Annotated in this window: 45 protein-coding genes (1 of these 45 running past the window's edge); 22 read left to right on the top strand and 23 right to left on the bottom strand. The window is 57.6% G+C overall.

What is annotated here, in order from left to right:
- Both NT179_02805 and NT179_02800 read right to left on the bottom strand, forming a co-directional pair.
- On the bottom strand, window positions 1-297 hold a 297-nt coding region (locus tag NT179_02805; GenBank protein MCX5720943.1), incomplete at its 3' end, for a carboxypeptidase regulatory-like domain-containing protein.
- 172 nt (window positions 298-469) lie between these two features.
- Window positions 470-2026 carry a hypothetical protein gene (locus NT179_02800; protein MCX5720942.1) on the bottom strand — a complete coding sequence of 519 codons (1557 nt, stop codon included), beginning with the start codon at window positions 2024-2026 and terminating at the stop codon, window positions 470-472.
- Between the two features lie 1019 nt (window positions 2027-3045).
- Here NT179_02800 and NT179_02795 point away from each other — a divergent pair.
- The gene (locus tag NT179_02795; GenBank protein MCX5720941.1) at window positions 3046-3444 is read left to right on the top strand and encodes a response regulator; all 399 of its coding nucleotides are present in this window, start codon (window positions 3046-3048) and stop codon (window positions 3442-3444) included.
- Window positions 3445-3457: 13 nt separating this feature from the next.
- Here the strand turns inward: NT179_02795 and NT179_02790 are convergent, their stop codons facing one another.
- The 12 genes from NT179_02790 to NT179_02735 all read right to left on the bottom strand — a co-directional run bounded on the left by NT179_02790 (window position 3458) and on the right by NT179_02735 (window position 14750).
- Entirely contained in the window at window positions 3458-4225 is a 768-nt protein-coding gene (locus tag NT179_02790; GenBank protein ID MCX5720940.1) for a DUF3365 domain-containing protein, read from the bottom strand.
- Window positions 4226-4241: 16 nt separating this feature from the next.
- Entirely contained in the window at window positions 4242-5282 is a 1041-nt protein-coding gene (locus NT179_02785) for a transporter substrate-binding domain-containing protein (protein ID MCX5720939.1), read from the bottom strand.
- Window positions 5283-5284: 2 nt separating this feature from the next.
- Window positions 5285-5926, bottom strand: a complete 642-nt coding sequence (locus tag NT179_02780; protein ID MCX5720938.1) for a hypothetical protein — start codon at window positions 5924-5926, stop codon at window positions 5285-5287.
- A 32-nt stretch (window positions 5927-5958) separates the two neighbouring features.
- Window positions 5959-6312: a hypothetical protein gene (locus NT179_02775; protein ID MCX5720937.1), complete on the bottom strand. Its 354-nt coding sequence runs from the start codon at window positions 6310-6312 to the stop codon at window positions 5959-5961.
- Window positions 6313-6382: 70 nt separating this feature from the next.
- Window positions 6383-7333, bottom strand: coding sequence for a multicopper oxidase domain-containing protein (locus NT179_02770; protein MCX5720936.1), 951 nt, complete (start codon window positions 7331-7333; stop codon window positions 6383-6385).
- A 176-nt stretch (window positions 7334-7509) separates the two neighbouring features.
- Window positions 7510-8241 carry a Crp/Fnr family transcriptional regulator gene (locus NT179_02765; GenBank protein ID MCX5720935.1) on the bottom strand — a complete coding sequence of 244 codons (732 nt, stop codon included), beginning with the start codon at window positions 8239-8241 and terminating at the stop codon, window positions 7510-7512.
- A complete protein-coding gene (locus NT179_02760; GenBank protein MCX5720934.1) occupies window positions 8210-10075 on the bottom strand; it encodes a transketolase in 1866 nt (621 codons plus the stop codon). The genes NT179_02765 and NT179_02760 overlap by 32 nt, the downstream gene beginning before the upstream one ends.
- A 144-nt stretch (window positions 10076-10219) precedes the next feature.
- On the bottom strand, window positions 10220-11317 hold the full coding sequence (locus NT179_02755) for an ABC transporter ATP-binding protein (protein ID MCX5720933.1): 1098 nt from the start codon (window positions 11315-11317) through the stop codon (window positions 10220-10222).
- A 224-nt stretch (window positions 11318-11541) separates the two neighbouring features.
- Complete coding sequence (locus NT179_02750) at window positions 11542-12336, bottom strand: sulfate ABC transporter permease subunit (protein ID MCX5720932.1); 795 nt, start codon at window positions 12334-12336, stop codon at window positions 11542-11544.
- 9 nt (window positions 12337-12345) lie between these two features.
- Window positions 12346-13215, bottom strand: coding sequence for a sulfate ABC transporter permease subunit CysT (cysT, locus tag NT179_02745; protein ID MCX5720931.1), 870 nt, complete (start codon window positions 13213-13215; stop codon window positions 12346-12348).
- A gap of 10 nt (window positions 13216-13225) precedes the next feature.
- Window positions 13226-14272, bottom strand: a complete 1047-nt coding sequence (locus NT179_02740; GenBank protein ID MCX5720930.1) for a sulfate ABC transporter substrate-binding protein — start codon at window positions 14270-14272, stop codon at window positions 13226-13228.
- A 34-nt stretch (window positions 14273-14306) separates the two neighbouring features.
- Window positions 14307-14750, bottom strand: coding sequence for an Rrf2 family transcriptional regulator (locus NT179_02735; protein MCX5720929.1), 444 nt, complete (start codon window positions 14748-14750; stop codon window positions 14307-14309).
- A 269-nt stretch (window positions 14751-15019) separates the two neighbouring features.
- Here NT179_02735 and NT179_02730 point away from each other — a divergent pair, with 269 nt between their 5' ends.
- The 5 genes from NT179_02730 (at window position 15020) to ribD (ending at window position 22787) form a co-directional block, all read left to right on the top strand.
- Window positions 15020-15961 (top strand): glycine--tRNA ligase subunit alpha, encoded by a 942-nt coding sequence (locus NT179_02730; GenBank protein ID MCX5720928.1) that lies wholly within the window; start codon window positions 15020-15022, stop codon window positions 15959-15961.
- A gap of 17 nt (window positions 15962-15978) precedes the next feature.
- Window positions 15979-18168 carry a glycine--tRNA ligase subunit beta gene (gene glyS, locus NT179_02725; GenBank protein ID MCX5720927.1) on the top strand — a complete coding sequence of 730 codons (2190 nt, stop codon included), beginning with the start codon at window positions 15979-15981 and terminating at the stop codon, window positions 18166-18168.
- 124 nt (window positions 18169-18292) lie between these two features.
- Window positions 18293-18784: a hypothetical protein gene (locus NT179_02720; protein MCX5720926.1), complete on the top strand. Its 492-nt coding sequence runs from the start codon at window positions 18293-18295 to the stop codon at window positions 18782-18784.
- 29 nt (window positions 18785-18813) lie between these two features.
- The gene (gene ppdK / locus NT179_02715; GenBank protein ID MCX5720925.1) at window positions 18814-21672 is read left to right on the top strand and encodes a pyruvate, phosphate dikinase; all 2859 of its coding nucleotides are present in this window, start codon (window positions 18814-18816) and stop codon (window positions 21670-21672) included.
- Window positions 21669-22787 (top strand): bifunctional diaminohydroxyphosphoribosylaminopyrimidine deaminase/5-amino-6-(5-phosphoribosylamino)uracil reductase RibD, encoded by a 1119-nt coding sequence (gene ribD / locus NT179_02710; protein MCX5720924.1) that lies wholly within the window; start codon window positions 21669-21671, stop codon window positions 22785-22787. Before ppdK ends, ribD begins: the two co-directional genes overlap by 4 nt.
- 75 nt (window positions 22788-22862) lie before the next feature.
- On the opposite strand, the gene NT179_02705 is transcribed toward ribD, so the two are convergent.
- Entirely contained in the window at window positions 22863-23303 is a 441-nt protein-coding gene (locus tag NT179_02705) for a group 1 truncated hemoglobin (GenBank protein ID MCX5720923.1), read from the bottom strand.
- Window positions 23304-23597: 294 nt separating this feature from the next.
- Between NT179_02705 and NT179_02700 the strand changes: the two genes are divergently transcribed.
- The 5 genes from NT179_02700 to NT179_02680 all read left to right on the top strand — a co-directional run bounded on the left by NT179_02700 (window position 23598) and on the right by NT179_02680 (window position 28600).
- A complete protein-coding gene (locus NT179_02700) occupies window positions 23598-24413 on the top strand; it encodes a hypothetical protein (GenBank protein ID MCX5720922.1) in 816 nt (271 codons plus the stop codon).
- Window positions 24410-25579: an MFS transporter gene (locus tag NT179_02695; protein MCX5720921.1), complete on the top strand. Its 1170-nt coding sequence runs from the start codon at window positions 24410-24412 to the stop codon at window positions 25577-25579. Before NT179_02700 ends, NT179_02695 begins: the two co-directional genes overlap by 4 nt.
- A gap of 139 nt (window positions 25580-25718) precedes the next feature.
- The gene (locus NT179_02690) at window positions 25719-26375 is read left to right on the top strand and encodes a riboflavin synthase (GenBank protein ID MCX5720920.1); all 657 of its coding nucleotides are present in this window, start codon (window positions 25719-25721) and stop codon (window positions 26373-26375) included.
- 231 nt (window positions 26376-26606) lie between these two features.
- The gene (locus tag NT179_02685) at window positions 26607-27305 is read left to right on the top strand and encodes a pseudouridine synthase (protein MCX5720919.1); all 699 of its coding nucleotides are present in this window, start codon (window positions 26607-26609) and stop codon (window positions 27303-27305) included.
- A 248-nt stretch (window positions 27306-27553) separates the two neighbouring features.
- On the top strand, window positions 27554-28600 hold the full coding sequence (locus NT179_02680) for a hypothetical protein (protein ID MCX5720918.1): 1047 nt from the start codon (window positions 27554-27556) through the stop codon (window positions 28598-28600).
- A gap of 367 nt (window positions 28601-28967) precedes the next feature.
- On the opposite strand, the gene NT179_02675 is transcribed toward NT179_02680, so the two are convergent.
- A complete protein-coding gene (locus NT179_02675; protein ID MCX5720917.1) occupies window positions 28968-29465 on the bottom strand; it encodes a BCAM0308 family protein in 498 nt (165 codons plus the stop codon).
- 242 nt (window positions 29466-29707) lie between these two features.
- Here NT179_02675 and NT179_02670 point away from each other — a divergent pair, with 242 nt between their 5' ends.
- Window positions 29708-29863, top strand: a complete 156-nt coding sequence (locus NT179_02670) for a hypothetical protein (GenBank protein ID MCX5720916.1) — start codon at window positions 29708-29710, stop codon at window positions 29861-29863.
- An 803-nt stretch (window positions 29864-30666) separates the two neighbouring features.
- Here NT179_02670 and aepX read toward each other — a convergent pair.
- The gene (gene aepX / locus NT179_02665; protein MCX5720915.1) at window positions 30667-32301 is read right to left on the bottom strand and encodes a phosphoenolpyruvate mutase; all 1635 of its coding nucleotides are present in this window, start codon (window positions 32299-32301) and stop codon (window positions 30667-30669) included.
- A gap of 807 nt (window positions 32302-33108) precedes the next feature.
- Between aepX and NT179_02660 the strand changes: the two genes are divergently transcribed.
- Complete coding sequence (locus tag NT179_02660; protein MCX5720914.1) at window positions 33109-33633, top strand: pyridoxamine 5'-phosphate oxidase family protein; 525 nt, start codon at window positions 33109-33111, stop codon at window positions 33631-33633.
- A gap of 23 nt (window positions 33634-33656) precedes the next feature.
- Here the strand turns inward: NT179_02660 and NT179_02655 are convergent, their stop codons facing one another.
- Both NT179_02655 and acs read right to left on the bottom strand, forming a co-directional pair.
- A complete protein-coding gene (locus tag NT179_02655) occupies window positions 33657-33872 on the bottom strand; it encodes a hypothetical protein (GenBank protein ID MCX5720913.1) in 216 nt (71 codons plus the stop codon).
- Between the two features lie 10 nt (window positions 33873-33882).
- A complete protein-coding gene (gene acs / locus NT179_02650; protein ID MCX5720912.1) occupies window positions 33883-35772 on the bottom strand; it encodes an acetate--CoA ligase in 1890 nt (629 codons plus the stop codon).
- Between the two features lie 383 nt (window positions 35773-36155).
- Here acs and NT179_02645 point away from each other — a divergent pair, with 383 nt between their 5' ends.
- A complete protein-coding gene (locus NT179_02645; GenBank protein MCX5720911.1) occupies window positions 36156-37538 on the top strand; it encodes a tetratricopeptide repeat protein in 1383 nt (460 codons plus the stop codon).
- On the opposite strand, the gene NT179_02640 is transcribed toward NT179_02645, so the two are convergent.
- Window positions 37535-37705, bottom strand: coding sequence for a hypothetical protein (locus NT179_02640; GenBank protein MCX5720910.1), 171 nt, complete (start codon window positions 37703-37705; stop codon window positions 37535-37537). The genes NT179_02645 and NT179_02640 overlap by 4 nt on opposite strands.
- A gap of 171 nt (window positions 37706-37876) precedes the next feature.
- Here NT179_02640 and NT179_02635 point away from each other — a divergent pair, with 171 nt between their 5' ends.
- From NT179_02635 to NT179_02610, 6 genes are read left to right on the top strand one after another with little or no spacing between them, the layout of a single operon-like run.
- Complete coding sequence (locus NT179_02635) at window positions 37877-38443, top strand: hypothetical protein (GenBank protein MCX5720909.1); 567 nt, start codon at window positions 37877-37879, stop codon at window positions 38441-38443.
- A gap of 60 nt (window positions 38444-38503) precedes the next feature.
- Complete coding sequence (locus NT179_02630) at window positions 38504-39106, top strand: penicillin-binding protein activator LpoB (protein ID MCX5720908.1); 603 nt, start codon at window positions 38504-38506, stop codon at window positions 39104-39106.
- Between the two features lie 15 nt (window positions 39107-39121).
- The gene (locus NT179_02625) at window positions 39122-40612 is read left to right on the top strand and encodes a hypothetical protein (GenBank protein ID MCX5720907.1); all 1491 of its coding nucleotides are present in this window, start codon (window positions 39122-39124) and stop codon (window positions 40610-40612) included.
- Window positions 40609-41772: an LPP20 family lipoprotein gene (locus NT179_02620; GenBank protein ID MCX5720906.1), complete on the top strand. Its 1164-nt coding sequence runs from the start codon at window positions 40609-40611 to the stop codon at window positions 41770-41772. The genes NT179_02625 and NT179_02620 overlap by 4 nt, the downstream gene beginning before the upstream one ends.
- 20 nt (window positions 41773-41792) lie before the next feature.
- Complete coding sequence (locus NT179_02615) at window positions 41793-42071, top strand: hypothetical protein (GenBank protein MCX5720905.1); 279 nt, start codon at window positions 41793-41795, stop codon at window positions 42069-42071.
- 4 nt (window positions 42072-42075) lie between these two features.
- Window positions 42076-42519 carry a type II toxin-antitoxin system VapC family toxin gene (locus NT179_02610; protein MCX5720904.1) on the top strand — a complete coding sequence of 148 codons (444 nt, stop codon included), beginning with the start codon at window positions 42076-42078 and terminating at the stop codon, window positions 42517-42519.
- Between the two features lie 248 nt (window positions 42520-42767).
- Here the strand turns inward: NT179_02610 and NT179_02605 are convergent, their stop codons facing one another.
- Complete coding sequence (locus tag NT179_02605) at window positions 42768-43241, bottom strand: hypothetical protein (GenBank protein ID MCX5720903.1); 474 nt, start codon at window positions 43239-43241, stop codon at window positions 42768-42770.
- A gap of 216 nt (window positions 43242-43457) precedes the next feature.
- Between NT179_02605 and NT179_02600 the strand changes: the two genes are divergently transcribed.
- Complete coding sequence (locus tag NT179_02600) at window positions 43458-43652, top strand: hypothetical protein (protein MCX5720902.1); 195 nt, start codon at window positions 43458-43460, stop codon at window positions 43650-43652.
- Here the strand turns inward: NT179_02600 and NT179_02595 are convergent.
- On the bottom strand, window positions 43649-45304 hold the full coding sequence (locus NT179_02595) for a thiamine pyrophosphate-binding protein (GenBank protein MCX5720901.1): 1656 nt from the start codon (window positions 45302-45304) through the stop codon (window positions 43649-43651). The genes NT179_02600 and NT179_02595 overlap by 4 nt on opposite strands.
- A gap of 143 nt (window positions 45305-45447) precedes the next feature.
- Here NT179_02595 and NT179_02590 point away from each other — a divergent pair, with 143 nt between their 5' ends.
- The gene (locus tag NT179_02590; protein ID MCX5720900.1) at window positions 45448-46641 is read left to right on the top strand and encodes a class I SAM-dependent rRNA methyltransferase; all 1194 of its coding nucleotides are present in this window, start codon (window positions 45448-45450) and stop codon (window positions 46639-46641) included.
- Between the two features lie 165 nt (window positions 46642-46806).
- Here the strand turns inward: NT179_02590 and NT179_02585 are convergent, their stop codons facing one another.
- Window positions 46807-46884, bottom strand: the 3' end of a protein-coding gene (locus NT179_02585; protein MCX5720899.1) for a helix-turn-helix domain-containing protein. It continues 384 nt past the right edge of the window; the window shows 78 of its 462 coding nt (coding positions 385-462); its start codon lies beyond the right edge, outside the window — the gene reads right to left on this strand; its stop codon occupies window positions 46807-46809.

Genomic DNA, 46884 nt, shown 5'->3' with positions numbered 1-46884 from the left:
GAAGGGCTTGCCTTTGTCGATTCCCTCTAAATAGACCACCACCTCGCGGAACTCGCCAGCCGGCCCGACCTGGAACGGCTGCAGGATGCGCCAGCCCTGCCCATCAGAAATGCGTCCGCAATAGAATTGGTCCGGCAGGGTCGTGAGATTGTAGCCCTTCGGCTTGGGGACCTGGCCTTCGAGGGTCACGGTGCCCGTGATACTGCCTCCGTCCGTCACGGTGATTTCTTCATAGGCCCACACCGGATTTCCGAATCCGATCGTGGCTATCATCATTGCGGCAATTACAGAACGCATTGGATCCTCCTGGTTCTCAATCAAGGCCTCGACATGAGTCCTCTGTGTTTGCGTGCTTGTGGTGGCGGCCCGATCGGGAGTCGATAGCGGGCGACCTTTTTGTCATTTGGTCTGTTCTGTGAGCAGGATAACATAATTTTTTCGGCTGAAGAAGACTCTTCGTCATGCCCAGCTAAAATCGATAGAAAAAGCTCACTTGGATGCGGTGGTTCTCAGCATTGGCCCCATCGGCATAGGTGGTCCGGACCCAATTGGTGGTGAGTGCGGCTCGAATCTGTTCCGTGAAGTCGTGAAAGATATATGTGTAATAGGTGGAATCGCGGATATAGATGCTCTGCACTGTTCGCAGTGAGCCACCACAGAATGACGCACTGACCGTACAGGTCATCTCGCTTGCATTGGATGAGTAGATCGTCCCATAGCCTCCGCCTATCCAGGTCTTGCCGTTGTCGGGAAGATAGTAGGTGCTGTGCACCATCATTGATGTCGTGCGGATAGCTTCAAATTTTCCGGTTCGGCTGCTGACCGCTCCCAGCCCTGCATCAAGGTCTGTTTGCCCGAATGCCGCGCCGCCAAAGCCACTGTTAGTGGAAGAATATCCGCATACAGGGTTGCAGATCCCCCAGCTGAGACCGTTGAAGAAGTCGGCAATGCCTGCCCCGGTCACGCCTTCCATGACGACATGCGCAGTGTTTCCCAATTCACCATTTTTTGACGGAAGGATCGGGAGAAACAGACTGGAGGACAGTCCCCATCCAGTTACATAGGTCTGGCTGCTGAGAGTGGGTTGTCCCCCCAGCGAATTGGTTGGCCCTCCAGAATTCGCTTCGAGTCGCCGGCCGACTCCGCTGATTTGAACGCTCAGTGGCTTGAGCGAGATCCTGCCAGTTGAGGAACTGGTGTAGGGGGCTTGCAAGCCATGATACGCGACCTGCGCCCCAGCAACAAACGAGGGGAGTCCGGCATCGCGCTGAGGGGGCCGCTCCACCGAGAGCACGGGTGTGAGCGACAGGGTATCGGTGAGATTGAGCCGCTTGGACACACTGGCTTGAATCCATCGGTTAAACATATTTGCCGGTGTGGCCGCGACGGAAACCTGCCCGCGTGAATATTCAGACATAAAGCCGAATCGCGACCAATCTTGCCCAATTTTCACGTCGATGACCGGAGTTTCGACCTTGAAAAACAATTGGAACACGCGTGCGGTCGGGCTTGTGCGGACCGTGAGCTCAGAAGTGCTCGCCGTCCCGATGTCCGGCTCATTCCCCAAGAAATCCAGCGATCCATGAAATTGCGTCTTGATCCCATTGCGCTCCGGCGCTCGGACGTCGAGTATGAGCCGGCTGTTCCGTGGACTTGTTGTATAGCGCCCATTTGCGCCAGCCAGCGTATCGCTCCGTAGAACCGGTCGGTTTCCGATGACCTCCTCGAAGCTCCTGGTATTGTCTCCGATGAAGTCGAGTTCGGCAAACCCTCCGACAGTGAATTGCAGCCCATCCTTCGTGACTCCGTTCGCGCGAGGCTCTTTCGGCTTCTCTGGTTGTTCCTCGGCAACTGCCTGGTCATATTCCTGTTGGGTGATGATGCCTTTGTCTCGGAGGAATCGTAGCGCACGATGGTCGTCTCCTCCCGCGAGACTGGGTTGCGTGAACAAGAGTGCTATGAGCAGAGCCACCGTTCCTGCTAGAGCCTGTCCCGCCGTGATTAGCCCCTGGTACGCAATTGTCATCAATCTTTCCCTCGGTGACTCGCGCTTGCTGTGAGCGCAGAGGCTTCAAGCAAGGACAATGCCGTCTGAGAATGTCAGCGGAGATAGCGGAATCGCTTGTCGGGTGGAGAAATGAATCGGGAGTCGAGCGGATTCGCACGGCCCGCACCGTGCGAAGAGGCGAGAGATAGGGGCGCGCAGGGGCTGTGCCGCGCGCGACGTGCCGCGGGATATTCTTCTTTAGCTACTGCAGTCGCGCAGTTACGCGTTGCGCGGTACGAAGCACTGAATCCTGGCCAGGACGGACTAATTTTTGCAGAGTTGTCGAGAGAAATCCTGATTATCTAGGTCGGAACGAAGGATGGTGTGGCTCAATGACTTCAGTCGTGACACAAGACATTGAGTCCGCTGTCCATCGCTTTGTGTCTCAGCATCGCCGAGTGACTTTCACCGTGCTCGCGCACGCCTTCCCCCAATGTACATGGCAGATACTGTTTCAGGTGTTGCACCTTCTTCAGGAGAAACATTTCGTGGTGCTGACTCCTATTTTGTGGGATTACGAGATCCGTGCACAGAAAGAAATCGCGCGAACCGAGGAGAGAGCCACCTGAACGATCAGCGGATTCGCTTATATGACTGGAGAGAATCGGCGGCGTAGATCGTTGAAACAGGCGAGGCCAGACGAGCGACACTGACGGAGAGGCGGTTATGCACTGTGCACGATGTAATGGGTGGGTGGTGTCGGAGCAGCTTTCAGATCCCCATGGCACGACCAAACAATTCGACGCTGTGCGCTGTTTGAATTGCGGCAATATTGAGGATGCCACGATCCAATCCAATCGGGATCAGTCTGTGCGTCGTTTGTCGTCAAGAGCGCCGCACGTTCCGTGGCAGGCTGTTCCCTTGGTCGCTAGGTCGATTCTGCATGGGAGGCCCTGCGAGAATCCTGACATGATGTGTGACTAGACGTGTATTCCCCAGTACGTAGCTTCTTCGAAAGGACCGGCAGAAATAATCTCCAGGCCGTAAAGGAGGTCATCATGTGTCCAGACGGTTATGGACAGCGAGTACTGGTTGTCGACGACGATGCAAGTATCCGGTTACTGTTGTCGGAACTCCTCGCCTATGAAGGATACAACGTGTTTGAAGCCAGTGATGGGCTTGAGGCCTGTCACGAATTAGAGCAGCGGCACTTTGATCTGGTGATTTCCGACTACCACATGCCCAGGTTTGACGGGCTGCAATTGCTGGCAAGGTGCCGGAGCCTCTGGCCAGAGACCGCAGTTATGATCCTGTCGGGTGAGGACTCAGGCTGGCCGGAGCTTGCAATCGGTGGAGGAGCTCAGGCCTGGGTGAGGAAGCCATGGGAACGGGCGAACTTGATCAACGAAGTTCGCCGGGCAATCGAAATGGTGTCAGTGAGGACGGCGCCTCATTAGATGCGCGCCTTGCTCAGCGAAGGCTTAAGGGGGCTGTTACCGTGATGGCTCCTGCCAGGTCTCCTTCGCGATGGCCCTCCTTGGGATAGCCGGAAATATCCAGGTCGCCTTTCGGTTCACCGTGGCAGGTCAAGCAAGCCTGGACGTAATAGATCGGCATCACGACACGTAATGTCTGGCCCTGATCGGTGAGTTCACTGACATAGGCTTCGGCTCGCGGGCGGCCTGATAGCCATTTCAGCACCGAGGTTTCATAGTCGTCTGGCTCGTTCTTCGGATTGCGAGGTCCCAGCGTCGTTTGTTTCAGCCGGACTCGCGATTGTTTGGAGAACCGCGCGGCGGCTTGGCTGCCGTAGGTCGCCGGGATAAAGTTCTTGTACCCGATTCCCCGTTGATTGATTACGACTTGGGCATCGCGCACTACGTCCTTGCTGGCCAGCACGAAGGCTGGCAGTAATTCTTTGGCCAGGGATGGCAGCGAAATGGAGGCAGGCGTGCTCTGGAGCTTGGAGAGATCGATGCCGGTCTGTTGGCGAAATTCTTGAATGAGTTGTTGCTCGAACACTTCGGGCGTGAATCCCTTGTCTCCCTTATGCGGATCGTCGATTAGAAGCTGGTTCTGCTCGATGACCAATCGGCCTGCCTTGAGCAATTTGGCTAAGAGCCTGGCCGTTTCCTCCCCCTCTGCACGATCGACGGCCCAGCTTGGGCTCGGGGCCATGGCTCCAATGGCGATGGTCGCGAGGATGCCAGTCAGTGCGGCAACCCATACCCATTTCATCGCGGTCTCCTCTTGTTCATCGTGAGCGGTTATCAATCAGCCGGCATTGGCCTTGGTCGTAATGCTGGGGCATTTTCTCCGCGGCAAAGGGAAGCCCTTCCGTGGCGGCCCGGCGAGGGTAGGCATAGGTTTCTTCCAGCCAGCGCCGCCGCATGTCCGTGAGTTTGCCTGACTCATCGAGCCGGAACAGGAGATCGTTCAGGAACCGCCGCAACCGATAGTTCTCCTCGTCCGTCACGATGGCGTACTGTTCGTGGGTGAGGAGCAGCGGTTTTCCGTTCCCCAATGTGATGAGTTGCCAGTCCTTGCGGACCCGCCGGACGGTATAGTCGAGGACTGGTTGTTTCCCCAGGATGACGTCGATCGGCGGGTTCTGGGATTCGAAGGCGGCCGGGAGGGAATCGCAGAGCACCAGCCTGATGCCTGTCAGATTGGCTTCCGCATAGAATTGCGCGCTGGTCCCTTCTTGAACGGCGATGGTCAAGCCGGAGAAGGCGCTGGCCATGGCCTGCGCGTCGGCCGTTTTCGTTGAGGATCGGCGGACGTATTCGCCGATTCGCTTGGCGGTGTCCGGTTGTCTGGTGATGCTGCCGATTCCTCCCTCATCAAAGTAGGGGTTTGAGTAGGCGAGGCCGATTCGTCCTTGGGCCGGCACATTGGCGCTGATGGAGGACACGAACAAATCGAGGTTCCCCTCGGTCAGTTCGACAAAGAGGTTTCGGAAACGAATCAGCTGGAGCGTTGGAACGATCGGTTTTGTTCCGCCGCAGCGCTGCGACAGGGCCATGCTGATTTCCCGCACGAGTTCGACGTCAAGGCCTGTCACGCGCAGGCCTTCATCCGTATAGATCGCCGGGAAGACGAAGGGCTGAAACGGTTCAACCGCCATGCCGACGCGGACTTGACCTCGCGCGCAGATCGCATCGAGTTCGTTGGTCGCGATGGGATGCACCAGCTGGACTGCATCGATGATCAGGCCGCAGCCCTGCACCGTCAACGCGATGAGCAGCAGTGACGCCCATTCAAGTAAGAGCCTGGTGCGCGGTTTTCGTGGCATGGTTAGAATCGAATCCCTGTCGTAATCAACCATTGTTGCGTCTGTCCCGCATTGCCCTGGAAATCGATTCCGTACTCCGTATATTGCACGCCCATGTCGAATGAGACGCCTCGCGCAATGGGAAATCGGACACCGACTTGGCCTCCGATGAGATGGCCAGGCCAGGTATTGCCGGGACCGGGGAAGGTTGCGCCTCCGAGCAGGCCCAGGTAGGGCACGGCCCGGTCTTCGAGGGGGCCGAAGAGGATATGCCGAATCGTGCGGCTGATCGGGGCACCCTTGGGGAAATCCAGAATATCGATGAAGTTGTTCCAGCGAGGATTGAGATAGAGGGAGTTTTGATCCGTTGTAAAGGTTGGCGTGTGGTTGCTGTAGTACTGGTACATCGTGCGGACTTCGAGATCGCCATAGCGAAGCGCCGTGATTCCGGCTTGGACGCCAATCACTCGATTCTCAGGCGCGAAGGTCCGTTGGCTGAATGTCACGTCAAAGTTGAAGGGTCTGATAGGGAGCCATTCGAGCAGCGCGTCCTGCGCCATGACCGGGGACGCGAGCAGCCAGACCGTGAGGGAGAGGCTCATGACCGAGAGCGCGCGCAAGAAGCGATGGGGCCGACAGGGCTCGGCAGGGCGTCTGTATGGCATGTTCTGTTGCGCGAGTGATGAGAGGCCGGTTCCTACTTGGCTGGTGCGTCTGTCCTGTTGTGTTCAGGGGCTGTGATGCATGATCTCATAATTTCGACCCGACATGAAAGGTCTGCACCGATCGTTGTCTGCACGATCGTGAGGAGGTCCTGCGCGGAGGTCTTGCCTTCCTCGACGTCGATGAGCAGATGCTCCGGGACGCTGGCGCCATCCACGGCGAAGACTCCATCTGTGCGTCGCAAGATCGGTTCGATCGTCTGTTGTGCCTCGCGGCAGGTTGATCCTGTCAGCATGAGGGCGATGCGTTCTTTCGGTGCGCCGGCTGAAGCGGGGGAGAGGCCTAGGGCTGCGAGCAGTACGAATGTGGCCAATATAATGTTCAGCATGATTCGTTTTTGCACGCGAAACTGAAGGGAGCGACCAGCCTCTTGGTCGATCGCTCCCTGTTTCTAGTCCTTACTTTGCTGGCAGCACCCAGGGCACCATCGGCATGAGTGGCGCAGGCTTGGCATCCGGTCCGACCAGCAACACCGCGATCGCGCCGCGAAGCGCGCCGGTGAGCGAGTGCGTAACCAGCGGGTAGGCGCCGGCCGATTCAACCACGACATCGAACGTCGCTGCGCTGCCTGGCCCGACGACATAGGTCTGAACGCCGGTAAGTTTGTTGCTGGGATTGCCGCTCTCGTAGACGTTGTCCCAGATTTCACCGATCGGATGGAATGACGAGAACTCGTTCGGGCCGGCATTTACGAAATAAATCCTGACGCGCTCGCCGGGCTTCGCATCTAACTTGCCGCCGCCGGTTACGAAGGGGTGATATTTGAAGATGCCGCCGTTGAAGAGCATGTTGTCGTATTTGCGATCGAACATCGCTTGCACGTCGGTCGGGTTCTTGAAGAATTCCGACTGGACGAGCACATATTCCCGATCCGCTTTGGGCCAGGCCTTCGTATTTTTGGGATCGACGATGATGGCGCCGAACATGCCACGCGCGACATGCTGGATCATCGGGGGCGCTCCGCAATGGTAGAAAAAGATCCCCGGCTTCTTGGCTACAAAGGTGTAGCTGATCGTTTCACCGGCATTGATGGCCCGATAGTTTTTCAGGAAGTCGATTTCCGCCGCATGGAAATCCATCGCATGGGGATTCTTGTTCGTGGCGGGATTGGTCAAGGTGAAATTGATCGTGTCGCCTTCCGTGACCCGGACGACCGGTCCCGGGACGGTGCCGTCGAAGGTCCAGGCGGCATATTTCTCTCCGCTTCCGTCGATGACGACATCGGTTTCCACTGCGGTCATGGCGATGTTATGGGTTTTGGCCCAGGTGGGCGATGAGAACGTCAGGCTTCCGGCGAGGAGGCCTGTGACGATGGCAAATGTGCTGAACGCTTTCTCTGATGCACGCATGGTCTCTCTGCTCCTCTTGTTAGGGGTGGACGGTTCATTGGCGCACGACCAGTAGGTTTGACTTGGTCAGGCTGCGGGATCGTGCGACTGAGAGTCAAAAGCATACGCTAGGTCGGCAGCATAAAACATGACAAATATCATGTTTGCGGCATTTTGAAAAACAGTGTGTGCGGGGACTACGAGGCGGAAGCGAGGGCTTTCAAGCCTGGAAGATTGCAAATCAGGAGGCGGCTGGCGGTGCCGGAGACCAACTTGTCGCGTTTGAACCGGCCCATGATGCGAATGGCCGTTTCCGTCGTGATCCCCACCATGTTGGCCATATCCTGTCTGGTGAGGCGAATCGTGAGTCGAATCCCGCTCGGATCTTTGATCCCGTTGCGGGTGGCGAGATCGACGAGCAGCGAGGCGAGTCGTTGGTCGGCCCGGTCGAGCGCCAGATCCTTGGTTTTTTCCTGGGCTTCGTTCAGTCGGTTGCCTAAAAACTTGATGACTTCAAGCGCGGCGTCCGGACTTTGTCGCAGCATCTCGAAGTAGGCCTTTTTGCTCATTCGAAAGATGCTGACGTTTCCCATGGGCTGGGCCGAGCCTGGATGGGAGGCGCCATCGAAGGCGGCTGCGTCGCAGCAGAAGAGGTCGCCCGGCATGAGCATCTTCAGCGTGCATTCTTTCCCCTCCGGAGTGGACTTGACGCACTTGACCGTTCCGGTCTTGACGATGTGGAAGTATTCGGTCGGGTCGCCTTCGCGGAAAATGAAGTCGCCTTTGCCGTAATGGGCTTCGGTCAGCTCCTGCAGCATTCGTTGGCGCGCCGCTCCTGACAGAATGTTCAGGAGCGGAATCCCGGCCAACTCATGGGGAAGGGCGGCGTAGGAGGATTTATTTTGTGATGTCTTTGGCTGCTTCGACAATGGATCGTGCTCCGATGCCAAAGTGGTCCACGAGCTCGTCCGGCTTCCCGCTGTGGGGAATGGTCCGAACCGCGAGTTTGTGAACGTTCAAACCTTCCGTTCCGACTGCGCTGAGAACTGCGTCGCCTAATCCTCCGTGGGCATAGTGGTCTTCCACGGTGAGGATGCGGCCCTGGGTGGCTTTGGCACTCTCGATCAGGGTGGCACGGTCGATCGGCGCGATGCTGTAGAGGTCGATGATCCGTACGGAAATTCCCGCCGTCTTGAGCTGATCGTAGGCCTTGAGTGCTTCGAAGAGTGTCACGCCCGCTGCGACGATCGTGAGGACGTCCGCGGCGCTCTGGCGAATGACTTTGGACCCGCCGATCTGGAACCGTTCTTCCGGTCCATAGATGACCGGTGCTTTGGGCCGACCGGCGCGTAGGTACACCATCCCCTTGTGAGCCGCCGCGATTTCGACCAGCCGGTAGGTGGAGGTGGCGTCGGAAGGGTAGAGCACGACGACGCCTGGTTGCGCCGCCATCATAGCGATGTCTTCCAGACCCATTTGAGAGGGGCCGTCTTCTCCGATGCTCACGCCAACGTGGGTGCCGACCAGCTTGATGTTCGAGCCGCTGATGGCTGCCATGCGGATAAAGTCGTAGGCGCGGGTAAAGAAGGCGGCAAAGGTCGCGACAAAGGGAATCTTGCCGCAGGCAGCCAAGCCTGCCGCCGCGCCAAGCATGTTTTGCTCCGCGATGAAATTTTCGAAAAATCTGTCAGGGAATTTCTTGCCGAATTTGTCCGTATAGGTGGAATTCTTGACGTCGGCGTCGAGTGCGACGACGAGTGGATGGACATCGCCCAGGGCTGCCAGTGTGGCGCCGAAGGCCTCACGCGTGGCGACCGAGTCGCCGAGCTTGTAGGGGGATGCAGGCAAGGATCCAATCGACGCCTGCTTGGACGAAGCCGCGTAGGGTTGCTGGATCTGAATCTCCAGCTGGCTTGGTTTGAGTTGCGCCGCCAGTTCGGCGATCGCCTTGTCCGTTTCCTCACCCTTCTTTAAGGGTTTGCCGTGCCACTCTGGGTGGTTCTCCATGACGGAAATGCCACGGCCCTTGAAGGTCTTGGCCAGCAATACGGTCGGTTTCCCGGTGGTCCTGGCTGCCTCATCGAAAGCGGCAAGAATGGCGGAGAGGCTGTGCCCGTCGACGACGATGGCGTGCCAGCCGAAGCCGGCCCAGCGAGACCGATAGGCTTCCATGTCATGCTGCAGCATCGTGGGATCGCTTTGGCCGAGCCGGTTGACATCCACGATGGCGCAAAGGTTGTCGAGGCGATGGTGGCGCGCCACTTCTGCTGCTTCCCACACAGACCCTTCGACCGACTCTCCATCTCCCATCAGGACATAGGTGCGATAGTTGGTCTTGTCGACGGATTTGGCGTTGAGTGCGAGACCGACACCCACGGGTAGTCCCTGTCCGAGTGAGCCGGTGGCCATGTCGACAAAGGACAGGCGGGGAGTCGGATGCCCTTCGAGATCAGAGGTCAGTGTCCGTAATTTCAGTAAGTCGCTTTTCGGGAAGAGTCCCGCTTCGGCCCAGGCTGCATAGAGGAGGGGAGCTGCGTGACCTTTTGAGAGGACGAAACGATCGCTGTTGGGGGCTTTGGGGTTCTTCGGGTCATAGCGCAACACCGAGAAAAAGAGTGCTGCGACAATATCGGCTGCCGAGCAGCAACTGGAGGGATGGCCGCTTCCTGCTTCGCTGGTCGCCCGCACACTTTCGATACGGAGTTGGGTGGCTTTGTTGTGTAAGGCAGCGAGTAATTCCGGCGAAGCCGTTGAATGGGCCATCGAAACTCCTTTCGGGATGTAGTGGCAAGGGTGCCGACAAACTCTTGTATCAATGTAAGAAATCGCCAGCAATGGGCGGGCTTTCAGGCTATCAAAATGACAGGATGGAGTCAATGAAATGAAAGGATCCGGCGAATCGACAGGTCAAGGCGTGAGGGGATCTGCGTCGAGCTGTTGGGGCGGCACTGAGGTAGGGAAGGACCGCCCTTCTTGGGGGAGGAATCGAAACTGCGTCACAGCGAAGGAGACAGGTTGCCCCACTTCGAACCGGTACTGGCGGAACTCTTCTTTGTTCATGCGAGACCTCAGAATTAGCCCTTCCGCCGTTTCAATTTCGAGCCGGTAGGCCACGCCGAGAAAGTAGATGTGCCGGAGTGTGGCAGTCTGGCGGTAGCGCGCGGGATCTTCAGACACCTTTACATAATAGGGACGAAATCCCACTTGGAGTTGAACCTGGTCCGGGATATTGGGGGCGGGAAACTCAAGCGATCCGATCTTTACCACGTTATTCAGAACCGTACCTTCGAGGATATTCATGGCTCCGATAAACCGCGCCACAAATTCCGTGGCGGGCTCTTCATAGACCTCGGCCGGAGAGCCGATCTGCTCAAGCTTGCCTTTGGAGAAGACGATGATTCGTCCTGAGACCTCCATCGCCTCTTCCTGATCGTGGGTCACGAAGAGGCTGGTCACGTTAAGGCGATCGTGAAGCCGGATCAACCACTCACGCAATTCCTGCCGCACCTTCGCATCCACGGCGCCGAAGGGTTCATCGAGGAGCAGGACACTCGGTCTGGGGGCCAAGGATCTGGCAATCGCGACCCGCTGGCGCTGGCCTCCGGACAGTTGATGGGGATAGCGATGTTCCACTGAGTCCAGGCTCATTAATCGGAGCAGCTCCGCTACGCGCTGCTCGATCTCCGCCGGGTTCCACTTTTTGATTTTGAGGCCGAAGGCGATGTTCTCGAAGACGGTCAGGTGTTTGAATAGGGCATAGTGCTGAAAGACGAATCCGATGTTCCGATCCTGGACGGAGAGATCGTTCACCCGTTTCCCGTCGATATAGATGTCTCCTCCGGACGGCGTTTCCAGCCCTGCGATCAACCGCAGCACCGTCGTTTTCCCGCTGCCGCTCGGTCCCAGAAGGCCGAGGAGTTCCCCTTCTTTGACCTGGAAGGAGACGTCCGACACAGCAGGGACTAAACCGAACTGTTTTCTGAGCCCTCGTACTTCGATCTTCACGCCAATACCTTTCTAGCAGGATGCTGAAAAAGACCGCCAGCGGCGTTCTCGCTTCACAAAGAGGCTCAACGTACCACAAGGGTACGCTTCGTCTCTTCGTTCGCTGCGGCCTTGCTGGACGGCCTTTTTGAGCATCCTGTGGCTATTGAGGCCGCTATGCCATAGGAAGCATTTCAGCTGTAATGCCCTCTTCCACCGAGTTTTTCCGCAGCCTGCTAGTGAGCTTATGCCACAGTGGCTGTGGCCTTGGTCTTTGCGATCTCCAGCAGGCTCAAAATGGCAAAGGAGACGGCCAACAGGGTCAGGGCGACGGCATTGGCGCCCACATAATTGAAGTCCACATAGCTCTGATAAATGTGCAGGGTGGCGGTCTGCGTCACCAGGAGGATGTTCCCGGAGACGACGAGTACCGCGCCGAATTCACCGATGGCCCGGGCCACCGTCAAGGTCGCTCCATAGACAAAGCCCCATCGGAGCATGGGGAGCGTGACCTTGAGAAACACCTGCCACTCGTTGGCTCCTAAGGTTCTCGCCGCTTCCTCCGCATCCGTGCCGATCGTTTGCAAGAGAGGCGTCAGTTCGCGGACGACGAAGGGGAAGGTCGCGAACAGCGTCGCTAACACCATGGCAGGCATGGCAAATAAGACTTTGACCCCCAGGGTGCCGAAGAAGGTGCCTAGAATGGTTTCGGGCCCGAACAAGAGAATCAGCATGAATCCTGCGATGACCGGAGAGACAGAAAAGGGTAAATCGATGACCCCGCTCAGAACCGTGCGTCCGGCAAAGTGCTGCCGCACCAGCACCAGCGCGGTGATCGTGCCGAAGATCAGATTCAGGACCAGCACGATCGCCGTAATCTCGATTGTGAGCAGAAACCCGTGCAGGGCTTCCGGTTTCGTGACTTCATTCCAGAAGGCCGCAATCCCCTCGTCGAAACTATGCACGGCGAGGTAGAGGATCGGGCTGATCAGGAGCAGTGAAAAATAGAACCACACAGAACCGATGAGTAGGCGACGTATCATGGCTGTTTATCCGATCTCCGATGGACGGATCATGGAGAGAGGCCGTTTCGGCCAGCGGAGCCACGGAGGCATCCGTTCGCCTGGTGGCCTGGTTAGACGTTCCAACAGGACCAGCACCAGAAACGAAATCAGCAGGATGAAGACCGAGACCGATGTGGCGCCCTGGGGGTTGTAGCTTTCGATTTCTCCATAGACATAGACCGACGCCACCTGGGTCTTCATCGGGATGTTGCCTGCGACGATAACAATGGAGCCGAATTCGCCCAGCGCCCGGACAAAGGTCAGGAACACCCCGGTCAGGAGCCCCGGTAGTACGGAGGGGACGGTGACCTTCCAAAAGGTCGTCCAGGGACTCGCGCCTAAGGAGAAGGCTGCTTCTTCCTGGTCTCGCTCCAATTCCATCAGCACCGGCTGTAACGAACGGATGGTGAAGGGCATGGTCACAAAGAGCATGGCCAGGACGATGCCGGGTTTGTCGTATAGGACGGATACGCCCCCCTGTTGCAGCCACGTCCCGAGAATGGTGGTCGGCCCATAAATGGCTGCGATCATTAAGCCGGTCACCAAGGTGGGAATCGCGAAGGGGAGATCGACCAGAGCATTGAGAAACCAGCGGCCAGGGAACTCGTAGCGCACCAGGACGATCGCGGAGAGGGTGCCGAAGATGGCGTTGATGACCGTCGTGATGAAGGCAGATTCCAGCGTCAAGATCAGGGCTGAGGAGGCTTGGGGTGTGCTGATGTCCTGGATGAAGTGGTCGATGCCTCCGACAAACGACTGATGGGCGATCGCCACGAGCGGAAAGAGGATGAGCAGGGCGACATAGCCGACAGCAGCGGAGCGGAGCGCAAGTTGAAGCAAGGTGTGGGTAGTCATGGTCTGTCGTTTATTTTCCGCGCGCCAGATCTTCGACGGTGCTGGTCCAGGCCCCGCGCGGGCCAAAGAGTTTAGTGCTGATCGTCTCCCATCCTCCCAGGTCTGCAATGGTAAAGAGCTTGGTGGGGAGGGGGAGCGCTGCGCCAGCCGATGGTTGTCCCGCAGCCTGACCGATCGGCCGGAATCCCAGTTCCGTAAAAGCTGCCTGGGCTTCTTCGCTATGGAGGAAGGCCACAAATGCTTCGGCTATATCCCGCACGTGATGCCGGTCCACATGTTTGTCGATGAGGGCAGCAGGGTTCTCGATCCAGACTGTTTCCTGAGGCACAATGAGTTCGTAGGGGCGGTGGCTCTTGATCCGTGGGAGCAACTCGTTCTCGTAGGTGACGATCACGTCTCCCACTCCTCGCTCGAAGGTCGTGACCGATTCGCGCCCGCTTTTGTCCATCACCTTCACGTTCTTCTGAATACGTTTCAACAGGCTTGTGGCAAAGGCCTCTGCCGATTCGGGGCTGGGCTTCTTTCCTGCTCCTGCCTGTTGCTCTGCCAGCTTCAGCCCTGCCCCATAGATGGCAACTACATCCCACATCGCGCCGCCTGAGGTCTTGGGATTGGGGTAGAGGACCTCCACGCCTGGCCTGGCGAGGTCTTCCCAGCCCTTGATTCCCTTCGGGTTTCCCTTCCGGACGCCGAGTGCGACGACCGAAGCGGAGACCATGCCTTTGTGGGGCCCTGTTCGCCAGTCGTGGGTAATCAAGCCAGCCTTGGTGATTTGATCGAGGTCCCCCTCCAGCGAGAGGACTGCCACGTCCGCATCGAACCCTCCGATGATCGCCCTGGCCTGGGCGCCGGAGGCTCCGTACGAACTCCTAACCCGAACCTCTTGTCCCGTCCGTTGTTTCCATTGCCGTTGGAAGGCAGGAATGATCGTGCGTTCGTAGGCTTCCTTCGGCACACTATAGCCAGCCAGCGTCAGTTCCCTGGTCTCTCCGGCCAGGACGGAGCCGGAGAAGATGATCCAGGCCAGCAACAGAGCAAAGAGGCTTGAGGCACCCATGAGGACGTTCCTTCTATGAGACGATGATGGTATATCAGCTCGCGCGTTTCGCTGGCCTGGCCATGGCAAACTGGCTCAGCGTGTAATGGTCCAAAATATCGGCGATAGCATTGCGCACCTCACCCATCGCATCTTGCAAGGGACAGTAGGGCTTCGACGCATAGGGGCAATCGCTGCATTTTTGATAGGCGGTTTTGCTCACGCAGGCAATTGGTGCGAGCGGCCCATCCAGGATGCGGATCACTTGACCCAGAGTGATTTCGTCCGGCGACTTGATCAACGTATAGCCGCCCTTGATGCCGCGGCGGCTCGCAAGCAATCCGGCGCGTTTCAGCGCGAGAAGGATCTGTTCCAAAAACTCCACAGGGATATGCTGGCGTGTAGCGATCTGCTGGCGCTGGAGCGTTTCCTTGCCATAGAACTGCGTGAGTTCCAGGAGGGCTCGAAGCCCATATTCGCTTTTTTTCGAGAGTTTCATCTCAGGACCACACAATATCGAGTGAGTCAGTCAACTTTCTTGGACAATAGATTATTGCAGCGGCCGCGTCAAGAGCTGGCAGGCAAACGAGTGTTGGCTGGTGCTTCACTCGTATATCCAGCTCGATTGGGCAAAGTGACAGGAGAATTTCGATGCAACTCCTTGAACATAGAGGGATTGTTTCTTGACAGCTTCCAGGCGTTCCTGTTAGCTTCTTCCCTCGCTTCCGGGTATTAACTCAGCAATTTCATGACCTCATAGGGCTGATTGTGACCTTCCAAGATCTCATCCTCACATTGCACCACTACTGGGCCGAGCAGGGCTGTGTCATCCATCAACCCTATGATCTGGAGATGGGAGCCGGCACCTTTCATCCCGCCACCTTCCTCAAGTCTCTTGGTCCGGAGCCCTGGAGGGCTGCCTATCCCCAGCCTTGTCGTCGTCCGACTGATGGACGATATGGCGAAAATCCCAATCGTATGCAGCATTACTATCAATATCAGGTCGTGCTGAAGCCGGCGCCTGACAACATTCAAGCGTTGTATCTGGAGAGTCTGGCCCAACTGGGAATCGACCCGAAACAGCATGACATCCGTTTCATCCAAGACGATTGGGAGTCTCCCACATTGGGCGCTTGGGGCCTGGGCTGGGAGGTGCGGCTGGACGGAATGGAGATCACCCAGTTCACCTACTTTCAGGAAATCGGCGGGATCGAGCTGAATCCCATTACGGTCGAGATCACTTATGGGACCGAGCGGATCGCGATGTATCTGCAACAGGTTAATAAAGTGTTCGACCTGGCTTGGAACGATTCCGTGTCCTACGGAGATATCCATCACGAAACCGAAGTGCAGTTCTCGACCTATAACTTCGAAGAAGGCGACGTGGCGATGCTTAAGGCCACGTTCCAATCATTCGAGGGAGAATGTCAGCGGCTGCTGGCGAATCGCGAGAAGCGGTTGACGCTTCCGGCCTACGAGTTCTGTATCAAGTCCTCGCACCTCTTTAATCTGCTGGATGCCCGCGGGGCGATCAGCGTGGCGGAACGGACCGGCTATATCGCCAGGGTCCGCGCCCTGGCGCGGCAATGTGCCGAACGCTATATCGAAGAGCGGGCCGCGATGGGCCATCCGTTGCTCAATCGCGTGATGGGGCCAGATGGCGCGAAGGTGTCAGGCTCCCGCGCGAAAACTGTGGCCCGCCGCTCATAGGAACTGCAGAAGGATCCATGCCAAAGACTCAGAAGCCTTCCCATCCCACTCCTTCCGTGAAGAAGGGGACGCGTTCTTCTTCAGCGACTGCTGCCGAATTGTTGTTGGAGATCGGCGTGGAAGAACTGCCCTATCAGTTCATTGCCCCAGCCCTGGCGACCCTTAAGGATTCGGCTGAGCAACTGTTCAACGATCAACGGCTTTCGTTTCAATCCATCCGCACCTTGGGCACCCCGCGACGCTTGACCTTGGTGGTCGAGGGCCTCGCACCCTTGCAGGCCTCGATGGTCAAGGAAGCGATGGGGCCTTCCAAGTCTGTGGCCTTCGATCCTGCTGGTCAGCCGACCAGAGCGGCGATGGGGTTTGCCGCAGGGCAGGGAGTCTCTGTCCAGGACCTGCAAGTTCGCCAGACGCCGAAGGGGGAATATCTCTTTGCGGTGAAGCAGGAAGAGGGGCGGCCCACGAAGGTGGTCCTGGAAGAGCTCCTTCCCCAGTTGATTGCGAAACTGACCTTCCCGAAAGCGATGAAGTGGAATAGCACTGGCGCCCGGTTCGCGCGTCCAGTGCGGTGGTTGGTGGCCTTATACGGAGGGGCTACGCTTCCGATTGCAGTAGTGGGGATTACCGCCGGTAACAAGACCGAAGGCCATCGCGTGTTAGGGAGCGCCAAGGGGCTGGTGGTGCGAGACGCCCAGTCCTATCTGAAGGGGCTAGAACGGCAGGGCGTCATGGCCGATCCGCAGCGCCGCCGTCACATGATCGAAGAACAGATCGCGGCCCTGTGCAAGGAGACCGGGTTTGTCTTGAATGTGGATGAGGACTTGCTGGATCAGGCGGTCTATACGACCGAATGTCCCAATGCCATTATCGGCTCCTTCAAGCCTGCCTATCTGGAAGTGCCTCAAGAGATTTTGATTACCTCGATGAAAGAACATCAGGGGTTCTTCTCCTTGCTGCACAAAGAGACAGGGAAGCTGGTCCCCCATTTCATCGCTGTGACCAACAATCGCGCCAAAGACATGGGATTGATTCGCGAAGGCAACGAGCGGGTTCTGGCTGCTCGTCTGTCCGATGCCAAGTTCTTTTTCGACGAGGACCGGAAGATCAAGCTTGCGGAGCGGGTGGCAAAACTGGCCGGGGTCACGTTCCACCAGAAGCTCGGCACGATGGAGAAGAAGCAGCAGCGGATCAGGAAGCTGGCCAGCTTCATCGCGTCGAGCTTGCGACCGCACGATGGTGAGTTGAAGCAGGCTTGTGAGAGGGCTGCGGATCTCTGCAAGGCCGACTTGCTCACCGGTGTGGTCGGTGAGTTCCCGGAACTGCAGGGCATCATGGGGGGCGAGTACGCCAAACATGATGGGGAATCAGAAACGGTCAGTCAGGCCATCCGTGAGCAGTATCTGCCGCGATCGATCGAAGGGGAGCTGCCCAAGACCACAGCAGGCCAAGTGCTGTCGCTGGCTGACCGGTTGGATTCAGTCGCGGCTTTCTTCTACGTGGGCCTTGTGCCGACCGGGTCGGAAGATCCCTTTGCCTTGCGTCGAAATGCCACGGCCATCGTCCGGATTATTCTGGAGAGCAAGCTACGTATCGACGTGGGGGGCTACGTCGATGCCGCGAGAAGCTTGGTTATCGCCGATGGCTTCAAGGGGGCTTCTGATTCCGAGCAAGAGGGCCGGCGTCGGATGACGGAATTCATTTTTGAGCGGGTTCGACATTACGCCAGGATCGTTCATGCCTTGCGGGATGACGTGATCGAAGCGGTGCTTAAACAGGCTCATGGCAAGGCGCTGGATCTCGTGGATCTCGTGCAGAGAATGAAGGCGTTGGAGTCCGTGACGACGAAGCCTGAGTTCGATCCCTTGATCGTCGGCTTCAAGCGGGCGCACCGGCTTGTCGAGAAGGAACAGTGGGATCGCAAACCGGTCGATACGGCGCGGTTCGAGAATCCGACTGAGTCGGCGCTCTATCAGGCGACGGTGGATGAACGGGAGAAGATGAAATCCGCGATGACTCGTGGGGACTATGGCCAGGCCCTGGATGCGCTGGTACGGATGAAGCCGGCCATCGATGCGTTTTTTGCCGCAGTTATGGTGAACGCCGAGGATCAGGCTGTCCGGAGCAACCGCTTGTCGCTGCTCCAGGACGTGGATGTTTTCTTCAACTCATTCGCGGACTTTTCGCAGATTGTGGTACAAGGGGGGTAGGGACAGGTGATCAGGAGAGTCCCCCGTGCTCGCGCAACGCGCGCCCTGAGAAGGGCCTTGTGGGACGCGCGCAGTCGGGGACTCTCCTGACGCCTGTTAGACAGAGAGACGAATTGGGTGGGGAATGGATCAACCATTGTCAGGCGATCAGCGTCAGGCGAGGCGCATCCGTCGGTTCACCACCTACGTGTCTCTTGTCATGATGGTTCTCTGCAATGCGATTGTGCTGGTCGGATTATGGGCCAGTGGGATCAATCTCGATGAACTGGCAGCGACCCCCGATGTATTCAACCCCAAACAAGATATTTGTTTGCGGCTCAGATGGCAGGCCCTCACAGGAGCATCTGACCCGGTGCCCTTCTGCTCGGAATGGATCAATCTTTCCGATCCTTCAGGCCAGACCCATCAGATTCAACGGGAGATCACGTTTCAGCAGGGGCCGGACGGGCAGTATTATGCGGACCAGCGCATTCACGCCGACTACCGGTTGCTCATATTGGTGATGTTTGTGGTGGCGGTCATTGCGTCCGGGCTGGTGGCGAAGTGGTATCTGGTCAGCCGGTATCGGCTGCGTCTCGAATCCGCCGCCGGTCCCGGGGCATCGCTCGTCCATTGAACTGAACTCAACGCGAAGGAGAGGGCAGCGTGGCAAAGAAATACGTGTACTACTTTGGCGATGGCAAAGCCGAAGGCGCATCCAACATGAAGGAGCTCCTGGGTGGGAAGGGCGCCGGGCTTGCCGAAATGACGAACCTCGGCATCTCCGTTCCGCCCGGCTTCACGATTTCCACCGAGGCCTGTGTTGAATATTACAAGAACGGGAAAAAGTATCCTCCCGGCATGTGGGACGACGCCTTGAAATCGCTGAAGCGGATCGAACGGTCGATGGGCATGGGGTTCGGCGATCCCGAGCGGCCCTTGCTGGTCTCGGTCCGGTCGGGCGCCAGGGCCTCGATGCCGGGCATGATGGATACGGTACTGAATGTCGGTCTCACGACCAAGACGGTCGAGGGGCTGGCGGCCAAGACCCGCAACGATCGGTTCGCCCAGGATAGCTATCGGCGGTTCGTCGCCATGTACGGCAGCATCGTCATGGGCGTGCCGCGCGAACATTTCGAAGCGATCCTCAAGTACAAGAAGGCTGAAGTTGGTGTGGCGCATGAGACCCATCTCGACGCGCGGCATCTGCGTGAGCTAGTGGCCAGTTTCAAGGCCCTCGTCAAGGAGGAAACCAAGAAAGAGTTCCCCGATGAGCCGCTGGAGCAGCTTCGCTTGGCGGTCAACGCCGTCTTTTCCTCCTGGTTCGGCGCGCGGGCGGTGACCTATCGGCGGCTCTACGGGATTCCCGATTCCTGGGGCACGGCCATCAATGTGGTGGCGATGGTCTTCGGCAACATGGGAGAGACGAGCGGAACCGGTGTGGCCTTTACGCGCGATCCGGCGTCCGGCGACAAGAACTTTTTCGGCGAATGTTTGATGAATGCCCAGGGCGAAGATGTGGTGGCCGGCATCAGGACTCCGCTTCCGGTGAATGCCCTCGCGAAGAATGTGCCGGAGGCCTACAAGGAGCTGGAGCACACCTATAAGAAGCTCGAAAAACATTACCGGGACATGCTCGATTTGGAGTTTACGATTCAAGAGGGCAAGCTCTATATGTTGCAGACCAGGGTCGGCAAACGGACCGGCATCGCTGCCGTGAAGATTGCCGTCGATATGGTCAGAGAAGGCCTGATCTCGAAGAAGGAAGCGGTGCAGCGGATCGGGCCTGAGCAGTTGTCGCAATATCTCTATCCAATTTTCGACACGAAAGAAGAGTCGAAGTCCAATCCGCTGGGGAAGGGGCTCCCGGCCGGACCTGGCGCGGCAGCCGGGAAGATCGCCCTTACGCCAGATAAGGCCGTTGAGATGAAAGCGGCCGGGATTCGCGTGGTCTTGGTCCGGCAGGAGACGAGCCCCGACGATATTCATGGCATGAATGCCGCGGCGGGATTTTTGACGGCGCGCGGTGGGATGACGTCCCACGCGGCGGTGGTTGCACGGCAAATGGGGAAGGTCTGTGTGGCCGGCTGCGATGCGGTGGAGGTGTTGGACGACGAGTCCGTTCGTATCGGAGCCAAGGTGTTCCGCGAGGGGGACTATCTCTCGATCAACGGCTCGACCGGCAATGTGTACGAGGGGGACCTGCCAGTCGTCGAATCAGAAATTATTCAAGTCATCCAGGGCAAGCTGGATGCGAAGAAGTCGGATAAGTACCAGCGGTTCGCCTTGATTCTGTCCTGGGCCGACAGCGTGCGGACGCTTCATGTTCGTGCTAATGCGGATGTGCCGGATCAGGCGAAAATCGCGCGGGGTTTTGGCGCCGAAGGAATTGGACTCTGTCGGACGGAACATATGTTCTTCGCCGAGGATCGCATCACGATCATGCAGAAGATGATTCTGGCGCGGACGAAAGAAGAGCGGGAAAAGTTCCTCGATCAACTCCTGCCGCTACAAAAACAGGATTTCATCGGGCTGTATCGCGAGATGGCCGGCTTCCCCGTCACCATTCGTTTGCTCGATCCTCCGCTGCATGAGTTTCTGCCGAAGCGTGAAGACTTGATGGTGGAGATCGCGCAGCTGGAGCTGACCGGGCGCGACGGAGCCAGGCTCGAAGAGAAGCGCCGGTTGCTGGCCCGCGTGGAGGAACTCCACGAGTTCAATCCCATGCTGGGGTTACGCGGCTGCCGGCTCGGGATTACGATGCCGGAGATTACTCGCATGCAGGCGCGGGCCATCATGGAAGCCGCCTGCGAGCTGGCCAAGGAAGGGAAGAAGATCGTCCCGGAGATCATGATCCCGCTGGTGGGGATGGTCTCGGAAATGAAAGCGCAGAAAGATTTGGTTCGCGAAGTGGCGCAGGAGACGATGAAGCGGTACAACGTGAAGCTTTCCTATCTCGTGGGTACGATGATCGAACTGCCTCGTGCCGCCGTGACGGCGGATCGCATCGCGACCGAGGCGGAGTTCTTTTCCTTCGGCACGAACGATCTCACCCAAACCACGTTCGGGTTCTCCCGCGACGATGCGGCGAAGTTTATCGATTTCTATCGAACCGCCAATATCATGGACGCGGATCCCTTTGCGACGCTCGATCGGGAAGGGGTGGGGGCCTTGATGAAACAGGCCATCATCGGGGGCCGGAAGACACGCCCAGGGATCAAGCTCGGCATCTGCGGTGAACATGGAGGCGATCCCAGCTCCGTCGAGTTCTGCCATGAGCTCGGCCTAGACTATGTGAGCTGCTCGCCCTATCGTGTCGCCATTGCGAGGCTGGCTGCGGCCCATGCAGCCTTGGCCGAAGAAGAATCGAATAGTACAGCCCCCAAGCGCAAGGCCTCAGGGGCTCGTGCGAAGGCAAAGAAGACCGCAAAGGCGGCGACGAACTCGAAGACGAAGGCCGCCAAGATTGCCAAACCGAAGTCGGCTCCTCGCAGCCGATCGCGTGTCACGCGCAAGGAACGGTGACTGCTACCTCCACGCATCTCCACTTCATGACCCTGGCGCTTCGTCTCGCGGCGAAGGGCCTGGGCAAGACCAGCCCGAATCCCATGGTCGGTTCCCTTGTGGTCAAGAACGGCCGCATTGTCGGACAAGGCTATCACCAGGGTCCGGGACAGCCCCACGCAGAAATTCTTGCCCTCAAGCAAGCAGGGTTGCGCGCCAAGGGCGCGACCCTCTATGTCACGCTCGAACCCTGTTGCCACCTCCTGAAGCGAACCCCTCCTTGCGTGCCGACTGTTATTCAGTCAGGTGTGCGAGAGGTGGTGGTGGCGATGACCGATCCGAATCCTCTGGTGAAGGGCCGCGGCGTGGCCGCCTTGCGCAAGGCTGGCATTGCTGTGACGACCGGGATTGCGCGCGAGGCAGCCGCAGAGTTGAATCGCGCCTATCTCCATTGGGTCACGACGGGCCGTCCCTATGTGATTCTCAAAGCTGGCATGACGTTGGACGGGAAGGTGGCGACGGCGCAGGGAGAGTCGCAATGGATTACGGGACCGCTCGCAAGACGCGCTGTCCACCGGCTGCGGAGTCAGGTGGATGCGGTGCTTGTCGGAGTCGGCACAGTGCTCAAGGATAATTCCTCGTTGACAGCGCGATTGTCCGACCGTCCACTCAAGCTGGCGCCGAAGCAACCGTTGCGTGTCGTGCTCGATAGCCGACTGAGGACAAAGCCGAAGGCGAAGATCTGCGCCAAGCAGGATGTGGCGAAGACCTTGATTGCCACCACGAGTCGTGCGGCTACATCACGGCGCCGGCTCTTGGCGCTGGCAGGGGTGGAAGTCGTCTCCCTCTCGACGAAGAATGGGCATGTGTCGTTTCCTGCTCTGCTGACGCTCTTGGGCAAGCGGGGAGTCACCTCTCTGCTTATCGAGGGGGGCAGCACCGTCAATGCCGCAGCGTTACGGGCTAAACTGGTCAATCACGTGTTGCTCTATCTCGCGCCGACTCTGATGGGAGGGCAGGATGCCAAGGCCATGATCGGCGGCCGCAGCCCGAAACGCTTGGCTCAGGCATTGGCCTTACATCACGTCACGGTTCGCCGTATCGGGGACGATGTGGTTGTGGAAGGAGATCTGTGATGAGCCGGCTCCTCTCGGGCATTTCCCCCGTTACCCTTGCGGCTGTCGTCCCAGACCGGGATGCTGCGTGGTATCCTACCGAGCCAGCGGATTCTGAAAATTCAAAATAAGATCCGTCGCGTATCTCTTCTCGCAATCGGTCAACGAGGCTTTGACCAGTCCGCTGCGAAATGACGCATCGATGTTAAGCCATTTTCCTGCAAGCTCAGCGGGGACCTGTGCCTTTTCAAGGGCCTGTTTCAGCAAGGTTTGCCGCAAGTCGAACATTTCTTCGGTGATATACATATGTTTGTGAGTAGGAGCGGGGAATTTGCCACTATAGACTTCCGGGCCGCCCATGGCGCAGGTCATGAAATCAGTTTGTTGGGATTCGATGACATTTTGCGGCATGCCATGAAAATACTGCCCAAGCCAGGGGTGTGCGTAGAGTATGTCGTAGAATATTTTGTGAACCTTTTCGAGCGTGGGTTTGCCGCCGACGGCATGGTATAAGGTCGGGTATTTTTCTTCGCTCATAACTAGCGCTCCGTTTGTCTGGTTGAGAGATGGTCCACTGACGTCAGTGGACCATTAGGGTTGTTCTGTAATGAAGTATAATCGATTTCTGCAAGAAATTAAGTGGCGGTTATTCAATTTTGTTGGAGGTATTGGTTCATTGCTCTATTTTGGCGCACGCACCAATGGCAGGCTGTCCTTCGGAGGTCTTGTGTTGCCGCCGTGTGAAGCTTCGGTGCGACAGGCACGTTTGCGTCAATATCCCACGCAGTTTTTTCGCGCCTGTCTCGCCATCCATATTCGAAGGCAGCGATCATGATTCCCGCGTGGTTTTTTCCGCTCAGATTCGGCGCACTCTGGCTAGCTTGCGTGATCGGGCTGAGTGTGGCGGTAGATTCACGCCCGGCCCATTCGGAAACCTGCTCCTTACCGTCCCTCCATGCGGGGGTAGCCTTTCCGGTTGAACTGGTTGAGGCGGACTGGGTCTGCAAGCTGCAACCGATCATCAGTAACTACACGACGGCGAATAAGCTGGGCCCGGTGCGCACTTCGTTGTCTGAATCGGTCTATCTCCATCTCTTGGATCGTCCACCCATGACCGCGTCCCTGATCAATCGCCTCGGCATCGCACCCTATCAATCGGAGCCGCGTGGTTCCGTGCGTTATTGGGGCAATGATGGCGAGGGGACAGAGGGCATCGTCCAGCTCGTCTATCAGGACCGCACCAGCCGGATCTATTACCTGGAAGGATCGCACCACAGCCGCCTCCTTCCGCACATTGCCGGGAAGGCCGTGGTGTTGCTCAGGATGAATCAGGTGGCGGACTCGAGTGGAGCCGAGGCGATGGACAGCACGTTCGTCTATTACACGAGATTGGACAATCGCCTGTTGTCAGGCCTCGTGTCGCTGTTTCGTCCGCTCGTCGGCAGTACGGTGACGAAAAAGATGGTGAAGGGGGTCGATTCTGTCAACCGTTTGAGTCTGGCGATGCAGCAACAGCCTGATCGAGTATTGTCCGAGGCGGCGAAGCCTCCGGCCTTTACCTTTGATGAGATGGCCTTTTTGCAACAGACGGTCGAGCACCGGTCTCATCCCATCGACACGGCCCCAGCGAAGACGGTGGCGCCATGACAACGTCACGCAGCTTCACCTTGCTCTGCACCGTCGGCGTCTTTTGCTTTATCAGCTACAACATGGTCCGGATGCCGGTGTTGGCTCTGTTTGCAGAGTCGCTGGGGGCCAGCCCTGAACGGATTGGGCTCATCGTGTCGGTCTCGACCCTCACGGGGGTCTTTCTCAAATTACCGTCCGGTGCATTGTCCGATATCTATGGCAGACGGTATCTCTTGCAGATCGGCGTGGTCGCCTTCGGGCTCCCGCCCTTTCTCTATCCCTGGGTGACAGACCTCGATACCTTGACCGGTTTGCGCATGTTTCATGGACTGGCCACCGCCATCTTCGCCCCGAGCGCTCTGGCGACCGTGGCAGATCTCTATCGGGAACGGCGGGGCGCCGCGCTCGGCACCTACACGGCTTCGACGCAATTCGGCGCCTTGCTCGGCCCCTTCGTCGGCGGCTACCTGATCTATGCGGCAGGATTCTCTACGGCTTTCCTGACGGCAGGCCTCTTCGGCTGCACCGCCATTGTCATTTTCTATAGCATGCACCTCACGCCGCCGCCCCCTCGTGCGCAGAAGAAGGGGCTGGCTCCGTTGCTGGCGGAGATGTGGAAGGGCTTCCTGGTGGTGGCCAAGAACCGTACGGTCCTCGTGACCAGCTCAACCGACGCAGCCAAGATGATTGCGAACGGGGCCTTAATGGCCTTCCTCCCTCTCTATGGCATTTCGGTGGGATTGAATCCTGGGGAGGTCGGGCTGCTCTTTACGGTCCAGGCCCTCACGTCGCTCGTGTCCAAGCCGATTATGGGACGGGTGTCCGATCGCGTCGGACGGCAGCCGCTCATCGTCATTGGCCTCGTGATCTGTGCTGCGACCTTCGTCTGCATTCCCCAGGTGTCGATGTTCTGGCTGCTTTTGTTGCTTTCGGCTGGCTTCGGATTCGGCGAAGCCGTCGTCTCCTCCTCCTCGTCTGCGCTGGTCGCGGACAGTTCCGAGTTCAAGACGCTCGGGGCTGGGATGGGGATGCAGGGGACGATTGGAGACATCGGCCATGCCAGCGGGCCGCTTCTGGCAGGGGTCCTCATCGCGCATTTGAACTATGCCAACGCCTTTGCCATTATCGCGGGATTGCAGCTGGCCGCGGCCTCGTTGTTCTGGATAACGGTGAGACGGGCGTAGGGTCAGTGGGATATAATGAGCCGATGATGAAAACCATTGCGACAGAGAATATCGTGATCGGCACCTTGGCCGGCATCGGCTTGCTGGTGCTGATTGTTTTGTTCGTCTATGTCGTGAAACGGCTTATGAGGGACGAGTAATGTTTACAGGCATTGTTGAAGAGCTCGGCGCCATTATCTCGATCGATAAGACGCTTGCAGGAACGAGGCTGACGATTCTGGCCTCAACCGTGATGGGTGATCTCAAAATCGGGGACAGTGTCAGCGTTAACGGCACCTGTCTGACCGTGGTGAGTAAGAGTGAGCACAATTTTTCCGTGGAGGTCTCTCCTGAAACCCTCTCCGTCACGACTCTCGGGCTGCTCACGGCCGGATCGCCGCTGAACCTGGAACGGGCGATGAAGCTTAACGAACGGCTGGGCGGGCACCTGGTGTCCGGCCACGTAGACGGCATCGGCACGGTGCGCAGCCGCCAGCAGGATGGAAATGCCATCCTGTTCACGATCGAAGCCCCGCCGGAGATTCTGCGCCACTGCATCGTGAAGGGGTCTGTCACGGTCGACGGCATCAGTTTGACGATCAATCAGGTGACAGATCGTGGCTTCTCCGTCGCGATTATTCCGCACACGGCGAAGGTTACCAGCTTGGGCCTCAAGCAAGTGGGCGACCAGGTCAATCTCGAATCGGACCTGATCGGGAAATACGTCGAACGGTTATTGCAAGAAAGGGCGCAGCTCCCTGCCAAGCCGACGCCTGTGATTGATAAAGATTATCTCCAGAAGCGCGGACTCCTCTGACAGGATGTTCCAAAAGTCCGCCAGCGTCGTTCTCGGCTCATCGAAATCCTCAATGTGCCACGAGGGTACGCCTCCGGTTTCGACTCGCCTGCGGTCTTGCTGGACGAACTTTTTAAGCATCCTGTGTAGAGTTGTGCGATTGGCTTAGACAATGCAGACCAGTGAAATTCCGTTGAGCTGAAATGGTTCACGATGGCACAAAAGAATTCGATATCGTCTAAACGTTTCACGGTGGATCGACTGCTGTCGAAACTTGGTATTGCCTCTCGTGGCACGAGCCAGGACTGGGTTCGTGCAGGACGAGTCCAGGTCAACGGGCGAGTCATTCGAGATCCGGCCACCTGGGTTTTGTGGCCGAAAGACGCCCTTTCGGTTGATGATAAGCCGATTAAAGATTCGGCCAAACGATTTATCCTCTTTCATAAACCCAAGGGGGTCATCACGACGCACAGTGATGAAAAGGACCGGAAGACGATCTTCGATGTCTTGCCGGCGAACCTGGGTTATCTGCATGCAGTCGGGAGACTCGATCAAGCGACCAGCGGGCTTCTGCTGCTCACCAACGATTCGGTCCTGTCGAGCTATCTCACCGATCCTGGCCATAAAGTGATGAGGACCTACCTGGTCTCTGTGCGGGGAGAATTCACCGAGGACCAAGCCAAAGAGGCCACAGTCGGCGTGGTCGAAGAAGGCGAGCGTCTTCAGTGCCACAGCGTGAAGATTCAGAAGAGTTCCGGCCGCGAATCACATCTGGAAGTGGTGTTGGTCCAGGGGAAGAACCGTGAAATCAGGCGGCTGTTTAAGTCCTTGGGGCATGAAGTGACCAGGCTCAGGCGCATTCAATACGGTCCCTTTAAGTTGGAAGAACTCCCTCCCGGTGCCTGGCGCGAGATCCCGATCGCGGACGTGAGAAAGACGCTCAGGCTGTGAGCAGCTCATTTGTGGTCTGTCTGATTCATCTGGTCTCTCCTGTGAGTCGGGCTCAGCCACATAAGCAAGGCAAGTCAAACAAGTCCGCGCACCTAGCCGGTCCTCACGATTCAGGGGTATTGAGAGCGCCGGTTATCTGCAGCCGTTTGTGAGGGGAGAGGTAAATGTGTCAGGACTATTTTCTTGGAGAGTGGAAATTTTTCAGGACGGGAGTCTAATTCTCACGGATGAAACAAGGAGTTGAACTTATGCGCCAACTTGTACTGAGTGTATTGTTGTTCGTCTTGTGGGCACCCTCCGCGTTTGCAGGCCTGTGTAAGCCCGGTAATATCGAAAGCCGGCATATTCAAGAGGCGGAAAACCTCGAGCTGGAAAACTTTGCGACGGCGGTGTCGCCATTGGGCGGCACCGCCGATTATGTTGGCAGCCGGACTTACAACGCCCATGTTCTCGCGTGTAACCGCAAGCGCGATACGATGGGCAAGAAGATCGAGAAGGAGATCGGCTCCGATCACGTCTTTGAGGGCAGTCTTGGCGCACGATTGGTGAAGGGGCACTACAATTATTTCGGTAATGTCATCACTCAGCAGAAGTACATGTATCGGCTCGAACGGGCAAACGGGAGCTGGATTGTCACGATTCCAGCCGAGTTTCATTTTCCGGAGTTGAAGCTGACCAAGTATCTCGATATCACGATGCCCTTGGCGGAGCGGCTTGGAATCGACGCCACGGTTTGCGCGACCACGGTCAAGAGCAAGGGAAAGACGACGCGCGGCCTGGTCCCTAAGAGCGTGAGTAATGGCATTTGGGTCTTTGACACATGCCGAGTTGATCGCGACGAGAGTTTTACCGTTAACGGCCAGAGCAAAGACATCAAAGACTGGTACATGGAGTATTGGAAAGAACTGATTCAAACCCATTGGAGCCGAGCCGGATTCGAACTTCGATTTCAGGTTGTCAACCTTGGAGAGGTTGCCGCCGGCGATCTCGCGACCTACAACAAGGAGGGAATCGTCTGGCACGTGCGCCTGAATATGAATGCCAATGTTATTCCGCGTTACAAATCCAATCCTCTCTTTCTCCATCCGATCTATTCCGGCATCGACCCGGCCGGCGTCGTCCACGAATTTGGCCATGTTCTAGGACTTGACGATGAGTATCCCTCCACGGAATGCGTCCCGCTCGGTGGCGCGGACTATATTATGTGCGACGCGTTCTCTTTGGGCGGGGACAATCAGAAGGGGGTCTATCCATGGATTGTTACCAGACGATATACGGTTGGGAAAGCCTTGTAAGGATTTGTGGGTGACAAGGTAGCGGGTAGGGCCGCGTGCTTTGGTTTGCAGGCGTGTTGTCAAACCGTTTGTCTTTTCGGTGAGTTTCTCGAACGGTTCGTCGCGGTAAAGAAAAGAGGGCAGCATCTGTCAAGGCAGGTGTTGCCCTCTTTTGCGCAGAGCATCCGTCAGATATCTCCAATTGTTCGTGACAGAAAGTGCGGGTGGAGGGGGCTACCTTGGAGGAAAGACTATCGAGTCCTCAATCTCTTCAAGCGAGGCGACCGGCTCAAATGAGTGAATAGTCATGCCGGTCCCCGAACTCATGTCGAGGGACTCTCACCTGCCGCATTCGATCGGCAGGCGAGAGTCTGGCTCTTGCCCTCGCTTAACTCTGCCAGTTCGCCCTGAGCAGGTCTTCGCTCTCTTCGTAACGACAGGTGAAGGTGCCGCGATGGGCGTGATGGAGCGCCTCGCCGATGCGCCGTGCGAGATGGGGGTCGGTCGTGGTGATGATTACCCCGACGGGTGCTTCGGTTTGGTCCTTGATCGTGATAATGCGAGCCAGAGGATGTTCAGCTTTGACACGGGCCTCTTCATTGCGGGCGAGTCCGAGAACCTCGTCCCGATGCGAGGCGACAAACTCACCTGTGAGCAGCAGCACTCCGCTGGGCGCGCCATCCTGTATCCGTTCACAAGCAGGGCACACGAGGTCGTGACTCTTTGCTGGGGCAGGGTCCCATGTCCACCGCCCTTTGTGGTAGACCGCTTTGCACTCACGACACACCGACGGTTCCTGGAGCTTTCCCTTCGCCTTGTATGGATCGTGCATCCGCGCTCGAACCGATCGATCTTTGCTGTCCCGGGGAAGATGTGACGTCGACATAACAGCTCCTTTACTCCATCAGGTAAGAAACCTCTGATTATCCTGTCAGGGAGAGAAGCTCTCCCCATGTCCTTCCTGCACCGCTCCAACAGGATGCCAAATCTGCACGTAAAATGCCACAGGCAGAAGGATGCAGAGGGGAATCAATTCTGCCGAAACCATGGATGCCCCCCAAGAGGCTGTGCTGTTATTCGTCACGACCAAACGGAGGTCCTGTCTCCTAATGCCTCAGTTGGAGTGGTGTGCCGTGGCAAGCGCCAGTCATCTATCTCCAGCCGTTCATGACGGAAGGCGCGGGAGGAGGCTACCTTGGAGGGAAGACTGCCGAGCTCGCCATTACTTCAATCGAGGCGACCGGCTCCAATAGCCAAGTCTGGTCCAGAATCCATGTCCTTTAATTTGTTAGCCCGCATGTACGTTGGATTTGCCAAGGTTGCATACCGAGCAAAGGGTTTGCAGATTCCCTAGAACCGTTTCGCCGCCTTTACTCCATGGGACTATGTGGTCAACGTGAAGTTCAGTGTTGGGAGTGAGGGCTGGACTTGCACCGCAGGCACAACAGGTAAAGCGGTCACGTTGAAGCACATGCCAGCGAAGGCGAAGCGAAGGGCCTCGGCCTGTTGTGCGGCGGGTAGCTTCTCCGTCAGGCTGAACTGCCGGTGATTCGACGCCACTTCCGTTGGCATAATTAACGAACGCTTCCAGCGACGCAGTCCAAGAGCCAAACCGCCGGTTGTATGGGGTTTGAGAGATCGTGGACGGAGGGGATGATAACTCGCTACGTCGTGGCTGCCGACCTAGATGCTGCCAAAGTATAAGCAGGTTCTCGAATAGACGCTCGTCTGAAATATCAACTTCGTTGGATAGGGAAAGGCCTGCGACGCCAAGGGCGTTATTCCACGAGCCAAACCTCCGAATGACTGTGCTGCAGTCAAACGTGCCAAGGGCACCATACTTCTTTTGGGGCACTGTGCCAGAATTCAGTGATCGTGCAACTCGTTGTAAATCGGCGATCAACTCATCGTCAGAAACCGGAGCGCCTGAAACGCGAGATAATTTGAAGATCGGTTTTGTCATGTGTGGTTCCGTATAAGATATCAATTGCATTGTGATGCGGGGTAAGCCTCCTGAGGCGTCTCATTTTTCTTATTGAACGAAACCAAACAGGCCAGACCAACCAGACCAACCAGAAGAACCGTACTTAAAAATTCCCTGCCTGCACCACATCATCGAGGCTATTGATGTCGAGCCAGTGACCCGCTGTGTAGAGCACGCGGATCGGATAGTCGCGTGTTAACAATTCTTGGATGAGCTGGGGGATGGCGGCTTTGCGGTTGGCCGGTTTGGCCAGCATCTCTGCAATGATGCCAGTGATGAGCGTGGTTGCGCCAGGCGAGACTTTGAGGAATCCCATCCAGACCCCGTGGATGGAGTCTTGGGGAAGCGTGGCTCCCAATTGCTTGAGATAGATCTTGGCGTTGAAGGCTTTTCTCGAATTGGGGATGGTGCATTCGGCAAACCCGCCGAGGCGGGCATAGCTGCTCTGCTCCTGCCAGTTGCTGTCGACGAAAATTACACAGTCATCATTTTCCTGACAGAGAGACTGGGGGATGTATTTGTTGAACAGGACGTCCCCGTAGGAAATGATCGTGCTTTGCGCCGGTCCTTTTCTGGATTGGAGGGCCTTGAGCAGGGAATCCAGTTCGCCTGTGTCCGCAAAGTCGTTGTTGTCGACATAGGTCAGGTTGGGCAGATTGACGGCTTCTTTCTTGTACCCGCGCACGACCACGATATCCTTGATCCCCACGGCATTGTAGGCATCCACGATGTGGGAGAGGATTGGCGCGCCCTGGATCTTGACCATCGTTTTGGGCTGCTGTTCGGTGAGTGCTCCCAGCTCCTTTCCTCGGGAGGCGGCTAGCACAATGGCGCAGGTGTCTTCGGCGCCTTTAGGAAGGTAGCGGTCTTCTGCTTCTTGGAGTTCTGCGGCGTTTTGCAGGCGGAAGATTTCTGAGACCGGCGCGACTTTGTCTTCGATGGAGAGCAGGTGCTCCTGTTCCTTGAGGGTCTTCGCGGTTTTCTGCATGGCGGTTACAGAGGCCCGGAGCATGTGGTTGGCCCAAATCACGATTGAAAAGCCCTGTTGGCGAAACACCTCCGTGGGCGTGGCGTAGTATTTTGTCGGCACGATTACGACCGGGCAGCGATTGCCCCATTCCTGTTTGAAGGTCAGGATCTCGTCCGGCACGGAGAGGGCGCTGTGGATGAGAATGCCGTCCGCTCCCGCCTGATGATAGGCTTCGGCGCGACGCAGGGCCTCCGCCAGGCCCCACCCGCAGATGAAGGCCTCTACTCTGGCAATAATGGAAAAGTCCGGATCGGTCTGCGCGTCTTTGCCTGCCTTGATTTTGCCGCAGAACTCCTGCATATCCGCCATGGGCTGGGCGCCGCCCTTGATGAAGCTATTGGTCTTGGGGAAGAGTTTGTCCTCAATGCAAACCGCAGCGATCTTGCGTTGTTCCAGCTTGCGGACCAGCCGCTGCATATTATTGAAGTTGCCGTAGCCCGTATCACCATCGAGGAGGATGGGAATTGTGGCCGCATCGGCCATGAATTCCAGATTTTCCAGGACTTGAGTCCAGCTGGCTTCGTTGTTGTCCCGGACGCCGAATTGGGCTGAGATGGACAGGCCACTGGCCCAGATACCCTTAAAACCCGCCTCTTGGACGATTTTGGCACTGAGGCCGTTGTGGGCTTCACAGATAAATTCCAGCTGCTCCGATAAGAGGAGCCTTCTAAATTGACGTGCTGCGGTGATACCTGTGATCGAACTCATGGATTTCCTTCCTTGTTCCGCCGTCTGCACTCGCTCGTGGTGAAGAATACCGGTTTCCTCAGGAGAAATCACCTTGTCTTTCTGGGCGGGTGAAAGGTACGGGGTGAAAGGTGAATCCTGATGGGGGAGCCGATGGCGACAGAGGCGGTCGTCCTCTCGCATAGGTGTGCGAGCAGTGGATGCGATGGTGGCCTGTGGGGAAAAATACTTCTCGCATGTCAATGCGCTTTTTTGTTCATTGAGTTTCTGTTGGGCAGTCATCGGTAATATGGCTCCACTTACTGAGTGCAGATGGCACTAACGCATAGCTTCCCCAACTTCTGTGGACAACCCTGTGTACAGAAGGATGGTAGATGTTGAAACGGCTTGTACAGAGAGACTTCTCAGCTCATTGCCTGAAAATTAGGCATTGTATCTCGTCAAATACACCTACAACATTTAGGGGCTTGACCAATGAATATTCCACTTTTCCACAAGGCGTGATTTTTTTTGGCGATGATCGGGCGACTTTTCACTTGAAGTGCACCCTCGAATGAGGGGTGCAGGGAAATGTCGCACTTATGCACAGGCTGGCGAGATGTCGGTTGATTCAACAACTAAGAAATTGCCCTATATTCTATTGATTACTCTTATCTACCACGGTGAGCTGGTGTGTGGTTACACTGCTCATAATGTCTTTTGGCGAGACCGCGAGTGCCTGTTGTCGGTGGTCCGACAGAGATAAGCTGGCTTCGCATTTTCAGAAGAGAGTTGCGTGGTCTGTGCGGGGATGAGATTCTGGTTTCCATAGTTTAGAGGAGGGTCTTTATGTCGATGCCTGCGGAGTTATCGAATGAGGAGGTTCAGGCTGCTTGGGTCAAATTGACCGAAGAGGTCCGGACGGGCGTGTTGCTGACGCTCAGAAACGGGCGGCCGTTCGGGTCGCATGTGCCCTATGTCTTCGGCGAAGACTGGACGCGGGCTTACATTCATGTGAGCCGCTTGGCGTTGCACACCGAACATCTGTTACTCGATTCTCGCGTGGGACTGTTTGTCTCGGAGCCGGATGGACCGGAGAAAAATCCTTTGGCCCTGCGGCGGATGAATCTTCAGGGTGAGGCGGTGCTGCTGAAGGCTGATGCACCGATCTATGCTGATGTGAAGGAACGGTATCTGGCTCGCTTCCCCCAATCGGCCATGGTGTTTGGCTTTGCGGACTTTTCACTCTGGGAACTGCGGCTACAGGACGCGCATCTGGTTCTGGGATTCGGGAAGGCCTATTTCGCTAATGAGGCGAGTCCTCTTGCCTGGACGCATCAGAAGCCGGAACAAAAGCCCAGCACGAAGAACTAGATGGCTAGGGGAGCGGTTCAGCGTTAGGGTTCGTTCCGTGCCGAGGACCGGTAGGCGAAATAGAGTGCGATGGCGCCTCCGACGGCGATGAGCAGGCCCGCGCCGAATCTGGCGGGAAAGCTCAGGGGGCCGATGTAACGGTGGTAGAGGAGGGGCAGCAGAATCGAGGCAATCAGGGCCAGGGCAAGGCCCAGCATGTGACGCTTGAGGTAGATCGGTTCGCCTGGTTTACGCTTCATGCCGGTTGTATCAATCTTCGATCGTCGAGATATCGCCAGGATCTTGTCCGAGCTCTTTGGCTTTGAGTACCCGCCGCATGATTTTGCCTGACCGGGTCTTGGGGAGTGAGGACACGATGTCGATTTCAGACGGTACGCCGATTTTCCCCAGTTCCTTCATCACTTGGTCCTTGATCGACTGAATCAGGGCTTGGCTCTCGACTTCTCCCTGTTTCAAAATGATGAAGGCCTTGATGGACTCGCCGACGAGTTTGTGCGGCTTGCCGATCACCGCGGCTTCCGCCACGGCATGGTGGCTGACCAGCGCACTCTCGACTTCGGCGGTGCCAAGCCGGTTGCCGGCCACTTTAATCACGTCATCCGCGCGGCCCATGAACCAGAGATACCCGTCTTCATCCTTGTGGCAGATGTCGCCCGCTGTGTAGCAGTTCGGGATCGTGTTCCAATAGGTCTTGTACCGTTCCGGATCTTTGTAGATGGTGCGCATCATCGCGGGCCAGGGTTTCTTGATCACGGCAAAGCCGCCGGTGTTGGCCGGGAGGCTGTTGCCTGCGCTGTCTACCACATCGGCTTCGATGCCGAGGAAGGCTCTGGTGGCGGATCCTGGCTTTAAGGGAACAGTCGGCAGAGGGGTAATCATGATGGAGCCTGTTTCGGTCTGCCACCAGGTGTCCATAATCGGTTTATCCTCACCGGTCGCGCGGTGAAACCATTCCCAGGCCTCAGGGTTGATCGGCTCGCCCACGCTGCCCAGGATGCGGAGGGTGGAGAGATCGTATTTCTTGGGCCAGTCTTCCCCGTAGCGCATGAGTAGACGAATGGCGGTGGGGGTCGTGTAGAAAATCGAGACGCCGTACCGTTCGATGAGATCCCACCAGCGGCCCGGATTCGGATAGTCCGGCTTGCCCTCGGCTGTAAGGATCGTCGCGCCGTTCAGGAGCGGACCATAGACAATGTAACTGTGGCCTGTGACCCAGCCTGGGTCTGCGACGCAGAAGTAGACGTCGTCTTCTTTCAGATCGAAGACGTATTTCGTGGTGATGTAGGTCCCGACCATGTAGCCGCCGTGGACATGGACCACGCCCTTCGGTTTTCCGGTGGTGCCGGAGGTATAGAGGATGTAGAGGGGATGTTCCGCATCCAGATGCTCAGCCTCGCAGACCGCCTTCTCCGCCTTTAGCCAGTCGTGCCAATCGATTTCCTTTGGTGTGGCTAAGGTCACGCCAGGGGTCTGACGCCGCAAGACCACGACATGTTCGACGGTGGGGGAATTGGCGACGGCTTGGTCGACCACCGATTTGAGGTTGAGGACCTTGCCCCGGTCGAACCCGACGTCGGCTGTAATAACCAGCTTGGCTTCGGCGTCCTGAATGCGGTTTGCGAGGGCCGGGGCGCTGAATCCGGAGTAGACCACACTATGAATAACGCCGATGCGGGCGCAGGCGAGCATGGCGACGATTTGTTCCGGCACTTTCGGCAGGTAGATCGTGACCCGGTCGCCCTTTGTGAGCCCCAGTTTCTTGAGCCCATTGGCGCAACGATTGACCTGCCGGTAGAGTTCGCCGTAGGTGATGACCCGTTCCTGGTCGTTTTCGCCGACCCAGATGATGGCGACTTTGTTCTTGCGCCAGGTTTTGACGTGACGGTCCAGGCAGTTATAGGCAATGTTGCAGGTGGCGCCGACGAACCACTTGGCCCAGGGATAGTTCCATTCCAGGACCTTGGTCCAGGGGGAGAACCATTCCAGTTCCTTGGCGACGTTGCTCCAGAAGCCTTCAGGATCGGCAATCGATTGTTTGTAGGCGCTCTCGTAGTCCTGAATATAGGCTGCGGCTTTGGTCTGAGCGGATGGCTGATAGACGCGGCTTTCCTTCAGGAGAGTGTCGATGTTCTCTGACATGTGGCAATGGCTCCTTTAGCAGGATGCTGAAAAAGTCCGCCAGCATCGTTCTCGGCTCATCGAAATCCTCAACGTACCCCTGAGGGTCCGCCTCCGGTTTCGACTCGCCGGCGGCCTTGCCGGACGGCCTTTTTGAGCATCCGCGTTGGTGTTCTGTTCTTGCTCCACCCGTGCAGTGTATCGAAGTTTTGCTGGCGCAAACAAAATAGTTTTTTGCAGCCTGCTAGGTCAAGGGCAAGAGCCTCGATATTATGCTGGAGGGCCAGGGAATAACTCAACTGTGGCGCTGGGGTGAGCTTCAGTTTGCCGTTTCTTGACAGTCGCTCAGAGGCGAGAGTAGGCTGAATTTATTCCAGACCACACAACGAGGCCGGTTCAACTTTATGCTGCCGATCCTGTCCCGATCATCTTTCCTCCTCGTGCTGCTCGCCTCCTCACTGATCGCGCTGCTCGGTCCTTCATTCGTGTTTGCCCAAGTGGGGAAGCCGGAAGGGCTATATTACAAGTCCTGGGCCATTGTGATCGGGGTGGAGAATTATCTCCTGGCTCCGAAAATCCCCGGTGCGATTGAGGATGCCAAGGCTGTGGCTCAAACCTTCCGCCAGTTGGGATTCGATGAGGTCGTCGAACTCTATGACAAGGATGTGAGTTTTCGCCGCCTGCAGCAGACCCTCTCGGATTTCTTGCCCCGCAAGGTCGGCCGGTACGATCGGCTCGTGCTCTATTTCGTTGGCCATGCCGGCGTTACGCAGGATCTTGCCGGGAAGGAGCTGGGCTATCTCGTTCCTTGGGATGCGCAGATCGGGAACGTGTCCAAGTCTGTGACGTTTGAACAGTTGAAAGAGTTCAGTCGACGGAGCGCCTCCAAGCATACCCTCTTCCTCGTGAATGCCGCAGTGCGAGGGTGGGAGGTGAGTGCCGCTCAGCCCCTCTCTCTCGAAGGACGATTGGCCCCGGAAGAGGATACGGATCGGCGAGCCGTGCAAGTGTTGACGGCGGGCGATAAGGGCGAGTCTTTGAGTCAAGAGGATGGGAAGAGTCTCTTTGTGCAGATGTTAGTGAAGGGGCTGGCTGGCCAGGCGGATCGTAATAAAAACGGTTGGCTCATGGCGTCGGAAGTCGGGGATTATGTGAAGCAGCAAGTCCTGGAACGGTCGAAGGGAGCCCAGCATCCCCTCTTTGCGCAGCTTGAAGGGGACGGGGATACGGTGCTGATCGAGGGACGAAAGTCCGCCTTTGTCCTGGGGGCGGGGCCCCAGTCTCCGGCTGAACGGCGGCAGGCGGCAAAGACGCAGTACGAACAGGCTTTCGCGTTGCTCCAAACAGGGAAATCGTCGGAGGAGGCGTTGGAGCGGCTGAATAAAGCGCTGGGATATGATCCCACGTTCGGTGACGCCTACGTGCTCAAGAGCTATGTGTTGTTAGAGGTTTTGCCGAGTCTTGACGAGGCCTTGTCGGCGGCGAAGCTGGCGGTGCAGTATGCGCCGGCAAATCCTGACTCGCAGTATACGCTCGGGTTGATTTACGAAAAGCGCGGGCAGTTTGCCGAGGCGGAGCGTGCGATGCGGGAGGCGCTGGTGGTCAATCCCAACTATGTGGATGTCTATTTCTCGCTCGGCCTTCTCTATGCCGACGAGATGAAGGATCAGCCCAAATCGGTCGAGGCCTTCACCCGCTACCTCGAGCTGGGGGGGAATCATGCCCGTGCCGTAGCTGCCGTGGCTCAGTCACGCCCCGCTGCTCCTTCCGCACCTTCTAAGCCTTAAGGCTTTTCTCCGCCCTTGAGATATCCCAGCCCAATCTTAACGGCTTTGCGCGTAATTTCTGCCCAACGGACTTGGGGATATTCGGCGAGGACTGCGGCCGCTTTGGGATCTTGCACTTCCATGTTCAGAATCTTAATGATACCGTCATCAATCTGAATGTCTGCCACGGGTAATCTCCTTATTACAGTGAGACGGTCAATCTCCGCCGTCTGTTTCGTTGACTGGCTGAGGGGTGCATGCTAGCATGATTTTATGTGAATTCTCGACCGTTTGTCGCTGGTATCTGACTGGTGTTACGTCGTCGTTTCACGGGTGATCATTACCAAGGAGGCACGCGCATGAATAGGGTATTGGGGTTCAAGTCGAGGTTGGTCGGGGGAGGAGTGGCGATTGCCCTGATGATCGGACTTGCTGCCTGTGGCGGTCCTCCAAAGTGGGTGAAACAGGGATCCGGGGCCTTTAACGAAAAAGACAGCAAGGCCTTTTATGGCGTCGGGTCCGTGGTCGGTGTTCGGAACGAGCCATTGGCCTGGGACACAGCGGAAAATCGTGCCAGGGCTGAAATCGCCAAGACCTTTGAAACCTATACCGGTTACTTGATGCGCGACTTCGCTTCCTCCACGACGGCCGGAGATTTCACCAAGAACACAGAAGAGCAGAGTGTCGAGCGGGCTATTAAGACGGTGACGACTGCGACCCTCAGCGGCGTGCGGCCCATCGAGCGCTATAAGGACGAGAAGACGAACACGTACTATGTGTTGACCAAGCTGAACCTCGAGGAGATGAAGAATAATCTCGAGCAGGCGAAGGAACTCAATTCACAGGTGCGGGACTACGTTAAAAAGAACGCTGATAAGCTTTTTGATCGGCTTGAGAAAGAAGAAGACAAGCGGGCGCCGAAGTAAGGGCTCCGACTTGATCGACCGTCAATGGCTGCATCTGCGAGGAGGTATCGCGTGATCGTGATGAATCGAGGACGAATCGGGCTCGTTGCGCTGGCGCTGTTGTCGCTGGTCGCCTGTGCGCAAGAGACGAAAGTCACCAGGGTCGACTCAGGAGTCGTCACGGATTTGAGCGGACGTTGGAACGATACCGACTCCAGGATGGTCGCGGAGTCCATGGTCAAAGAGGCGCTGGAGTATCCCTGGCTCAACAACTTCTCCAGCTCAAAGCGTCGCCAGCCGGTCGTCGTGGTCGGGGCTATCCTGAACAGCAGTCACGAACATATCAACGTCGGCACGTTTGTGACCGATCTTGAACGTGAGCTCACCAACTCCCAGAAAGTGACGTTTGTGGCAGGCAAGGGAGATCGCGAGGAGCTGCGTACCGAGCGCAAAGAGCAGGCGATGCATGCGCGCGAGGATACGCAGAAAGCGCCGGGCAAAGAGATCGGCGCCGATTATATGATGAAGGGCACGATTGCCACGATCCTCGACGAGGCCGAGGGGACGAAGGCGGTGTTCTATCAGATCGACTTGCAGATGGTCGATTTGGAGAGCAATGCCAAGGTCTGGTACGGCCAGAAGAAGATCAAGAAAGTCATCGAAAAGAAACGTTCCATTTTTTAGGCCTCACGACTACCGTTGAGCCCTCTTCCTTCACGCCCCACCGCCTTCCTTTCGGCACGGTGGGGCGTTGTTGTCTTCACCAGGTCTCTTCCTGCCCTGCTGGCTCTTCTGTTGTTTGCCGGTTGCGGCCCCTCTGTAAATCGGTACCTCCTCATCGACACGAGCCTTCGTTCCCATGACCCCAAGGGCGCCGATGCGATCGTCCAGCGGGCTGAAAAAGAATATGGCGAAAAAAGCCTGGCGCTCTATGGCATGGATCGAGGGATGACCCTTCAGCTCGCCGGCGACTATCAGCAGAGCAACGCCGTCTTGGAGCGGGCCGAGGAAGAGCTGGATCGTCTCTACACGCGAAGGATTCGAACGGAAACCCTTGCGTTCCTGACGAGCGATACGGCGTTACCCTATGAGGGCGATCCCTACGAACAGGTGCTGATCAATGTGCTGAAGGCTCTTAACTATGCAGTGCTGGCTCAGTGGCAAGATGCACTGGTCGAAGCCCGACGCATCGACCACCGGCTCAACGTCCTGTCGGATCGAACGAGAGAGAAGAATGCCTATCGGGATGACGGCTTCGCGCGCTACCTGAGCGGCATTCTCTATGAGAGCACCGGCGATGTGAATAATGCGTTTATTGCCTATCGGAAGGCCTACGAGACCTTTGAGTCTACCAGTTCATGGTCGCACACGGCCATTCCGTCCCAGCTGCGGGTCGATCTGTTACGAACGGCCGAGGCCCTGCACTTCACTCAGGAGTTGGCCGAGTACCAAGGCCTATTTCCCGACACCAGGTGGGAGACTAGTTCTGCCTTGCAACAACTCGCTCAAGTTGTCGTGATCAGCTATAATGGCCGCGCGCCACACAAGGAGGATCAGTTTCTTGATCTGCCGATTAGTCTTGATGCACTCCAATTGGTGCTCCTCAACCGCGGGCTTTCGCAATCGACGCAACATTCCAATCGGGTGTCGGACTCAGTTTTGTATGGTCTTAGCGGACATGTCGTGCGCGTGGCTGTGCCACGGCTCGTCTCGCAGAAGACGCATGTGCCGATCGATACGGTGAGCCTCATCCCGGACCATGGTACGAGGGTGACAGTGAATACGGAGTTGGCGCATAACGTAACGGCCTTGGCAGAGAAGGCGCTGTCGGAGCGCATGGCTGGCATCACCGTCAAGGCCCTCGCCCGTGCTGCCACGAAGTTTGCGCTAGCTGAAGGCACGACGAGAGAGGCTCAGCAAGCAGTTGGGAAAGATGCGGCGCCCTTGGTCGGTCTTCTCGTGGGGGTGGTGGCGAAAGGATTGGCTGTGGTATCGGAAGAAGCCGACAAGCGGAGCTGGCAGACCTTGCCAGATGAAATCCATCTCGCGCGCGTTTGGGTTCCAGCTGGCCGCTACCAGGTGCAGAGCCAGCCAGCCGGATCCTATGACCCGCTGAGGCCTGAAACCATGCGGACTCTGTCGCTCAGGCCAGGGGAGACCACTGTGCTGATTCAACGGGTGATGCCATGATCGATCGATTGCTAGATATGAAGAACGTCGCGTTGGTCCTCTGTGCCATCGGCGCCCTGTCCGGCTGTGCCTGGTTTGGAGGCCAGACGAAGCCTGATTGGATCGATGGGGGCAGTGTTGCCTATCCGTCCGGACAATATCTCGTCGGAGTAGGACAGGCGGAGAGTCGTGCGGTCGCTGAAGACCATGCCTATGCTGCCGTGGCCCGCATCTTTAAGGCCGAGGTCAGTGCGCAAGCGAAGGACTGGGAATCGTATCTGTTGATCGAGCAGCGCGGTCACAGCAGCGCAGAACGACGGTTGACGCTCGATAATCTGACGCGCGTGTCGACTGACAAAGTCTTGGAGAACGTCCGGATCGTCGATCGGTGGGTCGATCGGCATAATGGACTGCATTATGCCTTGGCGGGGATGCATCGGCCTCAGGCAGAGACCTCGTTCCTAGAGAAGATTACTGAGCTGGACCGGTCGATCAGCGACGATGTCGAGGAGGCCCATCGCCCCTCCGATAAGCTGGCCAAAGTGAGAGCCCTGCGGCGGGCTGCCAGAAATCTGGTGCTGCGAGAGACCTATAATGCCGACCTTCGCGTGATCCGTTCGAGCGGGCAGGGTACCGCCGCCGCCTATCGCGTGAGCGAACTGACCCATGAGCTCGAACAGTTTCTAGCGACGAATCTAGTGTTGGCGGTTGCGGTGACGGGCGATCAGGTTGAGCCGGCGCAACGGGCCTTGATAGAAGGATTATTGAAGGAAGGCTTGCAAGTCACGAGTCGGCCCTGGAGTGGAGAGCGTTCGCTCGGTGGCGATGCCAGCGGGCCCTCTCCGGAGTTGCTGCTGCGGGGCGTCGTGCGGGTCTGGCCGATCGACGTGCGCGATCCGCAGTTCAAGTACGTGCGGTGGTGCAGCGATTTCGAAGTCGTGGATTTGACCAGCCAGCGGGTGGTCGGCGCCCTGTCGAAGGGCGGGAAGGAAGGCCATCTGTCGGATCGTGAGGCGACAGCCAAGGCGGTGCGTGTCATGCAGCAGGAGTTTTCTACCGATGTGGCGAAGGCCATTGCGGCGCATGTCTACGGAGAGTCGGAATTGCCGGCACAGGCGAGCCAGCCTGCGGGATGTCCGCGGGATGGGCAGGGATCGGCGCCGGCGTCAGCAACCCATTAACGCAGAGAGGGAGGGAGGGTATGGCCAAATCGAAGCCGGGAGCCGGAGGAGCATCAAGTCGTGCGCCACGCAGCCGTGGCCGCGGGTTGACGGTGACACGCCAGCGGGTGCCCAGTCGCGTTGCGAAACGCCGGCTGGGTGATCGACTCAAAGACGACACCGCCTTGTTCAATCAGGGCAACTTGGCCGACAAGTTCCGCAAGGAAGGCTATGAGGAGCTGCCGTTGGATGAATTACAAGATCGGCTCTCGAAAATGCCGGGACCCTTGGCTGCCGTTATTTTGAAGGGGAGGGTCTGACCAGATGCCGTATTACTATTTCGACTCAACCGCTCTGGTTAAACGCTACAGCATGGAGCGGGGCACGCGCATCATCAACCGGCTCATGGTGAAGCGGGGCAAAGTGGCCATTCTGCCGACCTGGTCCGTGACCGATTTCTACACGGCATTTTCGAATCGGGCCAGTCACGGAGACATCACGCGGGACGATTGTTATTCGGTGCTCCATAAGTTCGAGAAGGAGTCGCAGGAGGGTCTCTATCAGTTCATCGCGCCGACGATGCAGACCTACTTGGCGACTAAAGAGCTCTCGATGGAGTATCCATCGCTCCGGTCTCCTCAGATCCTCCATTTGGCTCTGGCATTGGAACTCAAGTCTTTGCGGTTGACCGTCGTGAGCGCCGACCAGCCATTGCTGACGGCCTGTCGTGCGGCGGGGCTTCATGTCATCAACCCGGAAGACGACTAGCAGGATGCTGAAACAATCCGCCAGCATCGTTCTCGGCTCATCGAAATCCTCAACGTGCCCTTGAGGGTACGCCTCCGGTTTCGGCTCGCCTGTGGCCTTGCTGGACGGCCTTTTTGAGCATCCCGTGATGATTCCGACCACTGTGCCACTCGGAGTATGTTCGTCATATTTTTCACATGCACCGAGTTTTTTCGCAGCCTGCTAGGCCGGGGACGTGTTGAGGTCTAAGTGCGCGGAAGAGGCTGGTACTAGCGGCATTGATAGTCGGCGATGATCGAGTCGATGACGGTTCCCCAATCAGCGGCTGCCTGCTGGAGCTGGAGGGCCTTTGCGGTGCGAGGGCCTGGCGCAGTGCTTTCGTGCGTGAGCATCGTGAGTGCTTGTTGGAGGCTGCTCTGGGCCAACGAGAGGCTTCCGCAGACACCGGACGAGGCGGGCAGTTGGCCCCCGGCCCGGCGAAAGAGGGCCATGGCGCGATAGCTATGTTCCTGTGACCGAAACAGGATTTCGGCGCCCTGAAACATGCGAACGGCTGAGCCATCATTCTGGTTGGTTTTAGCCAGGTATTTGGCCATGAGTGCCGCACGTCCCATGGCCATGGCGGCTCCTTCAGGATCGTCACTCGCCATTGCTTCTTCTGCTTTCCCCTGCAAGCGATCCATTTCCGCTTCGTTGCCGATTACTTGCGCAACAGCTAGATTAGTGATGACCAGCGTAGCCATACAACAGAAAGTGAACAGCTGCCTCACTGTGGCAACGTTGGTTGGGGGTGTTCCTGTCACGGGTGATCCCTTCGATCAGTCATGGGTGAATGATGTCGGTTCACTCTACGCAAGGCAGGTCGGCCTGTGCAAGTTGCAAGGCCGAGAGGGCGATCAGTATAATCCCGCGACAGTCGCCAAGCGAGAAGACTGCTGGGTCAATAAGGGAGGGTACGCGTGCAATACTGGGTGAAAATCGTGTTTGTCGACAATCAGGAGTTGCTGGTCAAGGATGCGATCCGCCATACCATCAGTGACGATATGGAAGTGCTGGAGGTGGATTCTGCAAAGGAAGTGATCATCATCCCGATGAAGCAGATCAAATACCTCGCGTGCGACGCCACGGTGTTCGCCACGAAGAAGCCCTCCTAGGGCTTGTCGGTCGACAATTTCTCTCCGAGGCGGCGCGCCAACCGGACCATGCCGGGCGATCGGTCGGCTGCATCGAGTAATACATTGAGGACGTGCAATCGGCCTGCATCAGCCAGGGCTGTTGCCAGTGCATGTTCGAACTCTCCCTGTGTCGCAATGCGCGAGCCCACCCCGCCGCCGATCACGTCGCAGATCCGCTCATATTGCCATTCATGCACGTCGTTGAATGGCCCTTCCAGAATTTCCCGTTCGGTTGAGTAGCCGCGATTATTTAAGACGATGACGATGGGTGATTGGCCGTACCGGACGCAGGTGGAGAGTTCCGAGCCGGTCATCTGAAACGCGCCATCTCCCACCAGCACGATCGGCCTGAGCGACGGGTCGGCAAAGGATGCTCCGACTGCCGCGGGCACGGCGAATCCCATCGAGGTGTAATAGGCGGGGGCGAGGAATTCGAAGCGCCGGTGGACATGGAGGTCCGCCGCAGCAAAGAGCGATTCTCCGACGTCGGCGATGACCAGCGTGTTCTTGTTCAGGATGCTGTCCAGGTGGCGGAATAGACCCTGTAAGGTGATCGGCGCTGTGGGAGCCACGGCCCTGTCTGCTGTCGGGACCTGGGCCGGTAACGGTCGCGAAACGAAGGACGGCAGAGAAGCGCTGCCCAAGCCTCTGACGAAGTCCTGAAAGCGAATGGTCTCATAGCGATGGTGTTTGATCGCCACTCGGTCCGCCGTCGCGTGGATGGTGCGGCCTTCGGTGAGTAACGGGGACTGGGCGTCCAGATCTTCCACATCCGAGAGGATCGAGCCGAGAATCAGCAAGCAGTCCGACTCATTGACGAACTGCTGCACCTCGTTGCGGGCGATGAGCCCCCCGTAAATGCCGACGTGCAGGGGATGGTCTTCACGGATCACGGACTTCCCCATCAGCGTTGAGGCGATGGGGACATTCAGCCGTTCGACCAGGCGAGTCAGGTCATCGTGCAAACCGAACCGTCCGATTTCTGCCCCAGCGAGAATGCAGGGGCGACGCGCCGAGGCGAGCATCGTGCGGACTTCGCCGATCGCTTCTTCCAAGGCTGCGGGATCGCTTGGCTCATCGTCGAGGCATAAGGGGCGCAGAGAGGCTGGCAGCGGCGCATGGACGAGGTCGCGCGGGATTTCGATATAGATGGGGCGGCGATAGCGCAAGAGGGCGGCAAAAGCCCGGTCCATTTCCCGTTCGGCGGTTGAGGGATCGTCCAACGAGATTGCGGCCACCGTGATTTTCTCAAAGACCTCTCGCTGCGTGGAGAAGTCCCGCACCATGTGGTGCATGTAGGGGGTGCGAACCCGCTCCGAGAGTCCCGGCGATCCGGTGAGCAGCACGACCGGCGACCGTTCTGCATAGGCGCAGGCGATCGCATTCACGCAGTTCAGCCCTCCGACGCAATAGGTGACGCAGACGGCGCCGATGCCGTTGATGCGGGCATAGGCATCGGCGGCAAACCCCGCGCAGTCTTCGCGCGTCGTGCCGACATGGCGGATCGGGGAGGTTTCGAGCAGTTTGTAGAGGCTGAGGACGTAATCGCCCGGGATGCCGAAGATATGCCGGACGCCCAGCTGATGGAGCCGCTCAATCACGGCGGAGCCGATGGTCGTTGTGCCCTTCATCGCTGGGGCTCCCGGTTGATAGCGCGGAAATAGGTAGCGTGTGACGCGCAGGTGCAGCAAACCATAGCGCGGGTCAGCCGTCAAGCAACCAGATCTGTGCGAGGGGCTTGACGTTCGGTTCGCAGCCATTGGATAAGTACAGTATGGCTATTCATGATGACAGTCCCCGCGGTCAGGTCCGGCTCTCCCGCACACGCGCGGTTGAGGAGCCGGGGCATCTTTGGATCTATGCAGGCTTCGTCGAATCGGTCAGCGGCGAGCCGGTTGCTGGCGATGTGGTGGATGTCCTGGCGCCGAATGGACGATTCTTTGCGCGAGGCCTCTACAATCCAGCCTCCAAGATCCGCGTGCGGATCCTGACCTTTGAGGACGAACCGATCACTGAACAGTTTTGGAAGGGACGTCTCGCACAGGCGGTCAGGCTGCGGCAGAAGATCGTCACCGTCACCAACGCCTACCGCCTCATCTATGGAGAAGCGGATCGCTTGCCCGGTTTGATTGTGGATCGCTACGACGATGTCCTGGTCATGCAGACCCTCTCTGCAGGCATGGACCGCCGGAAGGATCTCCTAGCCGATCTCGTGTGTCAGGAGTCAGGAGCCACGCGGGTCTATCTGCGTAACGATGCCAAGAGTCGCGTATTAGAAGGGCTGCCGGTGGAGCGAGGCTTCCTTCGAGGGGGCGGCGCGACGACGGTCGAGGTCCAGGAGGGGCCGGCCAGATTTCTCGTCGACATCGAGCGAGGACAGAAGACCGGCTGGTTTTGCGACCAAAGGGAGAATCGACTGGTGGCGGCGCGGTTTGCGGCTGGCGCGGAGGTGTTGGAGGTGTTTGCCCATACCGGCGCCTTTGGGATTCATGCGGCGCTCGCAGGAGCCAAGTCGGTCGAAGGGCTGGATGTGAGCGAAGAGGCCCTGGTGCTCGCGCGCAACCATGCGGTCTTGAACAAGGTGGAGGACCGTTGCCTCTATCGCTTGGCGGATGCGTTTGAGGAGATGCGAAAGCTGGAACGGGCCGGGCGCCGTTATGACTTGGTGCTGCTCGATCCTCCCGCCTTTGCCCGCAGTAAACAAGCGGTGCCTCGCGCCTTGGCTGGCTACAAAGATGTGAACCTGCTCGGGATAAAGCTCACGAAGCCGGAAGGATTTTTAGTTACGAGCTCCTGCTCGCATCATGTCACGGAGCAGGAATTGTGGACGGGCATTCGTCTCGCTGCGCGAGATGCGAAACGGCAGGTTCGTCTACTTGAACAGCGTGGACAGGCCAGCGACCATCCCATCCTCGCCACCATGCCGGAAACCCGCTATCTCAAGTGTTTCATCCTGCAAGTCTTCTGATCGAACGGTTCCACATTCGTCTTTGCCGATGAAGGGTTTTGCAGGGTGCTCAAAAAGGCCGTCCAGCAAGGCCGCAGGGAGCCGAAACCGGAGGCGTACCCTCAAGGGTACGTTGAGGATTTCGATGAGCCGAGAGCGACGCTGGCGGACTTTTTCAGCATCCTGCTAATCGTTCGGTGGTTCGAAGTGACCTGACGGCCGGTTCTGCCAGGGGACTGTGGCCTGTTTAGCTTGCTTGACGAG

The organism is Nitrospirota bacterium (assembly GCA_026387665.1).
Classification (GTDB): domain Bacteria; phylum Nitrospirota; class Nitrospiria; order Nitrospirales; family Nitrospiraceae; genus Palsa-1315.
Note: the sequence above shows the minus strand (reverse complement) of the source record. Positions and strands in the feature narration are given on the sequence as shown.

Bases quoted from the DNA above. Each gene is read 5' to 3' on its own strand.
- NT179_02800 (MCX5720942.1), bottom strand. From the start codon at position 2,026: ATGACAATTGCGTACCAGGGGCTAATCACGGCGGGACAGGCTCTAGCA.
- NT179_02795 (MCX5720941.1), top strand. From the start codon at position 3,046: ATGTGTCCAGACGGTTATGGACAGCGAGTACTGGTTGTCGACGACGAT.
- NT179_02790 (MCX5720940.1), bottom strand. From the start codon at position 4,225: ATGAAATGGGTATGGGTTGCCGCACTGACTGGCATCCTCGCGACCATC.
- NT179_02785 (MCX5720939.1), bottom strand. From the start codon at position 5,282: ATGCCACGAAAACCGCGCACCAGGCTCTTACTTGAATGGGCGTCACTG.
- NT179_02780 (MCX5720938.1), bottom strand. From the start codon at position 5,926: ATGCCATACAGACGCCCTGCCGAGCCCTGTCGGCCCCATCGCTTCTTG.
- NT179_02775 (MCX5720937.1), bottom strand. From the start codon at position 6,312: ATGCTGAACATTATATTGGCCACATTCGTACTGCTCGCAGCCCTAGGC.
- NT179_02770 (MCX5720936.1), bottom strand. From the start codon at position 7,333: ATGCGTGCATCAGAGAAAGCGTTCAGCACATTTGCCATCGTCACAGGC.
- NT179_02760 (MCX5720934.1), bottom strand. From the start codon at position 10,075: ATGGCCCATTCAACGGCTTCGCCGGAATTACTCGCTGCCTTACACAAC.
- cysT (MCX5720931.1), bottom strand. From the start codon at position 13,215: ATGACTACCCACACCTTGCTTCAACTTGCGCTCCGCTCCGCTGCTGTC.
- NT179_02740 (MCX5720930.1), bottom strand. From the start codon at position 14,272: ATGGGTGCCTCAAGCCTCTTTGCTCTGTTGCTGGCCTGGATCATCTTC.
- NT179_02735 (MCX5720929.1), bottom strand. From the start codon at position 14,750: ATGAAACTCTCGAAAAAAAGCGAATATGGGCTTCGAGCCCTCCTGGAA.
- glyS (MCX5720927.1), top strand. From the start codon at position 15,979: ATGCCAAAGACTCAGAAGCCTTCCCATCCCACTCCTTCCGTGAAGAAG.
- NT179_02720 (MCX5720926.1), top strand. From the start codon at position 18,293: ATGGATCAACCATTGTCAGGCGATCAGCGTCAGGCGAGGCGCATCCGT.
- NT179_02705 (MCX5720923.1), bottom strand. From the start codon at position 23,303: ATGAGCGAAGAAAAATACCCGACCTTATACCATGCCGTCGGCGGCAAA.
- NT179_02700 (MCX5720922.1), top strand. From the start codon at position 23,598: ATGATTCCCGCGTGGTTTTTTCCGCTCAGATTCGGCGCACTCTGGCTA.
- NT179_02695 (MCX5720921.1), top strand. From the start codon at position 24,410: ATGACAACGTCACGCAGCTTCACCTTGCTCTGCACCGTCGGCGTCTTT.
- NT179_02690 (MCX5720920.1), top strand. From the start codon at position 25,719: ATGTTTACAGGCATTGTTGAAGAGCTCGGCGCCATTATCTCGATCGAT.
- NT179_02680 (MCX5720918.1), top strand. From the start codon at position 27,554: ATGCGCCAACTTGTACTGAGTGTATTGTTGTTCGTCTTGTGGGCACCC.
- NT179_02675 (MCX5720917.1), bottom strand. From the start codon at position 29,465: ATGTCGACGTCACATCTTCCCCGGGACAGCAAAGATCGATCGGTTCGA.
- aepX (MCX5720915.1), bottom strand. From the start codon at position 32,301: ATGAGTTCGATCACAGGTATCACCGCAGCACGTCAATTTAGAAGGCTC.
- NT179_02660 (MCX5720914.1), top strand. From the start codon at position 33,109: ATGTCGATGCCTGCGGAGTTATCGAATGAGGAGGTTCAGGCTGCTTGG.
- NT179_02655 (MCX5720913.1), bottom strand. From the start codon at position 33,872: ATGAAGCGTAAACCAGGCGAACCGATCTACCTCAAGCGTCACATGCTG.
- acs (MCX5720912.1), bottom strand. From the start codon at position 35,772: ATGTCAGAGAACATCGACACTCTCCTGAAGGAAAGCCGCGTCTATCAG.
- NT179_02645 (MCX5720911.1), top strand. From the start codon at position 36,156: ATGCTGCCGATCCTGTCCCGATCATCTTTCCTCCTCGTGCTGCTCGCC.
- NT179_02635 (MCX5720909.1), top strand. From the start codon at position 37,877: ATGAATAGGGTATTGGGGTTCAAGTCGAGGTTGGTCGGGGGAGGAGTG.
- NT179_02630 (MCX5720908.1), top strand. From the start codon at position 38,504: ATGAATCGAGGACGAATCGGGCTCGTTGCGCTGGCGCTGTTGTCGCTG.
- NT179_02620 (MCX5720906.1), top strand. From the start codon at position 40,609: ATGATCGATCGATTGCTAGATATGAAGAACGTCGCGTTGGTCCTCTGT.
- NT179_02615 (MCX5720905.1), top strand. From the start codon at position 41,793: ATGGCCAAATCGAAGCCGGGAGCCGGAGGAGCATCAAGTCGTGCGCCA.
- NT179_02610 (MCX5720904.1), top strand. From the start codon at position 42,076: ATGCCGTATTACTATTTCGACTCAACCGCTCTGGTTAAACGCTACAGC.
- NT179_02605 (MCX5720903.1), bottom strand. From the start codon at position 43,241: ATGGCTACGCTGGTCATCACTAATCTAGCTGTTGCGCAAGTAATCGGC.
- NT179_02595 (MCX5720901.1), bottom strand. From the start codon at position 45,304: ATGAAGGGCACAACGACCATCGGCTCCGCCGTGATTGAGCGGCTCCAT.
- NT179_02590 (MCX5720900.1), top strand. From the start codon at position 45,448: ATGGCTATTCATGATGACAGTCCCCGCGGTCAGGTCCGGCTCTCCCGC.